Source organism: Zavarzinella formosa DSM 19928, from assembly GCF_000255705.1.
GTDB classification, from domain to species: domain Bacteria; phylum Planctomycetota; class Planctomycetia; order Gemmatales; family Gemmataceae; genus Zavarzinella; species Zavarzinella formosa.
In genome coordinates this window covers 131713-189383 of sequence record NZ_JH636442.1, presented here as the reverse complement: position 1 = coordinate 189383, position 57671 = coordinate 131713, and the positions used below count along the sequence as shown (strand labels likewise).

The following is a 57671-nucleotide window of genomic DNA, read 5'->3' as shown; positions in this document are numbered from 1 at the left end:
GTCTTGTCCAAGTCGGCGGCCCAAACAGGACACGCCGCCAAAAGGAGAAGAAGAGTCTGTGAAAAACGCATGGGAGGTGGTCCGACGGTTGGGAGACAGGTATTATCTCCGCTTGTGCGGAATTTGCCAGCGATTTTCGCTGTCAGGAAATTGAGAAGGGTGAATCGCCGGTACGGCTTTTGCTCCATCTCAATTCATCTTGGCAACACCGCGCGCAAAATCAGTCGGTTTTGAGAACCAGCCGACGAAGGTGAAGCCGATTTCCAAAGACTTGAAAAAGTGAGAGGCATGATCGCCGATTCCACACTGCCTGCGGCAATCGCTCCTTTGCTGCACGACAACCCCGTCACCTGCCTGCGTCGATTGGACGTGACGGAAACCCATGATGAAGTTGTCATCACGGGTCACGTTTCCACGTATTACCTCAAGCAGTTGGCCCAAGAAACGGTTCGTCCCGCCTTGGGCGGCCGTCGGCTCCGAAATCAAGTGAAGGTTGTTTCCTCCGGTTGGGACAAAAACCTTGCGATGAAGACCGTGTGAGTTCGCGTTTTTAAATTCTCTGCCCGCACATCCAACGACGTGACCGTTTTGGCCAAACAAGCTTTTTAAGCTGTTCTTGGCGAAACGGTTTGCGATCATACACCCGCACAAATTTCGAAAACAAAAACTAACAGAAACAAATCTGATCGCCGATCAATCAGCTTGCCTTGGAACAGAGCTAATTTTGCTCGCCCCTTTGGCAAGGTGGAGTCTCACACACCGCCGATCAAAACCGGTGATGAAAATAATAACCAACTTTTCCATCGGACCACCCGTTTGAGTGGCTCGATGGAATTAACGGACGTTCAAATGTCAAATCTTGGTGTCTTGAGCGGTTTCGTGCGCACTTCTGACACCGACTCTGCTCAAGCGTGATCCGGCGATCTACTTTTGAGGCCCATGTTCAATAACTCGAGATGGCTTCCCCGGCCCCGGCTGTTCCCAGTGCCCGCCAAATGTTGATGTCAACATTGTTGCTCACAAAACGAATCGATCCGTCGGACAGGGAGGTCATCACCCCGTTGGTGTGTTTGCTGCGGGCGAATTGATTGATCGGGTTGGCCGTAGTGTATGCCGCGCACGGTGGATTGGGGGCGGCACTGTCACAGTTTTGCGAAGGATAATCCGGCACGCTGCTGTTCGGCCCGGCGAAGGTCGTGAAACCGCACCCCGGCCCCCACCAAACAAACCCCCGCAAGTCCGCTCGTTGTCCTTGAATCACTTCGGCCATCAGCAAGGTGTTGCTGGTTCCGTCCGTGATGTCCGCAAACCGTTTGGTGATATTCGGGGTGAAGGGGGCCTGCCCGAAGGTCACGCCGCTCAGGGTGGCCGCTTGGTAGATGGACGTGTTGCCAAAGTTCACCACATAATTATTGTTCGTGATGGCGCCGATGGGGACGTTGGGCGTGTCGCTCGGACACGTCATCATGTTGTAACGCTGGCCCGTGACATTCGAGTTTGGTGGTGCCCCATAGCGAGGTCCCGTCGAGTCGTTTCCACCAAAGTTGACGTACTGATTGAAGGCTGCGGTCTGTTCGATATATGGCAGAATCGAGATCGCCCAAGTGCCCCAACAGCAATACGGGTCGCCCATGGGGATCGTGCCGGGGGACATGCCATACGGCAGATAGGTCATCGTGTCATGGTGGTTGTGCATGCCGAGGGCCAGTTGCTTCAAATTGTTGCCGCACTTCATGCGGTTGGCGGCCTCGCGGATTTTTTGCACCGCCGGCAAAAGCAGGCCAATGAGAATGGCGATGATCGCGATCACCACCAACAGTTCAATGAGCGTGAAGCCCGGTTTCCGATTGGACGACATTTACAACCTCCGATGAACAAAGAAAATAGCCCGAGAGATTGAGAGGGTTAATCGAGTTTGAACTCGAAGACGTTGGGTCCGTCCGCCGTGACATCGGCGATCAGGACCGAATTGGCGTTGTACTTTTTGGGAATGAGTTCGGGATACACTTTGCCCCCGCCGGGAAACTCATCCACCTTGGCCCCGCTGCCGGCGGCGGAGATCTCCACACGGTATTTTCCGGGCAGAAGCCCGAGATCGGCTGAAATCGCGAACGCCCCGCTGCTGATGCTGGCCCCGCCCATCGACTTGCCGCCCTGGTCCGCCGGGACGAAGCGAATCGACCCTTCGTTCAATTCCTGTCCCTTGAAAATAACCTTGCCGGAGACGGCCACCCGCCGCTCGCCGCCATTGCCGCAACCGGCCGCGAGGACGATCAACAGCGCGGGAACCAAGGCAAAGATCGCGCGAAATAGATTCATGAATTTGGCCCGATGGATGGATTCCAAAGAGACAACGACACCGGCATATCCGGTCAAAAAGGGCGATTGCCACCGACAGGAGAGTGATCGGAGAGAGTGGCTTCGGATTGCGTTCCGACAGCCTGCTAATCAGAACGGAGTTGTTTGAGGAAAACAATCCGTTAAATTTTCATTAATTTTAAGATAACATTCGCAATTGGCGATTGCCAGAAAAAAGAACCATCGGTCTGAAGATTGTCGGACCTTATCCCAAAAACGCCGGAAATTCTTCCGGCGAACATCACACATATTCCGGATACGGCCGACCCAGACGGTTGATGCGTTCATGCCGGGTCAAGGCGCGAACCACGGTGAGGTCTTCTGTTTCTGCGAGATCCAGGAAGCGCGGGGTCGGGTAGGCATGGCCCCCTTCATCGGCGAGGAGGGACATCATTGGCTTGTTCGCCAGAGACAACGCTTGCCGAGGGTCGCGGGTGTTCAGAACCACGCCGGTGGAACCGTCCGTCAGTTCCACGACCGTGCCGGTGGGATAGAACCCGAGAACCAGCAGCTTTTCGGCCGATTGACGATCTAATTTTCCGGAATCGGCCAAGAGCATCACTTCCGTGAGAGCCGCCCGCGGATCAAACGCCGGGCGGTGCGGCCGGGGAGCGTTAAAGGCCGCGTACACATCAATGACGGAAACTAACCTGCCCAGTGGCGACACTTGGGCGTGCCTCAACCCCATCGGATAGCCGGTGCCGTCGGCCCGTTCGTGGTGGGCGGCAATGGCTTCCACCAAGCCGCCGAGCATCGGCAGCCGGTTCATCACCACTTCGGCCCCGTAACGCGAATGGGCCTCCAGATAACGGCGTTGTTCGGTGGTGAGCGGTTTCGCTTGCAGCAGCACGGCCGGGTCCACCCGCAGCATGCCGATGTCTTGCAACATCACCGCGAGAACGACTTCGTGCATCCGGCCACGCCATTCGGTGTCGTTCCGCAAGATTCGCACGGCAATCTTGGCGCTGTTCATCGCATGGGCCGCGATGAAGCGAGCCGGCGCGGGGAGCGAAGGGCCGCCGAGATAAGCCTGTGAAACGTTCGGAGCCGAGTACAGAAACCGCATCGGCCGACCGGCGTCGTGGGTCATCAACGCATGGGTGATTTCGTAAAGCGGCTCCGGGTCAATCGGGGTGTCCGTGTGGTCCAGCGCCGCGAGAAAGCGGGCGAGCTTGTCCGTTCGCGTGACATCACCGCGATGGCTTTCGAGCGCGCTCACCAGCAACCCGAACCGCCGTTGGGCGGCTTCCAGCATGGTTTCCAAGCCCTCGCACAACCGCATTTGGTCGGTGGCGGTGTCCGGGAAAGAAAGGGTGTAACGGACGGCCGCCTCGGTCATCGCGGCGGTTTCCCGGTAATGCACCACCAGCGGATCGCCGTCGCGGGCCTGCCCTTCGTCGTCGGCGGGGGGACCGGCGAGCAACGGATCGTCCGCGATGGCCCGGAGGCGGGTGACCAATCCCTGTGATTCCATTAACAACCGACGCGCCCGGCTGCATAATTGTGTCGGGGCGGCGATTTGCTCTTCTGTCCCGGCCAATTGTCGCAAAGATTGTTCGAGAATCGCCTGATTCCGCGAACCGGCCTTCACCTTTTGCGGCAGAGCCTCGGCCAGCGGATTGCGAATCGTGTCCGGCACCGGTGTCGGGGCGTCCGGGGCGATGAGCCGGGGCATCGCCTCGATTCGCTTGCGAAACTCCGCAATCCGGTTAAGCAGCGTTCGAGTGTCGGTCACGGCTTGGTCACTTTCCCGCAAACGGTAAAACACGATCCGGCAACGGAAGCATCGACCAACCAAGGCCGCGCACTTGACAATTGTTCCGATCATGCCGATTCTGCGGGCCGCTTCCGGGAACTCCCAAGCCTTCAAACTGTCAAGCGGCGCACGATGCGGTAAAATGCCCAAGCCTTGCCGACCGACTGACATCGAGCCGAGAACCTTCCCGTGGCAAAATCAATCGAAATGAAAACCGACCCGCCACCCACGGCCGAACCAACCGAGGATCGCCTCCGCGTGTTGGTGATCGACGACGAGAAGGACCACGCCGAAACGGTGGCCGACATTCTTGACATGCACGGCTACGATTGCACCGTCGCCACCAGCGGCAAGGAAGGGGCCAAAAAGCTGGCCGCCGACGAATACGACTTGGTGGTGACCGATCTGCGAATGGGGGATCTGGACGGGCTGGCGATTGTCAAACTGGTGAAAGAGCAGGGCGACGGATTGGTGATGGTTGTCTCCGGTTCCAATGATGTGAAAACGGCCGTTAAAGCATTGCATGAGGGGGCTTCGCACTATTTGCTGAAACCCCTCGACAAAACCGAGCTTCAAACCGTGGTGGACAAGTCGGCCGACGAACTGCGGCGATTGCGAACCATCCGGGAACTCCGCAAACAATTGGACGAGAAATTCGGCTTCGAGGGCGTGGTCGGCAACAGCCCGAAGATGCAGGAACTCATCACCCGATTAAAAGCCTTTGCCCCCACCAAGGCGACGGTGTTAATCCTCGGCGAAAACGGCACCGGCAAAGAGTTAGTGGCCAAGGCCCTGCACAACAATTCGCCTCGCAAGGCCAAGCCCTTTGTGCCGATGAATTGCGCGGCCTTGAATGAAAACTTGCTTGACGATGAGATGTTCGGCCATGAGCCGGGGGCCTTTACCGGGGCCGAGAAACTCCGCAAGGGCCGGTTCGAGTACGCCAACGGCGGCACCCTGTTTCTCGATGAAATCGGCGACATGCCGATGACTCTCCAAGCGAAATTGCTCCGCGTGTTGGAGAACGGCGAAGTAAGCCGAATCGGCTCGAACGAAACGATCAAAGTGGATGTGCGGTTGATCGCCGCCACTAACCGCGATTTGGAGGCGATGATCCGGGACGGCAAATTCCGACAAGACCTGTATTACCGTCTCCGCGTCGGCCTGCTCCGTATCCCCCCGCTGCGAGATCGCCGAAAGGACATCCGGTTGCTGACCGTGCATTTTTTGGACGAGCTATCCAAACGGCATGGCAAAAAGGTTCCGAAGGTGGCCCCCGGCGTTTGGAAGTTGTTCGATCATTACGCCTGGCCCGGCAATGTGCGGGAGCTTCGCAACCAAGTGGAAAGCATGGTGATCCAAGACACCGACGGCGAACTCGGTCTCGACGACTTGATGGAAGGCGATGGCCCGAATGTCCCCCTGCCCGAGGCCACCGAGAGCGGCACGGACTTCCTCGTCGGCCGACCGCTCCATGAGGTGGAGCGCTTCTACAGTGAAAAAGCGTTGGAGATGAGCGACGGCAACCGCGAAGAGGCCGCCAAGATGCTGGGCATCGGCGAACGAACGCTCTACCGCCAGATCCAAGACTGGAAGCTACAAGACAAAATCAAAAACGCCTTCGCCACCGCCGGGGGCAATCTGGTGCTGGCCGCCGAGGCATTGGGAATGACGCCGGATTCGTTGGAGAAGAAGATGAAGAAGTTGAACCAAAAGGAAGAAGAGTAAGAAAAGTTCCAAGTTTCAAGTTTCAACTTCCATGTTGAAAACATCAACACTGAGTAGATAGTTGTCTCTCGGCAAATAGTTTTCAACATGGAAGTTGAAACTTGGAACTTGGAACTCCTGTCGACGACCAGCAAGCCAACATCAGTGAGTTCATGCCAAGAATCCACCAACTACCGAATTCCGTCATCACGAAGATTGCCGCCGGGGAGGTGATCGAGCGGCCGGCGAGCGTCGTGAAGGAACTGCTCGAAAACTCCATTGACGCCGGGGCCACCCGCCTTGACATCGAACTGGAGCAAGGGGGCACCGAACTCATCCGGGTCGTTGACGACGGGCACGGCATCGAGGCCGAAGACTTGCCGTTGGTGTTCGCCAGCCATGCGACCAGCAAACTTTCCAACGCCGATGATCTCTTCCGCATCGGCACCCTCGGCTTCCGGGGCGAGGCGATGTCCTCCATCGGCGGCGTCGGCAAGGTGACCATCCAGTCCCGCCCGACCGGGTCGGCCTCCGGAGCCTCCATCTTGTGCGATGGCGGCGATCTTTCCGAGGTTCGCCCGTGGAACGGTTCGCCGGGCACGCGCATCGAAGTGAAACACCTCTTCTTCAACACGCCGGTGCGGAAGAAATTCCTCAAGGGAATTCCCACGGAACTTGGCCAAGTCACGGAGACGATCACCCGGCTGGCACTGGCGTATCCGTCGCTGCATCTGTTGCTGAAACACAACAACCGTCTGGTGCATGAGATTCCCTCGTCGGCCGGGCTGGCCGACCGGCTGGGATTGTTCTTCGGCAAGGAAGTGCGGGAGAACCTCATCGAAGTGGAGGCCGAGGCGGGCGGGCTGGAACTACAGGGCTACATCACCGATCCGCAGTGCGACCGGGGCAACGCCAAGTTGCAATACCTGTTCGTGAACGGCCGATGGATTCGGGATCGCAGTCTGGCCCATGCGTTGCAAGAAGCCTATCGCGGCCTGCTGATGACCGGTCGATACGCCATCGGCTTCTTATTCATCACCATCCCGCCGGATCAGGTGGATGTGAACGTCCACCCGACCAAAAGCGAAGTGCGTTTCCGCGATTCGTCGGCGTTGTACAGTCTGGTTCGCGGCGGCGTCAAACGGGCGTTGCTCTCCAAAAACCTGTTGCCAAAGCTGCAAATCCCGGCCGATGAGCCGTTGCCGGAAACCATCGGCAAACCTGTGCGCTCCCCGCGATTCGAGCAAGCCGCCTACACCCCCGCCCCGTGGGAACGGATGGCCCCGCCGCCATCACCCACACTCCCGCCTCCCGCGCCGACGACATTCAAAGCCGACTTACCGGAAATCCGGCCGACCCCGGCGCCCAAAGAGGAAACACTTTTCACCGCCCCCCGCGAGTTCACGCCACCGGACTTCCCCAAGTCGGCAGAGGTTCCCTCGCCCCCGCCGGTTCCGCTGATCCAGATCCCGGTGATGGCCCCGCCGCAACGGGCGATCCAGATTCACGACGCCTACTTGATCGTGGAAACGGCCCAAGGAATGTTGGTGATCGATCAACATGCCTTGCATGAACGCATCTTGTTCGAGCAACTGCGCCGCCGGATTCTCGACGGCAAACTGGATGTGCAACGATTGCTGATCCCCGAACCGATCGATCTCACGATGGAACAAGCCACCGTCGTTCTCGATGCCAAAACCCAACTCGCCGAACTCGGCCTGGAAGTGGAGGATTTCGGCGGCGGCACGGTGGCCGTCTCCAGCTATCCGGCCCTGTTGAGCCGGATTCCCGTGCAACAGATTTTCCAAAGCGTCGTGGACGAGTTAGTGAAGGAAGACCGGACCCCGTCCAAGGCCCATGTGTTTCATCACCTGTTGGCCACGATGGCGTGCAAAGCGGCTGTGAAAGCCGGGGACAAACTCACCACGGACGAAATTGATTACCTGATGCAACTTCGCCAAATGGCCGAAGATTCCCATCATTGCCCCCACGGCCGCCCGACCTCACTGACCTTTAGCAGGCATGAATTGGACAAACAATTCAAACGGATATGACAGATTTTGGAACATTCAAATCCCCGCCAGTTTCAAGAATGCGCTTGACGCTCACCGGCGGGTATGGCACATTCATTATCTCTCCAAGATGTTTGTTTTGATGTTGATCCCCCGCCTGCCCGCCAAATTTCCGGCCGAATTTGGAGAACTCACTTGCGACCATCTATTTCGCATCCCGTCGGGTCGTCATCAGATCTGATTCGTGTGCAATCGCGACGGTGGTTTCTCCAAACGGGAATCGCCGGGCTGGCAGGAATGTCAGTCCCGAATCTGTTGAAAGCGCGAGAGCAAAGCACCGCCTCGGGCAAGCCGACGCGAAAAACGTCCGTGATTATGTTCTGGCTCTCGGGCGGGCCGAGCCATCTGGACATGTGGGACCCGAAACCAAATGCCCCGGCCGAGGTACGGGGGCCGTTTGGGTCGATCTCCACCAAAGTGCCGGGCATTCAGGTCAGCGAGCATCTGCCGCTTCAGGCGAGCATCATGGACCGGCTGACGCTCATCCGCTCCGTCGATTGCCGGGCCAGCAATCATACCCCCATCACCCTGCAAGCGGGCAACGCCCTCGCCCGCCGCACCGAGGATGGTAAAGACGGCGGCGGCTATCCCTCGATGGGTTCGGTGGTCGCCCGTTATCGTGGCCCGAACGATCCGGCGTTGCCCGCTTTTATCGGGTTGGCCGATAGCTGGAAGGCCGACGTTTGGGGCGCCGGTCACATGGGGTCGGCCTACGAGCCGGTGCAAGGGACGGAACTCGCCGGAAGACTGGCGGTTCCCCAAGGGATCACCATTTCCCGGCTGGAAGACCGGGACAGTCTGCGTCACCAATTTGATCGTTTGCAAAACGAATTGGACACCGGCAGTTCCATGACCAACATGGACCGCTACGGGCGTCAGGCTGTTGACATGGTGGTCTCCGGAAAGGCCCAAAAAGCCTTCCGAGTGGATGAAGAATCGGACAAATTGCGGGATGCCTACGGCCGCGACAGCATCGGTGAAAAAGCCTTGCTCGCCCGGCGTCTCGTCGAGGCCGGTTCCACCTATGTTCTCGTCAGCGGGGCGTGGGGCTACTTCGATCACCACGGCGACGACGTTCGCTGGGGCGGCATCGTGAAGGGGCTGAAACCGTTGTTGCCTCGGGTGGACCGGGTGCTTTACGCCCTCATCAACGACTTGCAGGCTCGCGGTTTGCTGGACACGACATTGGTGCTGATGATGGGAGAATTCGGCCGGGGGCCGGTCATTAACAAGAACGCCGGGCGGGACCATTGGACGAACTGCATGTCGATGGTGGTGGCCGGCGGGGGATTGCCGACCGGACAAGTCATCGGCGCGACGGACGCGAAGGGGTATGATATCAAAGAACGCCGGGTCGCTCCTTCGGACCTCGCGGCGACCGTGTTTCAGTATTTGGGCATCGACCTGAACACCAACTGGCAAGACCTGTCGGGTCGGCCGATCCCGATTGTGACCGAAGGGGGCAAGCCAATCCCGGAGTTGAGTTAATTCGTGGCGAATCCGTTCAAGATGCTTTTGTGACCCGAGGTTTCATGCGAGTGCCTGTTCCATCTTCGTCCAGCCAGTCTCCGCAACGGCGTGAGTTTCTTCGCTTCGGCTTGTCGGCGTTTGGGGCGTTGTCCCTGCCCGACGTGCTGCGGTTGCAAGCCTCGGCCGGTCAGCCGGCATCGGGCCAAAAGACGGCGATCATCCTTGTTTGGATGCGAGGGGGATGCAGCCACCTCGACACGTTCGACCCGAAGCCGGATGCCCCGTCGGAATATCGCGGGCCGTTCAAGCCGATCGAGACGAAGACCCCCGGTTTGCGGATGACGGAATTGTTGCCGAAACTGGCGAATATCTCGGATCGCTACACGCTCCTGCGCTCGGTCGCCCACACCGGCGGCGGGCATCCGGCGGGGTCACTGCAAGTTTTGGCTGGAGACACGGACCCGCAGGACAAAGTCCAGCCGGTCTACCCGGATTTCATGAGCGTCGCCCACCGACTGCGCTACGACCCGCAAAAGGCGATCCCCAATTACATCGGCGTGAACCCCATCACCCGCTATGACAGTTTCACCATCGCCGGGCCGACTTACTTGGGCGGGAAGTACGCCCCCTTCTCGGTGCTGGGCGATCCGAACGCCCCCAACTTCCGGGTTCCGAACATCGGGTTGGCGACTGATGAGGATCGCCAACGGCTGCATGGCCGAACGGACTTGTTCAAAAACCTCGATTCCATGCGCCGCGAACTGGATGCCGCCGGTTCCTCCGGGGCCTTCAACCAGTTTCAGGGGCAGGCGTTGAACCTGCTCACCAGTCCCGAGGCTGCGCGGGCGTTTGACCTCAATCTCGAAAGCCCGAAATTGCGTGACCGCTACGGCCGCAATGCTTGGGGGCAGCAACTTCTCATGGCCCGCCGGTTGGTCGAGGCGGGCGTGGAGATCATCACCACCGAACTCTCCGGCCCCTTGTGCGGCCGGGTGCAGAACTGGGACGATCACGCCGTCAATCATCACGTCTTCGACGCCCTGAAGTTCCGGATGCCGACGGTCGATCAGGCCGTGACGGCGTTGATCGAAGATGTTTACGAACGTGGCCTCGACAAACGGGTGCTGGTCGTGCTCGCGGGCGAGTTTGGGCGGACGCCGAAAATCTCCCATGTCGCCAGCAGCGGCGGCGGCGTGGCCAGCGGGGCGACCGGCACGGTTCAACCGGGCCGCGACCACTGGCCCAAGGCCAACACGATGCTCTTCGCCGGAGGCGGCATCCGCACCGGCCGGGTCATCGGGGCGACCGACCGTTTTGGCGAAAATGTGACTGATCGTCGCGTTAGCCCGCAAGACTTCCTGGCGACCCTCTATCAACACTTGGGAATCGACTACGAGAACACCGCCCTGCCCGACCAAACCGGCCGGCCGATTCATATTGTTCAGAACGGCAAGGCCATCCCGGAACTCGTCGCCTCATGAATCGGGAGATCGCATGCGCTCACTCACCGAACATCTCGCGTCCCGCCGAGAGTGCCTTCACGTCGGCGGGTTGAGCGCGTTGGGATTGTCCCTGCCGACACTATTGGGAGCGAATGCTCGGGCGTCCGGTCCCGCCGCGTCCGCGAAATTATCAAGCGACCTCGGTTCGTCGTTCGGCAAGGCAAAGAACGTCATCTATTTGTGGCTCCAAGGGGGGCCGCCGCAACACGAGACGTTTGACCCGAAGCCAGATGCCCCCGTCGATATTCGCGGCCCGTTCAAGCCCATCAACACCAATGTGCCGGGCATTCGCTTCTGCGAATTGCTCCCGCGAACCGCCCGCCATGCCGACAAACTGGCGGTGATCCGCTCGCTCTCGACCCGCGACGACAACCACGATGTGAGCGGCTACTGGCTGATGACCGGCTACCCGTATGGCCCCGGCAGCGCCCGCCAGATCAAGCCGACCGACTGGCCCTATTTTGGCTCGGTCGTGAAGATGCTGAAACCGAGCGAGAAACTCCCCTCCCTCACGACGGTGTGGATTCCAGACGCGATGCGGCTCAACGACAATGTCACCCCGGCCGGGCAGACCGCCGGGTTTCTCGGCAAGTTGTGGGAGCCGGAGCGGTTCGTCGGCGATCCCAACCTGCCCGATTATCACATTCAGGGCCTCGACCTGTCCGGCGAGCTCAACAAAGTCCGCGTCGATCATCGTCGGGAATTGCTCGGCCGCCTTGACCGGGGATTCGACAAAGCGGGGCGAAGTGAAAACGTCGAGGCGTGGGACCGCCTTTCGCATCACGCCTTCGACTTGGTGACCTCCGGCAAAGCCCGCGCGGCGTTTGACCTCAGCCGGGAAACCGACAAAATCCGCGAACGCTATGGCCGCCACACTTGGGGACAATCGGTCCTGCTCGCCCGGCGATTGATCGAGGCCGGTGTGCGGCTGGTTCATGTGAACTGGGCGCGCGACCCTGGCGATTCGGCGGTTGATAATCCCCTGTGGGACACCCATGCCCAAAACGCGGAGCGGTTGCAAGATTCGCTCTGCCCGCAATTCGACGTGAGCTTCGCGGCCCTGCTGGAAGACCTTGCGGATCGCGGATTGCTGGAGGAAACGCTCATCGTGGCCGTTGGCGAATTCGGCCGCACGCCGCGAATCAACAAGCAAGGGGGCCGGGACCATTGGGGCCACGTTTTCAGCATGGCTCTCGCCGGGGCCGGGATTCGCGGCGGCCAGGTGATCGGCGCCAGCGACAAGAACGGCGCCTACCCGGCAACGGACCCGATCCGGGGCGGCGACGTGACCGCGACCATCTTCCACCTGCTCGGCATCGATCACGGCGGCATGTTCATCGACAAAACCAACCGCCCGCACCCGATCACCAAGGGGGAGCCGATCACGGCCGCGCTGGGCAACTCCCCGGCGACCGCCGAACGATGCGAACCCGGCGGCGACCTCGCCTTCGTCCCCCCTTATGACGCCAACTTTCTGCTGGACACGGCGTTCGACCCGAAGATGCCGCTGGTCCCGCCCGCTCCCCCGTCGCGGGACAAAGGCTGGCGGGCCGCCCCTCTCTGGGACAAGTCCGTCGGCGACGGGCTGGCGATCCGAAAAGAGTCCGCCGGCGTGGCGATGGGCTTCGGCCTCGGCGAGAAAATTCCCGGCGCCATCATCGCAGCGGGAAGTCGTTGTGTATTGGGCCAAGAAATCCGCAATGCGCGGGGCGGCCAGTACACCTTTACGATTCAAGCCACCGGAGAAGCCGCATCCGCCGAGGAATTTGAAAAAGTCTTCCTCGCCAATTTCACCTGCCGCCTTGCGATCTTCCGCTACCGCGACATGAACAAAGATCCGCGCGGCGTCGATGAGGTCGCGGCGGCCGAGTTCCGGCCAATTTTCGGAAAAACCGGCAGTTTCAAGGTGGATCGCTTCCTCGGCTCCTCCGCACCGGGAGCCAATTTCCCGATTGGCAACGGTCTGGGCGTGGCGGTTATCATCGAGAAAAAGACGCCCGGTCCGATGACTCTGCCGCCGCAACGAGTGGCTCTTAAAATTCAATCGGTGACGCTCGTCTTCAGTCCGGCTCCCCGCGACGAGAACAATGACGTGTGAGGATGTTGGTTCAACATCCGGAGAAGACCGTGAAGCCGCGACGCAGAGCCTTCAGAGCGTAGCGAGAGCCGGAACCCGACAAGATTCTTGCCAAACTGCCAGGCGATTGCCTGCGAGAAGTCCGGGTTCCGGGTCGCGACGTCGAGTCAGCTCAAGATTTCCTTCAACGCCCCCGTCAGCTTGTCAATGTCTTCTGTCGTGCTGAACGGGCCGGGGCTGACGCGGACGGTTCCTTCGGGGAAGGTGCCGATGGCCTTGTGAACATACGGGGCACAGTGCAGACCGGGCCGGATGGCGATGTCAAAGGCTTGGTCGAGGATGCCGCCGAGTTCGGTGGCCGCGAGGGCTTCGCTGCGGAAACTGAGGGTGCCGACTCGCTTCGAGAAATCACGGTGGCCGAACACGTCGATGCCGCCGATTTCGTCGAGTTGATTCCAGAGGCGTTCCGTCAGTTCCACTTCGTGTTTGTGGATTTTGCCCAACCCCTCGGCCGTCAGCCATTGGATGCCGGCCGACATGCCGGCGACGCCCAGTACGTTTGGCGTGCCCCCTTCGAGGAAGTACGGGAATTCCTTCGGCTGCGTCTCGCTGGAAGAATCGCCGCCGGTCCCGCCTTCCCGCCACGGGCTGATTTTCACGCGGGGGGAGACATACAACGCCCCGGTGCCGGTCGGGCCGAACAGCCCCTTGTGGCCGGGGAACGCCAGCAGGTCAATGAACATCGCCTGAATGTCCACCGGCACAACGCCGATGGTCTGGGCGCAATCGACAAGGAACAACACATCTCGCTCGCGAGCCAGCCGGCCGATATCCGCGACTGGCTGGATGGTGCCGGTCACGTTGCTGGCGTGTGTGATGGCGATGAGCTTGGTTTTCGGAGTAATCGCCGCCTGGATGTCATCCGGGTTGATGGTCCCGCCACCGTCGGCCTTCACTCGCGTGAGCGAGATATGCCCGGCCAGTTCCATCGCTCGCAACGGCCGGCTGACCGAGTTGTGTTCCAAGTCAGACGTGATGACATGGTCGCCCGCCTGAATGACGCCCTTGAACGCCATGTTCAAGGCATCGGTGCAATTCAGCGTGAGGATGAACCGCTCGGAGGCTTTGCCGTTGACGAGTTGGTTGAGCCGATGCCGCCCGTCGTCCAGCACATGCTCGGCCGCCAAAGCCATCTTGTGCCCGGCCCGTCCGGGGTTCGCCATGTCGGTGCGGGCGAACTTGTCGAGAGCCTGATATACAGCCTCCGGCTTCGGAAAGGAAGTCGCCGCGTTGTCGAGATAAGTGGTCATGTCATACCGTTTCGAGAGAGGCGGGTTTAACCGAAGATGTCAGACACGGGGAACTCGGCGACCGTCACACCGTCCAGCACAACGGGAACCGTCTGGCCAGTGACGTAATCGGTGCGATCTTGGTATGCGTCGCCGGCCGGGTTTGTGTGAACCTCAATCCGGGAGTCGGGAATGTTCACGATCCAATAGGCCGGGAGCATGTTACGTGCATATATCCCGGCATTGATCGTGGAATCGAAATCAAGAGTCGTGTCAGACACTTCGATCACCAAAACAATGTCCGACGGAAGGATCGGACGTTCGTTGAACAGGGCCTCCGATCCGCGAATGACGGCAATGTCTGGCTCGGGAGAACTGCGATCTAGATCAATTGGCAGTTGGGATTGCGTGGTCCAATTCGGGCCGGAAAGCCGGGCCATCAAGTTTTGCAACCGCCGTAAAGCGCGACGATGGGGTTGGTTTTGCATCGGTTTGCAAACAATAAGGCCATCAATGAGTTCCACCCGGCTCTCGGGTGACAAAATGCCGATTTCGCCAAGTTTGTAATACTCTTCCACGCTGAACCGAAAGTAATCAACCCGCCCTGACAGATGGTGAGCCGGTTCGACCGGCGTCACGTCATCGCCAATGGCCTCCGGCAGTGTCGGCGGTCCCGGCGGCAGCGTCGGGGCGGGTGGTGTCAGGGTGGCGCTCATGTGGAAACCCTCCGGTTCAATACCCGATGTATTTCGCGTACAACGTCCGGGCCTTGTCAGTGTCATCGGTTCCCTTAATGATGGCCCGGCCGTCGGGGAAGACGGTGAATTCGTAGTCGTTGCCCGCTTCTTGCAGTTGGAATTTTAGCAGGAACTTGTTGTGGCTCACACTCCCGGAGACGCCGAGTTGTCTGGCGAGTCCCTCAAAGTCAAGTTTGTTCTTCACCCGGTGGGACACCTGCACGGCGTTTCGGCCGCACAGGCTGGTCGTTTGCGTGCCGTGTTCGCCTTCGAGCCACTCGAAGTTTTGCTGCTTGCAACAGGGGCAGTTTCGCTTTTCAAGCAACCGGGCAATCTTGATGCGGCGGTTGGTGTTGATCCACATGTCGAATGTGATCAGTTCCTTGTTGATCGCGTCCTTTTTGCCCGCGAGAATCTTCAATGCCTCGGCCGCCTGATAACTGGCGACGACGGCGACCGCCGGCCCCAGAACGCCGGCGGTTTCGCAAGTGCCCACTTCGCCGGGGCCAGGGCTGGCCTCGAACACACAGCGCAGGCAGGGCGTTTCACCGGGGATGATGGTCATCGACTGGCCTTCCGTCCCCACAGCACCGCCAAAGACCCACGGCTTGCCGAGTTTCACGGCCGCGTCGTTGATGAGGTAACGCACCTCGAAATTGTCCGTGCCGTCGAGGATCAGGTCCACGTCGGAACACAAGTCAAGGATGTTCGTGCGGTCGATGTCCGCGACGACCGGCTCAATGGTGATGGCTGAGTTCACCGCCCGCAGTTTGTTGGCGGCGGCAACGCTCTTGGGCATGTTGCCGATGACATCCGATTCGTCGAACAACACCTGCCGTTGCAGGTTGCTGATTTCGACAAAATCCCGGTCAACGATGCGGACAAAGCCGACGCCCGCCCGGACGAGGTGGTTGGCCAGCACCGTGCCAAGGGCGCCGCAACCGCAGACAACGACGCGGGATTTGCCGATGCGTTCCTGCCCGGCCTTGCCGATGCCCGGCACGCGGGTTTGACGGGAATAGCGCTCCGGCGATTTGGGATCAAAACTCATGGTTGTTCGATGGTTGGGAGGAAAAGAAAACGACGGGGCACGGGACGCGAAGCGTCACATCATCGGAGAGCGGGACATCGCAAAAGGGTTCGGCACGCCGGTCACTCCGTCACGCCGACATCGGCGAGAAACGATTTCAGAAACAACACATACTGCTTTGGCCACTTTTCAGCCTTGGCATACCCGACCATGGCTTCCATGTCTTCCTTGGCCCGCCGGAGTTCGTCCCCTTTGAGGCGTTGCAAATAAGTGGCCAGATATTCCATCGCCTCCCCGGCGGCCGGGGGGCTGACCACGTCCGGGTCCGAACCATCAAGGAAGACGAAGGCATGGATGATGCCGAGCATCAGCGGGTGGATGCCAAGTTCCTCGGGAATCTCCGGGAAAACGGCCGCCCCTTCAACCACGTCGTCCGAGGCTTCTTCTTCGTCATCCTCGTCGTCAAGTTCCGAGTCCAGATCGTCCAGATCATCGGGAAGATCGTCGTCCTCGGGGACAGGCTTGTCTTTGTCGGTCACGATCAGCCCCCCGCCACGGCCGGGATGATCGCAAGGATGGTCCCGTCGGCGGTGGCGGTGTCCATGTCGTCCAGATAGCGGATGTCTTCGTCGTTTACGAAGAGGTTGATGTACGGCCGAACTTTGCCGGACTCGAACAACTTCGGGCCAATGGCCGGATATTGCCGGACAAGATCCTCCAACGCGGCCTTCACGGTCGAGCCGGTCACGGGGACATCCACCAACCCGCCGGTGTGTTCGCGCAGGGGAGAGGGGATTTCGATTTTCACTGGCATTTTGTCGGCCTCATAATCATGGCGACGAGAATGGCCCGCCGCCCGGCAACCTCACCCCCCGGCCCCCTCTCCTGACAGAGAGGGGGAGCAAGAGGGCATTAATCTCGGAATGTGGCACAGGCAAGACACAGATGCCCACAGAATGAAGACTTCCTCCCTCTTGCTCCCCCTCTCTGTCAGGAGAGGGGGCCGGGGGGTGAGGTTGTCTTCACACCGAAGCGTAATTCCCCATCAAACTCTCGAACTCCGAGAACGACGGCTTGATCTGCACCGGCGGTTCGATGGCTTCGTACAGGGCGTCCATCGTCTTCAGGCCGTTGCCGGTGATGCAGATGACGATTTCTTCGTCTCGCGGCAGTTTGCCTTGTTCGAGCAACTTGCGGGTGACGGCCACCGTCGTGCCGCCGGCGGTTTCGGCGAAGATGCCTTCCGTGCGGGCCAGCAGGGTCATCCCTTCGATGATTTCATCGTCGGTCACGTCCTCGGCCCAACCGCCGGTTTCGCGCATCAGTTTGGCGGCGAAGAAACCGTCGGCCGGGTCGCCGATGGCCAGCGACTTGCAAATCGTGTTCGGCTTGCGGACCGGCTTGTGCCGTTCCTTGCCGGTTTTCACGGCGTCCGAAATCGGGTTGCACCCGGCGGCTTGCGCCCCGTACATCTTGCAGGTGTTCGGCTGGCTCACGAGGCCGACTTTGTTCAACTCGGTGAATGCCTTGTGAATCTTGCCGATCAACGCCCCGCCGGCCATCGGGCAGACGACGTGTTGCGGGAAGCGCCAGCCAAGGTCTTCGGCGATTTCAAAGCCGAACGACTTGGACCCCTCGGCATAGTAAGCCCGCAGGTTCACGTTCACGAAGCCCCAACCGTACTTCAGGGCAATCTGCGAACAAAGGCGGTTCACTTCGTCGTAGGTGCCATCGACGGCGATGACATTCGCCCCGTAAACGCTGGTGTTGAGGATCTTGGAGCGTTCGAGGCTGGCGGGAATCAGGATGTAGGCTTCCAACCCGGCGGCGGCGGCATTGGCGGCGACGCTGTTGGCGAGGTTCCCGGTGGAGGCGCATCCCACGGTCTTCATGCCGAACTCGCGGGCCTTGCTCAAGGCCACGGAGACGACGCGATCCTTGAAGGAGAGCGTCGGGAAGTTGACGGCATCGTTCTTGATCCACAGGTGTTTGACGCCGAGGGCGTCCGCAAGGCGGTCGGCCTTCACCAGTGGGGTGCCGCCGACTTGCGGGCCGACGGAGGGTTCGCCGGAGATAGGGAGGAGTTCCCGGTAGCGCCACATGGTGTGCGGCCGCTTTTCGATCTTGGCCCGGGTGATGTTTTTGGCAACGGCCTCGTAGTCGTAATCCACTTCGAGGGGGCCGAAATCATCCTTGCAGAAGTTGAGAGCTTCCTTGGGGTACAACTTGCCGCATACCCGGCAACGCAGGCCGGTGGAAAAGTCGAGTGTCGCCACGGTCGCTTGAAACCTCGCCCGGCGCGTTCTGGCCGGGACATTGGAGTGTCACGATGGACCGGCATGGTCGGGGGAGATTGAAAAACGTTCCGACCGTTGAACTCGACAAAGAGTCCGGCGGCGAAAATGCTTTTCAGATAGAGAGGGTGTGTTTCGGTCCTCACCCGCGTCTGATCTTCCCCGGCTAACCGGGCAGGATTTAGCACCGTCGTGAGTCGTCTTGGGGTGCAAGAGCGATCAACCGGTTGCTGTGGCGTCGAAGGGCCTGTTCCCTCAGCCACTCTGGATCGTTCGGGGGATAACCGCGTGGAGCGGCCAACCCACCTCAGCGAACTTAGATTGAAAGCAAGTATAATCCCCTGATTGCCCGCCGACAACACGGAGGATGAAAATTCCCCGGAAATCTCCCCGCCAAGGCAGTTCGCCGTGATCGTTCAGAAGGTCGGATATCCCAGGTGAACCGCGTTGAGGAAGTTTCGCGTCTCGGCTCCGGTGCGGAAGTCCCCTGCCAAGGTTCCGAAGACCGTGACTTGATTGCCGGCGCTATTCGCAACCCCCAATTGAATGGTGTCGATCCCGGTGAGGAAATTCGCCGTGAACGACGAGAGCATTTCCACCGTGTTATTGAATCCGGCCGTTGTGGTCGCATCAATCAGCAATTGGTCATCCCCATCCCCGCCGTTGAAGGAAAACGCCCCAAGATAGTCGCTGTCGTCTGTGAACATGATGTCGTTGTTCGCTCCCAGATTGACACTCGTGGCCCCCAAAATCCCGGTGAAGGCGATGCCGAGCGTGTCGGTTCCTGAACCGCCGGAATAAGAGAACGAACCGCCGATTAACGTGCGTGATGTGGTAGACGCGCCCAAGATGGTCACGCTGTTGGTTCCATCACCCCCGGTGAAGGACACATTGCCGCCGAAAGTTTCCGACGTGTTGTTGTCGCTCGTCACAAAAGAGTCGTTCCCGCTGCCGCCGACATAACTGAACGCCTGGCTCACGTTGGTGCCGCTGAAATTCGCTGTGTTGTTTCCGGAGCCGACAACAAGCGTCACCGTTGACCGGTAAGAGGTGGCCCCGGTGTTGGAATTGATGGTGTCGTTCCCCGTCCCGGTGGTGGCCCGGAAGGCCCCGAACACAATGGCTCCGTTGCTCATTTCCACGTCGTTGTTGCCGTCGCCCAGCGACAGCGTCAATGTTTTGGAGAAAATGCTGCCGCCCGCGTTAAACTGGTCGAAGCCCGTGCCGCCGCTGACGGAAACGGCCTGCGAGAAAACCGAACCGTTCATAGTGGTGGAAGTGACAAACTGGGTGCCGCTGCCGTTGCTGATCGTCGCGGTGCCGCCGACCAAAGAGCCGCTGACCGTCACGACGGACTGAGCCACGCTGGGATTCGACACCACCAGCGCCCCGCCCAAGGAGGCGTTGTCGATATGGACGACATTCCCGGTCGTTCCGGCGGTGTTCGTCACGGAAACCGTCTTGCCAATGCGGCCGCCGACGCTCACATTGTCGGCCCCGTCCTTGGAGGTGATCGTCACGCCTCCGGCGATGCTGCCGTTGACGGTGGTGTTGTCGGCCCCTCCCTGAGCGGACACGCTCACGCTGCCGGACAACTTCATCCCCGTCAACGTGGTTGTGTCCGCGTCAAAGGTGCCCGCTGGTTGGGTCACCGTGACGTTGCGGGCGAAGAAGTTGGAAAAATTCACCGTGTCGTTCCCGGCGCCGGGGGAGACGATCACATCGCGGTTGGGGATTTGGAAACTCCCGGTGTAAGTCACGCTGTCCCCGCCGTTGCCGAGGGTGATTTTCACGTCCCGAGTGACGATCCCCAGTCCGGCGCCGGCGGTGGTGATGGAACCGGCCCCGTTCACCGTGGTTCCGTTGCCGGTGATGGTGAAATTGCCGACCCCCGCCTCCGCGATGGTGAACACATTTCCATTGGTGTTGCCGTCCCCCGTGACGATGAGATCCCCGGCGACGACAGCGACGTTGACATTCCCGGACGGATTGGTCCGGTCTTCCAAACACTCAAGACCCAACCGGCGACGATTTGAAACGGATTTGCGAGCAGAGCTTTTCATGATGACGGCCCTTTGTGTGGCATGGAGAGGTTTCATGTCCCCCCTACAAAGGGTGCCGTGAGTTGTGACAACGGAAAATTATTTTCTTGCAAATCCTTACGGACAAATGAAATACGAAGAGCCTTCATCATGACTTAACAATAGCCGCCGCTGCTTTCGCAGCCGCGATGGCGTCTGTCGGGGAAAATCCATAAATTCGCCTACTGACTTACCGGACTGTCAGACAAACCCCTCACGAATCGGACTCGACATGCCCGCCCTTAAAGCCCCGGTCTATCGGCCTCCCTTGGCCCAACACCTGATTTTCGCCGTCTTTGGCTTGGTGATTTATGCCGAGATCATTAGCGGGGCTTATTTTGCCATCGACAGGATTGGCGATGAGTTGGCGCGGCCCAAGCTGGATCGCTCGGTGGATGGCATCTTTAACAGCTACGACGGGAAATCCCGGATTGGATGGAATCGCTCGGTCAGCATCAGCCGGAATTGGAGCGGAAATTATCACGTCCGGGGCAGCCTGACCCCGCCGCCCGGCGACACAACACCTGACCAACCCCCGCCCATCAATGTCGATTTCCAGACAACCGAGATGTCGCAGGGCGAATATACCTACGCGAAGTATGAATACCAGACACCGAAAGGCACCATCAACGGGATGGTGGGGCGGGAGACCACCGGCTACATTGTCGGATATGTGTTCAAGAAGTTTGGATTCATCCTCATCCCATTCGGGTTGTTTGGCCTTTTTGTGTTGGTGGTGTGGGTGAAATTGCTCAACCGGGCGGGCTATCCCGGCTACTACGCCCTGCTTCCCGGCGTCAATGTGTTCTATGTGATGACGATGGCCGTCAAAGGTTTGCCCAAGGCTTGGTTATTGATGTTTGCGATGTTCGTGCCGGGGGTGAACAGCATCGCATGGATTTTCGTGAGTCTGGGCCTCGCCCGAAACTTTGGCCGGTCAACCGGCTTCGCCGTCGGCCTGATCCTGATGCCGATGTTCTTTCTGCCGGTCCTCGCCTTTGGCAAAGCCAAATACCAACCGGATGCAATCGCTGATGATGAAGAAGATGCCGACGAAGACGAATAAGGAAATGGACGACTAATCAGACAGGCTTTGTCATTTGACAGTCTGAGTCTTCATTTCCGCAAAACGCCGGCCTCTTCGAGAATGCTCCAGAGTTGATCCCACACCATCGCGGCATCCGGCAACGGGTCGCCGCGTTGCCAGCAGGCTTTCGCCGATTCGAGGCACTCGACGCAATCGCCCCGCACCCGGCCGTCGCTGATGGCCGTCACTTGTTTGACGGCTTTGGGCGTGACGACTTTTGCCCCCTTGGGCTCTTTACCCTCTTGGCGGTCAAGGGTGATGTTGCAAAGCTCGTCGGCCCGCTTGTTGAGTTCCCGTCGAACGTGGGTGATATTAACCTTCGTGAACTTTCGGCGCAGAGCCGAGGCTTCGTCAAAGAGCGCTTTCAACTCCTCGTTTTTGACGCGGTACTCCCCGGCCATTTGCTTGACCAGCAACTCACTGTCACTGTTGATGTGAATTGATTTGAAGCCGTGTTTGGACGCCAGTTCCAAGGCTTTGATGAGGCCGGTGTATTCGGCCACGTTGTTCGTCGCCTGCCCGAGAAACCCGGATTCCTCAATGACTTCCCCGTCGTCGGTTTTCAACACGACCGCATAGGAAGCCGGCCCCGGATTGCCGCGGGAACCGCCGTCGATGTGGATGGTGGCCTCGAAGCTCATCGGGCGTCTTCTCCATAAACCTGAAAGGAAAAACCGTGAAGCCACGACGCGGAGTCTTCGCAGCGGAGCGCGTGGACAACATGTATCAATCGCTTGCTCAATCCGCAAGCATTTGAACGCAGGAAGTCCGCGCTTCGCTGCGAAGACTCCGCGTCGCGGCTTCACGGTTGTTGAATATCACAACGTGTCAGAAGGTCGTTTGCCCGCGTCGACGCGGCCGCTGCCGGCCAGACGACTGATGACTTTTACGGTCATGTCGTGATCGCACAGGATCTGGCAACTGAGCCGGACGCCGGTCACGTTCTTGGCGGCCAGCACGGCGGCTTCGCCGGGGGTCTTCGTCTCCGGTTCCCCGGCGAGGAACTCCACCCGGCAGGTGGTGCAGCGGGCGTTGCCGCCGCAAGCGTGGAGTTGATCGATCTTCGCCTCGTCCTCCAAGGCCAGGACGAGCTTTTTGCCGGCGGGGATTTCAAAGGAACCAACACCATCAACGGTCAGAACGGGCATGATGCCCTCCTTGGTGAGAATCGGAGAAAGAATTACTTGAGCGGGGTCAGCTTGATGTTCCGGTATTCCATCTGGTCGCGGTCGGCTTCGAGGCCGATGCCGCCGGTGGCCGGGACTTTCAACGCGGCTTCCAGCACTTCGCCATTGCAAGTGCAATGGGCGACATTATCTTTGACAACCACGACGATCTCGTTCCAGTCTTGCGGCTTGTATTTCTTCAACATCTTGTACGGCCCGGCGACGAGGTAGTCGCGCACCTGAAGTTGCGGCCCCCGGATGAACAAGCCGCTGTCCGCGTTCTTGGCGGCCCGGAATTCGAGGGTCAATTCAAAGTCACCGGGAAAACTGGCGGTCGTCCAGAGTTGCTTGATGCCTTTGCCCGCATTGACGACGATCATGCCGTCCTTGGCAGTGTAGCGTTTATCATCGGCTTCGGTTTTGCCGTCGAACTGGGCGCCCTTCGGATAGCCCCAGCCGGTGAGGTCTTTGCCGTTGAACAATTCAATGGTCTTGCCCTTGGTTTTCGGCTCGTCGGCGACGAGGGCCATCGGCAGGGCCAGGACAAGAAGGCAGAACAAACGCAGCATGAAACACTCCTATGGAGAGGTTGTTGCCGGTCATCTTACGAAGAGAAAGACAACCTCACCCCCGGCCCCCTCTCCGAAACGGAGAGGGGGAACAAACGAGTGGAAGTCTTCTTCCCGTAGGTCAGGCTTTCTAGCCTGACAGACTCGTCAGGCTAGAAAGCCTGACCTACATTTTGAGGTCTTTAGCCCGCTTGCTCCCCCTCTCCGTTTCGGAGAGGGGGCCGGGGGGTGAGGTTGCCTTGGCTGGAAAAATGCCACGTGGGCCGTGTACATGGCACTGGTCATCTGTTCTAATGAGGCCACGCATTCTCTCCCGCGAAGCCAATGATGTCCCGCCGATTGTCATTTCTCGTCGTTCTCTTCACGTTTCTATTGGCGTCTCCGGCGATGGCCGAGGAGAAATCAGCCATCCGGTCAATCCTCGCGGAGCGGTGCCTTGGCTGTCATGGTTCGCGGGAAGCCAAGGCCGGGTTGCGGCTCGATTCGCGGGCGGCGATCTCAAAGGGGGGCGAGGGCGGCCCGGTGGTTGTTCCCGGCAAACCGGCCGAAAGTCGGCTCATCAAGGCGGTGAATCACGCGGGCGATCTGAAAATGCCCGAGAAGAAACTGCCCGCCACCGAAATTGCCACGCTCGAAAAATGGGTGGCCGATGGCTTGCCGTGGACGGGTGACGCGGAGATTCCGACCCCCGCCGCCAACGATCCCCGGTTGAAGCATTGGGCCTTCCAGCCGATCACCCGGCCGCCGGTCCCCAAGGAAAACGGAGTCAATCCCGTTGATGCGTTTATCCGGGCGGGTTTGAAGACGAAGGGATGGTCCCCCGCCCCGCCGACCGACCGGCGCGTGTTTATCCGGCGGGTTTATTTCGACTTGTTGGGATTGCCGCCGAGTTTCGAGCAAGTGGAAGCCTTCGCCAACGACCCGTCCAAAGAGGCCGAGGCGAAGTTGGTGGACAAATTGTTGGATTCGCCGCAATACGGGGAACGCTGGGGCCGGCACTGGCTCGATATTGTGCGTTATGCGGAGACGTGCGGTTACGAACGCGATCAGGTGAAGCCGAATATTTGGAAGTACCGAGATTGGGTCATCAATGCCTTCAACGCGGACATGCCGGTGGATCGCTTCATCCGGGAACAACTGGCCGGGGATGAAATACCAGACCGCACGGAACAAAGCGTGATTGCCACCGGCTTTCTGCGGCTCGGCACCTGGAACGATGAGCCGAACGACGCGAACGAGTACAAGTATGACCGGCTCGAAGACATGGTTCATGCCACCGGCACCGCCTTCATCGCCCTGACGGTGAAATGCGCCCGCTGTCACGACCACAAGTTCGACCCAATCAAGCAGACCGATTATTACCGGATGGCCTCCGTTTTCTGGAGCGGTTACATTGAGCCGGGATCACGGGACCATCTCGGCGGCCCAGGCACCAAAGTTCTCGGCTTCGATGTCCACGGTTGGACGGATCGCGGCCGGACGGTTCCGCCCATCAAGCTCTTGAAAAAAGGCGATCCGAACCGGCCGGGGGCGGTCGTGGAACCGGGGCACCTGTCCACGATTGCCGTGCTGGACAAGCCGTTCGCCCCGCCGCCGGAGAGCGCGAAGACGACGCATCGCCGGTTGCAACTGGCCAACTGGATGACCGACCGGCAAAACCCGCTGACCGCCCGCGTATGGGTCAACCGCGTCTGGCAACACCACTTCGGCCTCGGCCTCGTTCGCACGCCGGACAACTTCGGCCTAACCGGCGAAAAGCCGACCCACCCGGAATTGCTTGACTGGCTGGCCTCCGAGTTGATGGCCAACGGTTGGAAGACCAAACCGCTCCATCGGCTGATCCTCCTTTCGGAAACCTATCGGCAAAGCTCGATCCATCCGCAACAAGAGGAATACGCCAAAACCGACGCCGGGAACCGCCTCTGGTGGCGGGCCGAACGGCAACGGCTTGATGCGGAGACGTTGCGTGATCGGCTGTTGGCCGCGAGCGGGCAAATCAAACTCGAACCACGCGGCGGCCTGAGTTTCTCCCCGGTCATCCCGCCCGATGCCCTTGAAGGGTTGTCCACCAAGTCGGCCGCGTGGAAGCCATCGCCGCCGACCGAGCAAACCCGGCGTAGCGTGTACATTTTTTCCAAGCGGGGCCTACTTCCTCCGCTGCTGACGACGTTCGACTTCCCCGACACGACGCTCCCCTCCTGCCAGCGAGATGTCACGACGGTTGCCCCGCAAGCGCTGGCGTTGATGAACAACCCCTTCGTGCATGAACAAAGCGGGATTCTGGCGAAACGAATTCTCAAGGAAACCTCCGGCCAAGACGCACAGATTCGGCAGGCATGGCAACTGGTGTTGGGCCGCACGCCCCGCCCCACGGAAATTCAAGCGGCGATGGCCCATTTGGAGAAACAATCAAAGACCTTCGCCGGCCGGCCGGAGGCAGCCACCGAAACGCTGGCCTCCCTGTGTCATGTGTTGCTGAACCTGAACGAGTTTCTGTACGTCGATTGATTCCCCCATGCGTGAAGAACTGTTTGCGAATTCGAACATCGCCCGCTTCCCCTCGGATGGGCCGCCGCTGATCCTTTGGCACGGCCTCGGCCGATGCTGGCGGGACTTTTCCACCTTGCTGCCGTGGCTGACACCGCGCTGGAGCGTGACGGCCATCGACCACCGAGGGCACGGCCAATCGGCCCGCACACCGGGGGCGTATCATGTGCCCGATTACGTGGCTGATGCGGTGCGATTGTTGAAGACGTTCAACAACGGGCCGACGGTTCTTTATGGGCATTCACTCGGGGCGTTGGTGGCGATGGGCGTGGCCGCCGAATGTCCGGAGTTGGTTCGCGGAATTGTTTTGGAAGACCCGCCATCGGCCCAGATGCTCGTTGGCATCTCCGAGACGGGTTACGCCGTCACTTGGCGGGTGATGCAACAATTGGCGGGCAACCGGGACATCGTCCACAGTGTTCGGGCGCTGTCCGAGACGATCATGCCCAACGGCAAACGCCTCGGGGAGCTGCGCAACCCGGCGGCCCTGCGTTTCCTCGCGTCCTGTCTGGCCGACCTTGACCCGGAGACGATGACAACGCCAATCGCCGGGACATGGTTGCACGGCTACGACCCCGTTGCGACGGCTGCCGATGTGCGTTGTCCCGCTTTGTTGCTCGCGGCTGATCCCGCGGCCGGGGGCATGATGTCGGCCGAGGCATCCTCTTCGTTGGCGAGTTCCTTCAAGGAAGGATATCTCGTGAATTTTCCCGGTTGCGGGCATCTGCTGCATGGCGAACACCCGGAGGCGGTCGCCAAGGTGGTTCTGCCGTTTTTGGAGTCGCTGTCATGAAACTCGCCACCGGAACAACGCTCATTCATCACGGCCAACTGGCGGACGGCACGGGTTCGCCACCGATCCGCGACGGGGCGGTGTTGGTGAAAGACGGCAAGATCGCTTACGCCGGCCCGGCGAAAGGCTGTCCGCCGGTTCCCCCGGAGGCGAGCCGGATCGACGCCAAGGGGGGCACGATCATGCCAGGCTTGGTGGAGGCCCACTTTCACCCGACATACTTCAACGTCGCGGCCCTCGAAGATCTCGACATCAAATATCCGGTGGAATACGTCACGTTGCTGGCGGCCAGCAACGCCCGGTTGGCCCTCGAATGCGGATACACGGCCGCCCGCAGTGGCGGCAGTTTGTTCAACATTGATGTTTGGCTGAAAAAAGCCATCGAGAACGAGGTGACGACCGGCCCGCGACTGGCCGCCAGCGGCCGGGAGATTTGCGGCGTCGGCGGGTTGATGGATTGGAACCCGGACTTCCGCAAGATCGGCATGGATGGCTTGGTGCTGCTGGTCAACGGCCCGGACGAAGCCCGGTCGGCCGTGCGGAAACTGGTGAAGGACGGCGTCGAATGGGTGAAGACCTACCCGACCGGAGATGCTGCTGCCCCGGATGCGAACGACCATCACACGCTTTGCATGACCTTTGAAGAAATGCACGCGGTGGTGGCGACAGCCCATAACCACGGGCTGAAAGTCACCGGCCATTGCCGGGCCAACGCGGGCATCAAGAACGCCCTGCGGGCCGGGTACGACGCCATCGAACACGGCACCTTCATGGATCAGGAAGCCCTCGACCTGTTATTGGCCCGAAACGTCCCGGTGGTTCCGGCGTTGTACTTTGAACTCGCCAGCGTCCAGCGCGGCCCGGAGTTTGGCCTGTCGCAACGAGTGATTGACGGTCATCAGGAAACTCTCGAAGCCGGAGCCGAGAGCGCCCGGATGATCCTCCGGGCCGGCGGCCGGTTGGGCATGGGGGGTGATTACGGTTTCGGATGGAACCCGCACGGGGACTACGCCCGTGAACTCACGTTCTTTGTGCGCCATGTGGGTTTCACCCCGTTGGAAGTCATCCGTTGTGCCACGAAGACCGGGGCCGAGATCATGGGGCGCGGCGGCGAGATTGGCACTTTGGAAGCCGGCAAACTGGCCGACATTCTTGTGGTTGATGGCGATGTGGTCGGGGATATTTCAGTTTTGGAAGACCGCTCGCGGTTTGTGGCGGTGATGCAGGGCGGCGTGGTGAAGGCCGGACAACTGACGGGGAACATTCGATGAAATCGTTCTTTCCATGCGGGCAAACCCGCCGTGAGTTTGTGTGGGAAATGGGGGGCGGTTTCGCCGGCCTGGCCCTCACCAGTTTGCTGGCCTCCGAGGGGTTCACCTTCGGCAAAGAAGCCGCCCCGGCCGGGCCGTTGGCGCCGAAGAAGCCGCATTTTCCCGTGAAGGCGAAGGCGTGCATCTTCCTGATGATGAACGGCGGTCCTTCGCAGGTGGACACCTTTGACCCCAAGCCGACACTCGAAAAATTCGCCGGACAACCGCTGCCGGAGGGGAAGAAATTCATCAACTCCGGCGGTCGCAAGATGGGGTTTCTCACGCCGTCCTTCCGGCCGTTCAAACCGGGGGGCAAAAGCGGCCTGCCCGTCTCGGATTTCTTCCCCAAGGTTCGCGAACATGCGGACAAACTGGCGGTGATCCGCTCCTGCCACACGGACAGCCACGCCCACGGTTCGGCCTTGGTGGCGATGAACACCGGGAAGACCTTCATCGGCCGGCCGTCCCTCGGCAGTTGGGCAGTCTACGGTCTCGGCACAGCCAACCAAGATTTGCCCGGTTATGTCGTGCTGATGGACAAACGGGGCGGCCCGATCAGCGGCCAGCCGAACTGGGGCAGCGGCTTCATGTCGGCGGCCTACTCCGGCATGCTGTTCCGGCCGACCGGCGACCCAATCCTCGATCTTCGCGGCCCGGCCCATCTCTCCGGGGCCGCCCAGCGGGAACAACTCGATCTAATGGCCAAGCTGAATCAGGAACATCTCGACGCCCGCCCCGGCGGCCGCGACCTGCTAGCCCGGATGAACAGCTATGAACTGGCGTACCGGATGCAGTCGGCGACGCCCGAGGCCGTCGATCTGGCGAAGGAAACCAAGCAAACGCTGGAAGCATACGGCGTGGGCCAGCAACCCACGGACGAGTTTGGCCGCAATTGCCTGATCGCCCGTCGCCTCGTCGAACGCGGCGTCCGCTTCGTCCAACTCTATTCCGGCGGCGGCCACCTCGAAGACACGTGGGATGCCCACCAGAGCATCGAGAAAAACCACGGGCAGCACGGCAAGGAAGTGGATCAGCCCATCGCCGCTTTGCTCAGCGACTTGGAACGTCGCGGCCTATTGGACGAAACCCTCGTCATCTGGGGCGGCGAATTCGGCCGAATGCCCTTCAGCGAGGGCAAGGGCGAACCGGGCCGCAATCATAACCCCTACGGGTTCTCGATGTGGATGGCCGGCGGCGGCGTCAAAGGGGGCATGGCTTACGGGGCAACGGATGAGTTCGGCTTCGAGGCGGTTGAAAAGAAAGTGCACCTGCACGACCTGCACGCGACCATCCTGCACCTGATGGGACTGGATCACGAGCAACTGACGTACTTCCATCAGGGCCGCAACGAACGCCTGACGGATGTGTATGGCAAAGTGGTGAAGGATATCATCGCATAAGACGTGAAGCCGCGACGCGGAGTCTTCGGAGCGGAGCGCGAACTCTCCGAGTGAAATCGCCGACTGTTTGGGCAATCGTCCGACCCGACAAGTCCTCGCTCCGCTCCGAAGACTCCGCGTCGCGGCTTCACGGTCACTTCCCCGGCCGGTTCGTCACGATCTTGCCCGTGAGTCGGTTTTCCGGGAAATTGGCCAGCACATAAGTGTTGCGGCCGTTTTCAACGCTCACTTTCACTAATTCGGCCGGAGCCATCGGCGTCCCGGAGCCGTTCACGTGAAGCGGTTGCAGGGCCAGTTGATGCTCCCCGGCGGGGAGTTCGATTCGCAGCACTTGAATCTTGTCCGGCAGAAGCCCCCAACAACGAGTGTCGGCCGATTCGGTGGCTTCCCACAGCACACCGGCGGCATTGAGGGCGAGGCTGGAAATCTGATTCTGGTCGGTGTGAATGGCTTCCTTGACGCCGTAAATCACGCCTTTTTTGACCACACGACGCACGACAGCGCGAGCCAGGGTGTCGGGCAGCGTGGCCGCTGATTGCTCGCTGGCCATCAATCCGATATCGGTGATCGTGCTGGTATGGCCGGCAGGCTTGCCATCGGCATAGATGGCTAATCTTTCGATACTGTTGATGGGCCGAGGCACCACCGGCACTTTGATCGGGGCGATGGTCGGCGGGAGGGATTGTTTGCCCAAGGCGCTGATGATCCGGTCGGCGATCAACAGCGCAGCCGTGGTGACGATTTCCATCTTCTCCACTTTGCGGGGACCGCGACCGACGAACGTGAACACATAGACGACGCCGTTGCCGGCTTGCGAATGATGGCCCGTTTTGACTCGTTCCAAGTCCTGCTTCACCGGGGCAAAGTCGGGCTGCCATTGGGCGACTTGTTCAAAGGCCCGCTGGGCGTCGTCGTAGTTTGTGTGGGTTTCTTCCCGCAGAACGGCATGCAGATAAGCCCCGGCCGGGACGTATTTGTAGCTCTCCTTGAGATTCTTGCCGTTGCCGTCCTTGGCCTTGGAAGTCTCGATGATTTGCTGCTGTTTCTGATTCACCTGCAACGCATATGCCCCGGCGTCGGAGCCGTCTTGCATCAGGTTGCTCAGGGAGAGCATCAGGCGAATCAGCACTTTCTCGTAGTCTTCCCCGGCGTAGGCCAATTGCTGGTCGTCGGTCAGCATGGCCAACGCCCCTTCGGCGAGGTCTTTGCCTTCCAACGCCTCGAACCGGTCACGAACCTCCCGGAACAGAGCCTCGGCCTCCTTCGGCTGCCCTTCGGTCAGGAGAACGGTCGCCCGGTCGAGTTTCAGCACGTCGGCTTCCCGACTATGGCCGTCGATGGCCTTGTCGATTTTCGCCTTGGCCTCGTCGAGATTCCCCGAATGATACGCGCTGCGAATCTCCTCCAGCCGGTCCGTGTGCGTGGCGCAACCGCTGCCAATCAGGGCGGCCGACAGGACAAACTTGGGGATTGATCGCAACATGGTGATCTCCGGCCGGGCGAGCATACGAGTCAAGCGGCAAGCGAAACGATTAGCGGCGGTATGCTTTGCGCATGGAGGCCGATTCCTTCTCCATCTCGCCTGTCTTGATGTTGATAAGTTCCAGCGAGAGTTGGTAATCTTTCTGCGTCACTCCGCCGGCTCCCGGGGTAGTTCCGGAGTTCACACTGGCGAAGAGAAAATAATCAAACGGCTGGCCCTGCGATTCCATCACCGCCAAGAATTTTCGCTGACTTTCTGGCTGGAACAACTGATCGAATCTAAGCCCCGCCGCAACAAGCCCTGATTTGACATACTCACTGCTGATTTGCTGGAACACACCGGAACCGTTGATTTTGGTGTCGAGGATATCGACAATTTGATCCTTGAAATCTCCCAGTTCTTCGGACGATTTGTTCCTCAAACCCGCAAAACAGATTCTCTTTCTCGGAAGCCCGGCTCCGGCGGGTTGCACACCCGTGATTGTGCTTTGCTTGGCGACTAACTTGCCCAAGGCTTCGTCGATCAGCGGCTTGTAGATTTCGGCCCCGGCGGCCGTGCTGCCCACCAGATCCTTTTTGTCGTCCGTAAGCACTTCGCCCGATGGTCCGCTGCGGCAACCGGCCAGCATCATGGAGCCAAGCATCGTCGTGCCGACCGATCCGAAAAAACCGCGACGGTCCATCGTCTTCTCCCCCGAAAAGAGTCCGGGCGCGGGGTCACGCTTCCTTGCGCAACTTCCCCCGCCAAATTCCATCAAGCATCCGGCCGCGTGATAACAGAAATCCGCAAGAGAGCAATACCGGATCGAATGTTAAAATCCCGACCGGAAATCTTCTGGCAATCCGGTTCGCCGACGGGTACTTTTCAACAATCAACCGCCAAGCTCCGGCCCCGAGATCCGAATGCGAAATCCTCTCTCGAAATATTTCTTTGTCAGCCTCCTTCTGCTTGTCCCGGCGACGGTTTCGCGGGCCGACGCTCCCAAGCCGTTCACCGGCCCTTGGGATATCCCCGCTCTGCAAAAAGCCGAGGTGAAACCGGAGTGGGGCGAAACGGTCGGCAAGGCCCGCGAGGTTTATTACCCCGGCGAACCCTATCAGGGAAAGCCGACGCGGGTGTTTGCCTATTACGCCAAACCGACGGGCGATGGCCCCTTCCCGGCGGTGGTTCTTGTTCACGGGGGCGGCGGGAAGGCGTTCCGCGAATGGGCCGAGCATTGGTCCGCACGCGGGTATTGCGCCCTCGCGATGGATCTTGCGGGAAAGGGGCCAAAGGACTGGCTCCCGGACGGGGGGCCGGATCAATCAGATGAGCCGAAGTTCCGCGATTTCGACGAGAAGACCGCCAAAGATATGTGGACCTATCACGCCGTCGCTGCCGTTCTGCGCGGGCACACAATGATCGCCAGTTTCCCCGAGGTGGACAAGGACAAAACGGCCGTCACCGGCATCAGTTGGGGCGGCTATCTCACCTGCATCGTCTCCGGGTTGGACAACCGCTTCAAGGCGGCCGTGCCGGTGTATGGTTGCGGCTTTCTGCATGAGAACAGCGCATGGAAAGAAAACCGTCTGGACAAAATGGAAGCCGCCCGGCGTGATCGGTGGGTGCAGAATTTCGATCCCTCACGCTATCTTTCGGGCGTGAAGTGCCCGATTCTGTTCCTCAACGGCACGAACGACTTTGCCTATCCGCTCGACAGTTACCGTAAGTGTTACAACTTGGTGCCCGGCGAAAAGATGCTCTCGGTGCGGGTCCGGCTGCCGCACGGGCATATCTGGACGTTTCCTGAAGTGGACACGTTTATTGACAGTTATTTGAAAAAAGGGGAGCCATTGCCGGTCCTTGGTCCGATGACCACATCCGGGGAAGCCATCTCGGTTACTGTGACCGCCAAACAGAAGTTGAAGCAAGCTCAACTCAACTATGCGGTTGCCACCGGGCCTTGGCAAAAGCGGGAATGGAAGTCGGTTCCCGCCGAGATCACCAATGGCAAAGTCACCGCGAAACTCCCGGCCGACCGGCCGTTGGTTTATTACCTGAGCGTCACCGATGCGCGCGGGCCGGAGGTTTCAACTTCCCATGTTGAATTGGGGAAATAGGAGATCATCATGACTGATCAATTGCCAGAATCGCCCCGAATTGTGGCGAGAGAAACCCCCGGCGACATTTATTCCAAGTCGCTGGTGTTCGTGAATCCCGCCCTCCAAATTGAAACAACCGTTTGCACGGCCGAAAACTTCACCCGCATGAACACCCCCTACGCGGCCGATGAGTTCTTCAGCTTTGACGAAAACCTCTCATTCGCCGACGGGCGATGGACACTGACCGTTGATGACATTGTGGATTCGCTGGAAGTGAAGACCACCCGCCGAATTTTTCAATCGGATGACGACGGACGAACGTGGAAACAGACAAAGTGAAGAAACACGGCCGTTGACTACTTTTCCACCGCGCATTGCGGTGTGCCCATCGTGAAATCCTTGATGCCCCCGGCAGTGACGGGCGTTCCCTTCACGATCAGGCGTTTCAGCTTTTGATGCTTTTTCAACGCCCCCAATGCGCCGTCTGTGATCTTGGTGTTGCTCAGGTCGAGCAATTCCATCGTTTCGAGCGACGCCAGGTGCGCCACGTCTTTGTCTACCAGCGGGTTCCCGGCCAGTCGGATGGATTTGAGGTTCGGCAATTTGGCGAGAACGGCCACCATGTCCCCCTCGATCTTGCCGCCGGAGAGGTCCAGCGTTGTCAGGGACGATAGTTCCGCGAGATGTTGCAGGGCATCGCCGGTGAGGCCGGAACCGATCAGGGAGATTTCCTCCAGTTTCAACTGACCGGCCACCGCCTTGAAACCGGCGGCCGTGACCGTTGTTTTGCGAACCGAGTATCTTCGCATGTTCGTGAAAACAGCGAACTCGATGAAGATATCATCCCCCAAGCCGTTGGGGGATCGGATTTCCTCCAGCGGAGCGGTCTGCAATCGGCGGATGTGATCCGGCGAGAGCGTCAGGTCCGCGCCAAAGATGAAGGTCTTCAACTTGGGCAACGCGCCCAGGTGACCGAAGCCAATCGGCGTGATTTTCGTTCCGTTGAGTTCAATCGCGGCCAGATTTTGCAGCTTGCCGATGGCCCCGCAATCGGGATCAGCAAAAGCCGGGGCGGTGTTGACGACCAAACCCTCCAACTCAGGGAAGCGGGCGATCCCCTCGCCGGTCACCTTCAAATCGTTGCCGCGAAGTTCGAGTTGACGCAATTTGGCCTTGCCAACCAGCGGGGTCAGCGTCTCGTCGGAAAGGTCTTTGTCTCGGTGGAGTTCCAGCTTTTTCAGATCCTTGAGTTCGGAGAACTGGCCGACATTCCGGTTGTTCCAAAGATTGGAAGTCTGGGCGTCGAGGGTGATTTGCTCCACGGTAAACTTGCCGGTCTTGGGCATGTTCTGACCGCCGTTGAACCGCACCCGGCCCCCTTGATCCGTGAGGACAAAACCGGCCCCGCCGATCTTGATCAGCCAGTCAACCATGTCCTTCTCGGGATCGCCGGTCGATTTCGGCCCCCCCATGTCGATGTCCTTGGTTTCCGTCTTCACGCTTTGATTCTTCGGCCCCTCCGCGACAGGGTTCTCGGCCACCTCCACGACGGGTTGATCCGTAGGCGGCTTGCTTCCCCACGGGATGAAGGCAACGGCACAGGCCGCGCCGATCCCGAGAATGCCAACGAAGGACAGGCCGATGATCCAGCCGAGCTTGCGGGTTTCTTGGTCTTCCCATTGGCCGATGGGGTCGGGCCGGGGGGCGCTTTCCGGCATCGCTCCAAACTCAAAAGCGTTCAGCCGATGTTCTGCGTGCATCGGCATCGCCACGGGCATGATGCTCACTCCCGCCGGGAGCGGAGCCACGGGAACCATGTCCATCTGCTGGTACGGGACTGCCGCCGGATAAGTCGGCGCCGGGACAACCACGGCTTTGGGGACTTCGGCCGGCGCCGGGGCGACGATTTTCGGCTCCCCCAAGGCCGAGACGATGACCGCCCGATACTTGGGGAACCGGCCCAGATATTCGGCCGAATCGGGCGATTCCGAGCGGGACTTGCGGCCGTTGACTTCGACGGTGAGCAGCGATTGAAACAGGTTTTCCCGTTCGGACGGGGGAACGGACGCCAAGGCATCCTCAATGCGGGGGCGGGAGCCGCTCATCCACTCTTGCATGAACCGGAAGGCCGTTTGCGTGGCAAGCGGCGACGGAGGGGCGGATTCCCGCGGCATGGCGCTGTCTCAAAAGTCCGATGGCTGGGAAGATTACGGTTTAGTGTATCACGCCGGGGGACCGGATGCGCCCCATCTGCCGTAGCCCGCGTGTTTTGCCGGATCGCCGGAAGAAGTTCCCGCACTTGTTGCCACGCCTAAAATTTTTTCGGAACTTGTGATGACCAAGTCTTGTCCAACTGCTTTATAATGCTCTTCGTCATGAATTCATGACATCTTCATCTGTTCTTTCTCAACAATGGAGTCTCCGATTATGGCGGGCGAATTTCAGGGGGAACTAGTCCCCACCGGGGGGGGCGATCCCATCCCCTTGCGGCGAGGCGTGTTGACATTGGGACGTCGGGAAACCTGCGACATCAGCCTGCGGTTCCCGAACATTTCCGGGATGCACTGCGAGTTGTCGTACAAGGAAGCCGGATACTGGTACGTTCGCGATCTGGGAAGCACCAACGGAATCAAAGTCAACAACCAGCGGGTGCTGCAACGAGCCTTGCGGCCGGGGGACGAACTGGCCATCGCCAAGCGGAAGTATACGATTCAGTACAATCTCTCGAACTCGGCCCAGGCGGCCATCGAAGCCGTGTTGAGCGAGGACGAGGATGTGTTCAAGGAATCCCTGCTGGAGAAGGCGGGACTGGCACGCCGACGGGTGGAAGAGATCGACGATGACGACGATGATTGATCTTCCCGAATGAATTCAACCAACGAGCCAGCCATTTGAGGCTGGCTTTTTTGTTCCCCAAAAGAGACTCTCCCATGTCGAACGTACCGAGCGCCGATCTGTCCGGGAAAGTGGCCCTGATTACCGGGGCCTCCAGCGGCATCGGCCGGGCGACGGCGGTGATGCTGGCCCGCGCCGGGGCCGACGTGGCCCTCAACTACTGGACAATGCCCGAGGCCGCCGAGGAGGCCGCCGCCGAGATCCGGGCCTTGGGCCGCAAGGCGTTGCTTCTGAAAGTGGACATCACCAGTCAGGACGCCGTGGAGGCGATGGTCGCCAAAACCATCAGCGAACTCGGTGGCGTGGACATCTATGTGTCGTCGGCCGTTTACAGCGACCGCGAACCGTTCACGACCGCGAACATGGAAGGCTTCCGCCGGACGATTGACGTGTCCATGTGGGGTTCGTTTTACACGCTACGCGCCTGCTGCAACCAGATGATTAAACAAGGCCGGGAGGGCGCGGTGGTGATTATCTCCTCGCCGCACGCCCACATCGCATTCGCCAATTGCATGGCCTACAACATCGCCAAGGCCGGCAACGACCAGATGGCCCGGTCGGCCGCGATGGAAATGCTTCCCCACAAGATCAAAGTGAACATCCTCCACCCCGGCTGGACGGACACACCGGGCGAGCGAAAATTCTTCAGCGAAGACACCCTCCAGCAAGCCGGCCAAGCCACCCCGATGGGCCGGTTGGCCACCCCCGAAGAAATGGCCTTGGGGGTGTTGTTCCTCGTCGATTCCCGCAACGGCTACCTGACCGGCAGCACCCTCTCCCTCGACGGCGGTCTCTCTCTCCCGTGGTGGAGCAAACGCGGCACCGGGGATTTTTAAGCGATTTTGATGTGGTTATGCCCGTAACCACCTCCCCCCGCGTTCCGGCTTGACGGAAATCCCCCGAATTGGCATTCTTCGCCAATTCACGGCCTTGGGTTTCGCGTCGGAAAGGAGCCGGACGGATGAGAACGGATTCGACACGTCTTTCGCTGGTGATGCCGGCTTTCAACGAAGAAGCGGGAATTGTCGAGGCGGTCGCCGAAGCCCACGAAAGCCTCGTCGGCCTCGGCTACGAGTTTGAAATCCTCGTCGTCGACGACGGCAGCCGGGACCGCACGGCTTACCTGGTGAACGAACTGGCCGAGACGCGATCCCAAGTGAGATTGATCCGGCACGCGATGAACCGGGGTTACGGGGCCGCCCTGCGATCCGGGTTCGAGGCCGCCCGGTTTGATCTGGTGGCCTTCACGGACGCGGACGCCCAATTTCATCTGGAAGACTTGGAAGACCTCGTCGTCCTCACACGGGAATGCCCCGTGGCCGTCGGCTATCGGGCCGACCGGCAAGACCCGTGGCGGCGCAAGTTCTATTCTCGCGGTTACAACCGGCTGGTGCGATTTTTTCTGAACACTGGCGTGCGGGATTGTGATTGCGCCCTGAAGGTGTTCCAGCGGGAAGCCCTCGGCTTTCTGCTGCCGGAATCTCGCGGCTTCTTTGTGAACGCGGAAATGCTGTTTCGGGCGCGTCAACTGAATTGGGATGTTGCCGAGGTTCCCGTCCGACACCGGCCGCGTCGCCGAGGGCAAAGCACGGTGTCGCTTCGGGAGATCCCGAAGACGCTCCGCACGCTTCTCGGGTTTTGGTGGAAAAATGTGGTGACCGGATCGCCGCGAGTTCCGGTTCTCCAAATGCCGGTTTCAAACACCCGGCGAACGAGCGAACGGGCTGTTCACGCCGATTGAAATCTCAACCGTATCGTTTTACCGTGGGGTCAATCAGCAGACTCCATGCCTCGATCCCGCCGTAAAGGGAGTAGCACTCCCCGAGGCCCTTCGCTTCCAGAATGGCCGCCCCGGACAGACTTCGCATTCCGTGGTGGCAATACACCACAATGGCGGCCCCCTCGGGCGGGTTCACCTCGCCGATTCGCTCGCCGAGTTCGTGCAACGGAATCAGCACATCTCCCGGCAGTCGGGCGTATTCATGTTCCCACGGTTGCCGGACATCCAACAGATAAACGCTCTCGCCAGCCTTGAGTTTCTCGGCCAACTCGGTCGGGTGCATATGCTTCGGCATGGTTCGGCTCAAGCGGCTTTCTTCCGGTTCAAACGGGGTGCGACTCTGCCTTTTTATGATTCGGCCGCTGCGTCATCGCCGTTTTCCGCTGATTCGGCCGGAGCACAAGTCCCGTGACGATCCGGCAAAGGATGCGGCCATCGGGGTTCGCAATGTAACGGGCCATATCGTTTTTTCCGATCGTTCAACATCGCCGATGACACTTGCTACGCTTTCCCACATCCCCCAAAATCCGTCCGTTTGAGTTTTTTTGGCGCCGCTGATGGTATTGACGCCCCATTTGGAACCGCGTATAAGCACTACCTTTGTCAGACGATCTTGTCCGTCTATCCCGCAGGAAGCTTTCACCCGTGAATTATCCGGCCAGCCCGCTTCAAAAAATCGCCCCTGATGTGATCGTGGGCCGGGGAACCAAGATCCAAGACTTCGTGAATCTCTATGGTTGCGTGATCGGCGAAGACACCAAGATCGGTCCGTTTGTGGAGATTCAGAAGAAGGCGTTCATTGGTTCGCGGTGTAAAATCAGTTCCCACACGTTCATCTGCGAAGGCGTGGTCATCGAAGACGGCTGCTTCCTGGGCCATCACGTCTGTTTCATCAATGACCGGTATCCGCGGGCGACCAACGAAGCCGGGGAATTGCAATCAGAAGCGGATTGGGCCGTCGTTCCCACGCGGGTGGGCCGGGGAGCGTCCGTCGGTTCTGGGGCCGTGATCTTGTGCGGCGTCACCATCGGGGCCGGCGCCTTGATCGGGGCCGGGGCGGTGGTCACCAAGGATGTGCCGCCCGGAATGATTGTTGCGGGGGTTCCCGCCCGGATGGTCCGTGAAGTTCCTCCGAGCCAAGGAGAGGCATGAAAGTTCCGTTTCTCGATCTTCCCGCCCAAAACCGGAGCGTGGCCGGAGAAATCCGGGCCGCGATGGACGAAGTGATTGACGCCTCGGCGTTCATCCTCGGTCCGGCCGTCGAACGGTTTGAGCGAAACTTCGCCAAATTCGCGGGGACGAGCCATTGCGTCGGCCTGAACAACGGCACGACCTCCCTGCAAATGGCCCTCATCGCCGCCGGGGTGGGTCCGGGCGACGAGGTCATCATCACCCCGCTGACGTGGGTCAGCACCGCATGGGCCATCAGCTATGTCGGGGCGACGCCGGTGTTTGCGGATGTCGATCCGGTCAGCTACACGCTGGACCCGGAATTGGTGCGGAAGGCGATCACGCCGAAGACCAAGGCGATCATGCCCGTCCATATCTATGGGCAGATGGCCGACATGACGGCTCTCATGGCCATCGCCACGGAACACAAACTGGTGGTCATCGAAGATGCCGCCCAGGCACACGGGGCCACTCAGAATGGCCGCAGCGCCGGTTCCATCGGGCACATCGGGAGCTTCAGTTTTTATCCCGGCAAGAACCTCGGGGCGTTCGGCGAAGGCGGGGCCATCGTCACCAACGACGAGAGCATCGCCAAACGGATTGCCCGCCTGCGGGACCACGCCCAGCAAGGCCGCCACAATCACGTGGAAATCGGCTTCAACACGCGGATGGAAGGTTTGCAAGGGGCGGTGCTGGACGTGAAACTCCGTCACTTGCCCGCGTGGAACGACGCCCGGCGACGGCATGCCCGCTTTTACGAACGCCAGCTCGGCTCGATATCGGAATTGCAACTCCCGAGGGTGGCCGAAGGGCACGATCCGGTCTGGCATGTGTACTGCGTGCAACTGAAGACGGGTTCTCGGGACGTCCTGCGGGATGCGCTTGCGGAAAAAGGAATCGCCACCGGAGTGCATTATCCCACGCCGGTCCCGTATCAACCCGCCTATGCCTATCTGGGGCATCGGGTCGGCGACTTCCCGGTGGCCGAGGGAATCATGAATTCCTGTTTTTCGCTCCCGATGTACGCGGAACTGACGGCCGAACAACTCACGGCGGTCTGCGACTCTTTGAAGGAACTCCTGCCGATGACGAAACGTCACGCGGCTTGAACAGGAATCACCCATGAAATTGTCGGATGCGACGGCCTTGGTGACCGGCGGGGCGGGCTTTATCGGCTCGCATTTGGTTGATGCCTTGTTGCAATCAGGCGCGCGAAAAGTGCGGATTCTGGACGACTTCACCGCCGGCCGGAATGCGAACATTGCCCATCATGCCGGCGATGCCCGCCTGGAGGTTGTTCGCGGGGACATCCGGGACCGGGATGCGGTGGTGAAATGCCTCGCCGGGGCGGATGTCGTCTTCCATCTGGCCTGCCGGGGGGTTCGACACTCCATCGGCAATCCGCAGGAGAACCACGAGGTCAACGCAACCGGCACGCTGACACTTCTGGAAGAATCGCGGGCCGCCAAGATCGAACGATTTGTCCACGTTTCCTCCTCGGAAGTTTACGGGACTGCGCTCCGCGCCCCGATGGACGAAGAACACCCCTGTTTTCCGGAAACGGTCTACGGCGGCGCGAAACTGGCGGGCGAGGCATACGCGCGGGCCTTCTTCCGGACCTACGGAATGAACACGACGGTCGTGCGACCGTTCAATAATTTCGGCCCGCGAAGCCACCACGAGGGGGACAGCGGCGAGGTGATTCCCCGGTTTGTCGTTTGGGCGATGAACGGCGTGGCCCCCACGATTTTCGGCGACGGACTGCAAACGCGGGACTTCATTTATGTGGCCGACACGGCCTATTGGTTGTGCCGGGTTGCGGAATCCGATGCCCTTACCGGAAAAACCGTTAATCTTGGTTCGGGCCGGGAGACGACTATATTGGAAATAGCCCGGCAGGTGTTGCAGCAAACCGGGCGAACAGACTTGACTCCCGGCTTCGCCGAACCGCGACCGGGGGATGTGCGCCGACACTTGGCCGACTCCAAACTTGCCGAACAAACGTTGGATTTCCGGTTGCGGACCAGCTTGGGCGAGGGAATCGGCCATCTGGTGGAACACTTCCGGGGGCACCCGGAGGGACCGGTGGGATTGCTGAGGGATTTGCAATCCCGAAACTGGAAATAGCGGAAAAAACCGCGAAGGGGCGAGATGCTTCCGATTGCAGTGCCTTGGGTCGGCGAGGAAGAACAGCGAGGCGTGGCCGAGGTCATTGCCTCTGGTTGGCTCACCCAAGGGCCGAAGGTGGCCGCTTTCGAGAAGGCTTTCGCCGCCGCCTGCGGCACGGCCGAGGCCGTCGCCGTCTCCAATTGCACGACCGCCCTGCATCTGGCTCTGATCGCCTTGGATGTGGGGCCGGGGGATGAGGTCATCTGCCCGTCCATGTCGTTCATCGCCACCGCCAATTCCATCCGACACGCCGGGGCCAATCCGGTTTTCGTGGAAGTCGATCCCCGAACCTACAATCTGGACCCCGAGGCCACCCGCCGGGCCATCACCCCGAGAACGAAGGCCATCATGCCCGTTCATCAAGTGGGGATGCCGGCGGACATGGATGCGTTTCTGGCCATCGGCCGGGAGCATGGCCTCCCCATTCTCGAAGACGCCGCGTGCGCCATTGGCAGCCGATACAAAGGCCGGCCCATCGGCGGCGATGGCGTGATGGCCTGTTTCAGCCTGCACCCCCGCAAGATCATCACGACGGGCGACGGGGGGATGATTACCACCAACAGCGAACCGCTGGCCGCGAAACTCCGCTTGTTGCGACAGCACGGCATGAGCGTTACCGACGCCCAACGACACGGTTCCAAACAGGTGGTGATCGAAAGCTATCTGATGGTTGGGTACAACTACCGGATGACCGATCTTCAGGCGGCCGTGGGCATCGCCCAAATGGCCCGCCTCCCCGAGATCATCTCCCGGCGGCGGCATCTGGCCGACGTGTATCGTGAGCGTCTGGCGTCGGTGAAGTGGATTGAAACGCCGTTCGTCCCCGAAGACACGGAACCCAACTTCCAAAGTTATCCGCTGCGGTTGAAGGCCGGCGCCCCCGTCAGCCGACTGGAACTGATGAATCATATGATGACCCGGCAGATATCCACCCGCCGGGGGATCATGCTCGCCCACCGGGAACCACCGTATGCCGGTTTGGGGTTGTCCCTGCCGGTGTCCGAGGCCGCCTCGGATGAATCTGTCTTGGTTCCGCTCTATCCGCAAATGACCGACGGGGATGTCCATCGGGTGTGTGATGGCCTTGAGTCCGTTGTCAGCCGTAACGCCCTCGCATCCTGACGCGATTATTCGGAGAAACCATGAGCAGCACCCAACATTCTCCCGTCAACGCCGCCCCGGTCGGGGTCGCCTTGGTGGGCTGCGGCTATTGGGGGCCGAACCTGATTCGGAATTTCACCGCGTCGCGGACCACCCGTCTGGTTGGCGTTTGTGACCGTGACCAAGGCCGGCTCGATGCCGTCGCGGGGCTGAACCCGGCCGCGAGGCAATTCACGGACTTCAAGGAATTGTTGAAAGACCCCGAGGTGGAGGCCGTGGCCATCGCCACGCCGCCGAAGACCCACGCCCCGTTCGCGGCGGCGGCCTTGCGGGCCGGCAAGCATGTGCTGGTCGAAAAACCGCTGTGTGTTTCCTCGCCCGAGGGGGAACAACTGCTGGCCCTCGCGGCCGACGGAAATCTCACCTTGATGGTGGATCACACGTACCTCTACAGTCCGGCCGTTCGACGGATCAAGAAACTGATCGATTCCGGGGAACTCGGCCGGTTGCATTTTTTCGACAGCGTCCGCATCAATCTTGGCTTGTTCCAAAATGATGTCAACGTTTTGTGGGATCTCGCCTGTCACGACATTGCGATTGTCTCCCACTTGGTGGACCGGACGCCGATCGCCGTGAACGCCCACGGCATCAGCCACACGTTCTCGGGAATGGAAGACGTCGCCTATCTGACACTTGATTACGGCGACAACATCACCGCCACGTTCCACGTGAACTGGCTAAGCCCGGTGAAAATCCGGCAACTCATCGTCGGCGGCCATCAAAAGAGCGTCGTGTTCAACGACCTTGATCCGAACGAACCGATCAAAGTGTACGACCGGGGCATCAATGTGTCCGACGAACCGGAATCCCGCCACGGATTGCTGGTCGGCTATCGCATGGGCGATGTTTGGTCGCCTCATTTGCCGCGGGAAGAACCGTTGCGAAACATGGTGGAACATTTCGCCCGGTGCATCCGGACCGGGGAACGCCCCCTGACCGACGGTTTGTCCGGGTTGAACGTGGTGCGGATCTTGGAGGCGGCCCACCGCAGCATCCGGGCCGAGGGGCGGCGGATTCCGTTGAACCAACCAGTCAGCGCGGCGGCGTGACGCCGTCCGTTCCGAATCATCCATGCAGGAAGCATCATGGAATCGCCGGTCCCGCCTCCGACGCCTTTGCCTCACGGCATTCCGCCGAACCCGTACAATCCGCATTGCTGGATCACCGGGGAGCCGAGCATTGGCCCCGGCACTTGGATCGGGGCGTTCACCCTGATCGACGGGCAGGGGGGGCTGAGCATCGGCCGGGGTTGCGACATCTCTTGCGGCGCCCAAATTCTGACTCACTCCACCGTCAAGCGGTGTCTGACCGAGCGAAAACACGCGATTGTTGACCGCCATCCCACCACGATTGAAGACCACGTGTTCGTCGGCACCAACGCCGTGATCCTGATGGGTTCGCACGTCGGCCATCATTGCGTGATCGCGGCCGGGGCCGTGGTGCTGGAACATTCCCGCATTCCGCCTTATTCGTTGGTGGCCGGCGTGCCGGGCCGGGTGGTGCGAAACATTGAAGCCGAGGTGGCCGAATGGGCGGCCGGAGAGACGCCCCGATGAAACTGTCTGTGATCACCGCTTTTTTGAACGAGGCCGAGAACCTGCCGGTGTTTCGCTCCCGCGTGAGCGAAGTGTTGGGAAAACTCGACTGCGAAGCCGAGATCATCTTGGTGGACGACCACTCCACCGACGGCGGGCCGGCCTATTCCCGGCAATGGGCGACTGAAGATCCCCGCGTTACCTACCTGCGGCTCTCCAAGAACTGTGGTTCGCATTATGCCTTCTCGGCCGGTCTGGCCCAGACCACCGGCGACGCCGCCGTGCTGCTGGCCGCCGACTTGCAAGACCCCCCCGAGGCCATTCCCGCCCTGATGGAAAAATGGCGGGAGGGCTTTGCGGTTGTGTGGGCCGACCGCTCCGGCCGCGAGGGGATCACCTGGCTCAACCAGCTCACGTCCAAAATCTATTACCAGGTGATGCGCCGGATCGCCTTCAAGGACATGCCGATCCAAGGGGCCGATTTTCTGCTGCTCGACCGAAAGGTCATCAACGTCTACAACTTGTTGCCGGAACGGAACACCTCGTTCCTTGCCCTGATTCACTGGCTGGGTTTCAATCAATGCCATATCGAGTGGACCAAGGAAAAGCGGCTGTTCGGCCACAGCAAGTGGTCGTTCCGCAAGAAGGCGAAACTCTTTCTTGACTCGATTGTGGCATTTAGCTATCTGCCCATTCGCGTGTTAAGCATGGCCGGGATCTTGTTTAGCTTTCTGGGCATGGCTTACGCCGTGTTCATCGTGATCAACGCGATTTTGGGCAACCCGAATCCCGGCTGGTCCTCGCTGATGGTCGTCACCCTCCTGTTGGGCGGTTTTCAGTTGATGTCCACGGGGGTTTTGGGGGAATACCTATGGCGTGCCTTCGATCAGATTCGCAACCGCCCCCGTTACATCGTCGAGGAAATTCGTTCCGGCGGCTTGGTCAAAAGCCCGGACCTGACAGATTATCAAACCGGGCGCAATGACTGAACACACCAAAACCAGTCATTGCGGCCGTTGGCGCGTGGCGATCATGTCCTGCTGGATAATGCTTGGCATGTCAGGGTATGTGGCCTCGGTTTTGTGGCACGATAAAATATCCATCAATGAAGGAATGGGTTGGGATGGATATTCGGCATACAAGCCGATGGCCCAGCGCTTTGAGGAAAAGGTGTTCCAAGAGGGTGTGAACGCCTATTACATCAAACGAATATTGCCGCCCGCCATCGTTTATTATTCATTGAGAGTGCTGTCTGTCGAACCGACGCCGGAAAACATCATTACTTCGTTTGAAGTTTTGAACGGATTTGCATTGTTTGTCTCGCTTTTGGCATTCATCGGCCTTAGCCACCGTTTCTCGCTCCGAAAACAATGGGTGTTGTTCTTCTCGCTGTTTGTTAATTTTCAAGCGGCAAGATTTTTTGCTTATTATCCGGTGTTGACCGACCACATGGCATTCGCATGCGGAATGGTCGCACTATGGGCTTATGTCACCAATAGAGTCATGATTCTGGTGGCGGTGACATTGGCCGGATCGTTTGTCTGGCCGACGTTTTTATTTGTCGGGATGGGTCTCCTGGCCAGACCGTACGACCCGCTGACCTCGCCGCCGACGGGCGAGCCAGACCGGTTTAAAAGATCGAAAATCCTCATTGTGTTCACGCTGGCCTTGCTGACAGTCGTGATGATCTCCATTCCGAATGACCGATGGCTCAAACTGACAACCAGCGAGTGGAAATCAACCTTTTGGCCGGGGACATCCAACATCAAGGCGGTGGCCCGCGAGTTCGCACACTTCAAAGTGTTCGCCGGCGCCGCCATCATCACGGCGATGCTTTTCCCGGTGATTCCGCGATTGTCCGCCGTGGCGGGTGAATTGCCGGGGTATTTCCGCTCAAGACGGATTCTGCTGGTTCTTGTTGTGGCCCTGGTCGTGCAGGGAAGCGTGACACTTTATGTGAGCCACTTTCACCGGGAAGCATCGACCATTCCCGAGATGGTAATCATCAACACCATCAATCAATCAATCAAAAACATTGGTGTTTCCCAACTGGCGCATGCGGTTTTCTACGGGCCACTGGTCTTGCTTTGTGTCGTGTATTGGAAATCGCTTTGTGATGAATTCCATCGTCAAGGGACGGCCATGTCCTGCTTGTTGATAATGACCGCTTTGCTGGCGGTGGGATCCGAATCCCGATTATTGACTTGTGTTTGGCCAATCATGGCTTTTTTATGCGTCAAGATCATTCCTGAATCGATTGTCACCCAGGGTTTTGGGATCGCCTTCGGAGTTTTCAGCCTTGTCAGCACGAAAATTTGGTTTCCAATGAGCGTGGCCGAACTTGAGCTCACAAACAGAACAGATATTTTTCCTCAGCAGAGTTACTTTATGAACCACGGCCCGTGGATGAGCGAGTACTCTTATCTGGTGCAATTGTCGTTCGCGCTCATTTTCGGGATCATTCTTTGGGTCATGTCGCATCGCCGTTTCAATTGCCAATTACCCTGAAAATCCCAGCCGTGTGGCCTGCCGCAGACAAACCATCTGTTTTGTAAAGTCGGCGCGAAGGCGTTTTTTCCGGGACCGTGGTTGTGGTCGCCTTTGGTTTTGCCCGCATGAAAATCGGATATCTTCTCCTCAATGGATAATATGGACACGCAAAATCCCAATCAGACGGTGCGGGTGTTCACATCCTTTGCCACCCTGACGATGGCCGGCATTTATGGTTGGGCCAGGGCGGGGCACCCTGTTGAGGAATTGTGGACGCCAGGCACCATCCTTGGCTGCAGCCTGTTCGTCCAATGGAACCCTCTGATGGCCATCATCTGGAGGCGTTTGGGTTCGCCGGTGCGGGAGTCATGGGCATCCGGGCCCGCCGCCGGCGCGTTGTGCGCTTTCGCCCTGTTGGTGCTGATGGGTCTGCTTCCCCTGCGTCATTTGGCATTGATCCCCGCCGGTCTGGGATTCGGCCTGTCGATGACAGGTTTGGTCCGGTGGTTCATCACGACCAGTTCGGGGCGGTTTCTGACTGTCGGCGGCGGAGTAATCACGGGGAGTTTTCTTGCTTCGCTCGCTTGGGGATCGGGTTATCACCATGTGGATAATCCAAGCGCGCTTTCCCGGCAAATAAACACAAGCGCCGATCCGCTTTTCCATGCCGCCATCGTCGAAATGCTTCAGACTCATTCGGTCGCCACCACCGGCACGCACGGAATCGGGCGAATACCGTATCACATCGGCAGTCATTGGATCATCAGTCGATGGTCCGGTTTTTCCGGTGTCAGCGCCTATGAACTGTACCCGATGGTGGTGGGGCTGATTTTTATCCCTCTGCATCTTTTTGGCATGGCGTCGGTGGCCGGGGCGGTGCGATCCAAACCGTTGTCGAATGATCGCCATGGCCTGACTTTCTGGTCTTTGATGGCGATCTTCGCCGCACTTATCGGCGTCCTGCCCCAACCGATTCTGGATGAACTCCGGTTTTGGTATTCGTTTTGGGTGAGTGAATCCGCATGTCTGGCGATCGCTGTCTGGTTGTTGTCAATCGCGATGACTGTGGATTGGTTTGTCCACCATGAAGGGAAGCCTCTCACTGTCGGACTCGGGCTGGCGCTGTTGTTTCCGGCCGTTCTCTCAACTCTGGCGATCACCAAGATTTCTGTCGGGGCAATCATGCTGGGTATGGCGCTTTATGCCGTCATGCGCACAAACCTGTGGAAAAGACCGCTGGTCATCATCTCAGTCCTTGTTGGCTTGTTGGCATACTACCAGATTTATCGATGGACTTATTTGCCCGCCTATGACGAGTTGACCAAGAAAATTATTCCGTTCGCTTTCTGGAAGGAATATGTTCCCTTGCATTGGTGGCCCTACGCGATTGCGGCGCATGTGTTTTGGGCCTGCCTGGCCGGTTGGTTTTTGCTCCGGCGAGGCGGTGTCACGACATTGGGCGATCTCTGGGTCGCCTTCCGCAACAAACGCATCCTTGGCTGGGAAATGCTGGCCGTTATCGTTATTCTGGGATTGTCGCCCGGCATGGTCTGGCGATTGTTCGGAGGAACCGCCGCCTTTTTTCAAGATTGCCAACGCTGGTTGGGTGCCGGATTATTAATGGGGTTATGGTGGCGCCAGCCTTCCGTCCGTCCGGTTTCCCCGCCGAGTTGGTCAAGCCGCCTAGCCCAAACCCCGCTGCACCGGTTGGTTGTCATCGTTATTTGTGCCCTCGTTCTCTTCATGATGGGGCTAAATTTAATGTTCGCCGTGCGGAAATTAAATTTGGATATCGCTCATACGAACGGCTGGCCGGTGGATGAATCGCTTGCGAAGCCGGATTGGGAGGGGCTTCGCCGGGGAGTGCAGTTGCTTCTCAAAGGCCGACAAATCCCGGAGAGTTTCGGGCTGCCAAAGGAACGCACAAGCGCGCCCGCGAGCCATCAGCTTATTGTCGATCAACTTTTGGAACTCTCCCGTCATTCTCGCGAGGAGAAACGGCACACCTTGCTGTTCATTCCGCGGTCAAACCGGGCCTATTGGGAAATTTTCGACAATCCCGAAACCGACTCGTTTTACGAAGGCCGGAAGCGAATGAGCGCCGCGTTCCTGGCGCCAGCGATCACCGGGTTTGCAATGATTGAGGGTGTTCCGGAATACCATCCGAATGTCCGGCACGTCGGATATGGCCTCGACCTCGTGCCCGCTCCGCAACCGTTCGATCACTTCACGACCGCCGCCGAGCGCGAGGCCGATGTGAAACAGACGGCGGAACAGTGGGGCTTCCGGCGAATTCTGGTGTTCGATCATTCGCCGGAAAATGGTTTTTCACTCACGGTTTGGGAATGGTGAGCCTCATGCTTGACCACATTTTGCGAACCGTTCAAGTTGATGTCGGCCGGCGGGGGTTGGCCAATGATCCGGTTGAAAATCTCATCACCGCGACCCTCGGCGACTTCGAGGCGGCATGCCGGTCGGTCGCCGAACATCCCAACCCCCGCGTCGGCATCATCACCGGGTTCATGATTCCCTCGGTCAGCCCGCCGACGGGGGAGACAGACGGACCGCCGGGATCGCTCTTTCTGGCGGAGATGCTGGACAAAATCGGCATCCCCGTGGTTCTCGCCTCCGACGCGGCCGGGTATGCCGCGTTGACGATTGGTGTCAAACACCGGGGGATGCCTCATGTCCCTGTCATTGATTTGCGAACACAGGACTTTCTGGCCGAGGCCGGGGCGCTGACGCATCTCATCGCCTTGGAACGAAGCGGACCCACCGTCGCGGGAACCAACCACACCATGCGGGGGCGGGACATCACGGCGATGACATTCCCCGCCCATCAATTCTTCGAGGGGCCGCGAGATTATGTGACCATCGGCATCGGCGATGGCGGCAACGAAATCGGCATGGGCAAGATTCCCCGAAGCGTGATCGAAAAAAACATCCCGAATGGCGGGCAGGTGGCCTGTCGGACAGCGGCCGATCATCTGATCGTGTGCGGCATCTCCAATTGGGGCGGCATCGCGCTGGCCGCCGGGACCATGTGGCTGCGAGGTGTTCGTCGGCCGGAACTGTTCAACCCGGACACGGAGCAGAAATTGCTCCAGACATTGGTGACGGAAGCCCCGCTGGTGGACGGCGTCGCCGGAGCTTTCACCGCCACCGTGGATGGCATCCCGTTTGATCGATACGCGGAACCGATCCGGGAGATTCGCGATTTGTTTGCCCGGAGTACGGCCGGTTAATCATCAGGAGCATCCCCTTGGGCAAGATTCTCGTTCTGTATCACTCGCAAACTGGCAACACGTCGAAAATGGCCGCTCTGGTGGCCGAGGGGGTGAATGCCATCCCCGGCATGGAAGTGCGCCTCCGGGAAGTCGCCGAGGCTTCGCCGGAAGACGTGATCTGGTGCGACGGCCTGGCCTGCGGTTGCCCCACCAGCATGGGCATCATCTCCTGGCAGATGAAACGCTTCTGGGATGAGCCGATGCACAACCATTGGATGAAAGTGGACGGCAAGATCGCCTGCGCGTTTTCCTCCTCCGGAGGCATCGCCGGGGGCAGCGAGATTGCCTGCCAGTCCATTCTCATGGTGTTGATGAACTTCGGCTTCCTCACGTTCGGCGTCACGGATTACGTCAGCAAACTAATGACGCTTCATTACGGGGCGGTCGCCGTGCGCGAACCCCGCGAGGAAGAAACAAAAGCCGCCTGCCGAATGCTCGGCAAACGGCTCGCCGAATGGGTGGCCGTGTTCGTGGATGGCCGCCAAGAGTTTCATCCCAATTCTCAGGCCAATCGTCTGAAACCCGGCTGAGCGTGTTGGCAATTCCAAAATGTGGCCCATTTCATGCCCGGCGATAGTTCGGCCGGATTCTCGTTCGTTGATTGCGTCGGATAAAATCGCAAGCTACAGTTTCGTTATCCCGTCGGTGCTTCCGGGCTTCCGGAATATTTGTTGGAATGACCGATCAGGTCATCGGTTCAATGATTGATCCCCCCTTCGTTGAAGATTGATCCAGCCGCGAAATGAGATGGCATCCCCGTCTGTTTTTAATTCCTGGTGGCCGCTTTTGGCGGTCTTCCCGGAGGGCTTTGGCGTTTCCACATCACGGATGAACGAGCAATATGGCTGAACTTGAGGCAAGAATCATCAACCGGCCGCCATCACGGGAGGGTTCGACCTTCCTTTGGTGCCGGGAACTGCCGGACAATCGCCGGGTGAGCATCGGCCGGACGCCGTTGACAAACTCCATGTTGTCCCAATCCTCCGCCGATTCCCGCAACCGATCCGAATGGGTGGTCGCGGACCCGGACCGGCAAATCTCCGGCCTGCATGCGTGGGTGTTCTGGGACCCCGCCGAAAAACGGCTTCATGTCGAACGCAAGACGGAACCCACCCCGACCCGCGAGCCGATCTGGCACGCCGGAAGCTCCAAGGACAATTTTCGCATCGGCATCGGCGAGACGTTTCGAATCGGCAAATTCAGCTTTCAACTGCATGACAAGAAACCGGAAACGGCCGATCAAAAGCAAATCCAGCGGGAGGACATGACCAACACCCTTGTCCGGCCGCTGGCCGTGCCGTCGATGAGTTTTCGGCAAACGCTTACCCCCGATCCGGTGCTGGTGGCCCTCAACGAACTTCCCGGCCTCATTGGCAAGGCGCGCAAGGAGCAGGACAGCTATCAGGCGATTTTGGAGTTTGTGATCTCCATTGTGCCGCTCGCCGACATGGCCGCTGTGATTGATGCCGAAGTGGAGGACGCCGCCACCGGGCCGCAGGGGGGCCATTGCCGGGTGGCCGTCCGGCAGACGCTCGGTCGCCGGGCTGGGGTGACGGGTCATGAACTCCGGGTGTCCCGCTCGCTGGCCGAACTGGCCCTCTTTACAAATGCCGAAAACACCCTCTGGGCGCGTAACCAAGATGTTGGAAACTTCGCGGAAGGGGACAGCCTTTGGCGCGGAGCGACCGATTGGGCGGTATGCGTCCCGTTGTTTCATCCCGAACGCAACCGGAAGCGTGTCGGGCTTTACATCGCGGGCATGTTGCCGCCAAGCCGAGACCTGACCGCTCCCATCCCGCCGGAACTGCTGCATTCGCAGGCGGCCATCGACCTTGTGGTGCAGATTTACAAAAGTGTCCGCGAACTGCTGTCGGCCAAGGAGAAGGTTACCCGTTACGAGCATTACCTGCCGAAGCGAATCTCCGAAATCCTGACGCATTCCGACGCTCCGGAAACCCGGAAGCCCCGCGAGACGGATGTCACGGTGTTATTCTGCGATTTGCGGGGATCAAGCCGGGACACGGAAGGTTCCGCTGATTTGATGAACGAATGGCGCCAGATCAGTGACGCCTTGAGCGACATGACGGCGGCCATCATCAACAACGCGGGAGTGGTCGGCGATCTCGTCGGCGACGCGGCAATGGGTTTCTGGGGCTGGCCGTTCGACGACCTCAATCAAGTTTTGGAGGCGGCCCGCGCCGCCTTCCAGATCCTGCACAATTTCCAACGGACCACCCACCGCACCGGCCGACATTACCGCTGCGGCATCGGCATCGCCCACGGCCGGGCGGTCGCCGGGGAAATTGGCCCGTTTGACTTCCGCAAGTTCGGCGTCTTCGGCCCGGTGGTCAATCTGGCCTCCCGGCTGGAGGGGATGACCAAGCTGGTCGGCGTTCCCATCCTGATCGACGAAAACGCCGCCGCCTTTTTGCGGAAATGCGACCCGGAGGAACGGGAGTTTCAATTGCGGCCGTTTCCCGTCGTCCAACCGGACGGCATGACCGTCCGAACGACGATCCACGAACTGGCCCGGCCGGAAACCTATTCGCGGGAATACTTGGAACGCTGGCAGGATGCCGTCTGGGCTTTTCAACGGGGAAACTGGAACCGGGTGACCGAGCGGCTCGACAAACTGGACGGCACCCCGGACGGAGCCGACCCGGCGAGCCGGTTCCTGCGTCGGTTGATGGAACCCGCCGAGTTCCGCAAACAATGGGACGGCGTCATCCGGTTGGACAAGAAATCGTGAGCCTGTTGACTACTTTTTCTTCTCGTGCTCATGGTCGTGGGCCTTTTCCTTGAACTCCCCGACATACGGCTTCCCGGCCACTTCGCCGCTGACGGTGCCCTCGAATTCCTGTTCCACACCGAAGTTATCGTGCTTGGCGACGAACACCGAGGAAGACCCCTTCGGATCGTCTTTCGCCGGTTTCGGCAGCAGATCGACTTGGAACATCGGCTTCTTGATGCTCAGCGTGAGCTTTTCAACATCAAGGGGGACGGCCTTCTTCAAGTTGCCGCTCAAAATGTAGACGGTGGCTTCCTTGGTCTTGTGATCGACAGTGAATTCGCCGTGATACTTGCCGAATTCGAGGATCGTGCCGCCGTGGGGGCCTTCGCCGTGGTCGTGGTCGTCGTGATCGTGGTCGCCGTGGTCATCCTTCTTCGCCACCGGCTTGGTGTCGGCCGCCGGGGGATTGCATCCCACGACGAACACCCCGGAGGCCAGCACGCCGAACAGCATCCATTGAGAAAAACGCATCGTCAACACTCCTTGAGAGAGAAAACTCCAAGCAACCGCTGTCATTCAGTCAGTTCGACCGAACCAACCGTTCCGCATCCCGGCCGCCGAATCGCCAGAACAAGCCGGGGTGAATCAAAAATTCGCAAAAGGTTGATGTCACCAGTCCACCGAGGATCACTGTCGCCACCGGGTAGAGGATTTCCAATCCCGGTTTGTTCCCGCTGACCACAATGGGCACCAAGCCGATTCCGGCGGTCAGGGCGGTCATCAACACCGGGGCCAGACGTTCGAGGCTTCCCCGCAAAACGGTCTCTTTGCCAAACGCCGCCCCTTCCTCTTTCATGAGATGAAGGTAATGGGTCACCAACAGGATGCCGTTCCGCACGGCGATCCCGCCAAGAGAGACAAACCCCACCAGCGCGGCCACCGTGAGCGTTTGGCGGGTCAACACAAGAGCCAATACCCCGCCGATGAAGGCGGTCGGGATCGCGTTCAAAATCTGCAGCGTGATCGGCACGGAGGGGCAGAGCAACCACAGCACCGCGAAAATCCCGGCCAGCGACACCAACGCCAGAATCAGCAACCGGGCGCTGGCCGAGCGTTGGGCCTCGAATTGCCCGCCGTACTCCACGAAATACCCCTCGGGCATCGGCACTTCCGTCTTCACCCGGCGTTCGATCTCGGCCACCACCCCGGCCAAGTCCCCTTGGGAGACGTTGCAGCGGATCACGGCCCGCCGCCGGACATTCTCCCGGTTGATCTGGTTGGGGCCGCCCGCCCCTTCGGGAAGATCGGCCACGTCGGCCAGCCGGATTTGCCCACGGTTTCCCGGCAAGTCGATCCGCAACTCCCGCAACCGGCGATAATCGGTTCGCTCGGCCGCCTGAAGTTTCACCACCAGATCAAACCGCCGTTGCCCTTCCAACACCTGCGAAATTACTTCGCCCTTCATGGCTGTTTCCACAAAAGCGGCGACATACGACCGGCTCAGCCCATATTGGGCCAAATCTTCCGGCCGAAGGACGATGTGCAACTCATCCACGATTTCCTGCGGGTCCACCACCGGGGGCGTCACGCCGGGCACATTGGCCATCGACCGGCTGATGCGGGTGGCCAATTGCCGAAGCTGCTCCAGATCATCCCCGTACACCTTCACGGCAATTTGGGCCGTCACCCCGGAAATCATGTGACTAATCAGGTGGGCCAGCGGCTGTTCCGCCTCGAAATCGACGCCCGGCACTTCCTCACGCAATTCCTTCAGCAAAACTGCCAGCATCTCATCCCGAGGCCGACCAGACAGGGGATTCATGCTCAGAATATACTCGCTACGACCCACCGGCTCCGCATGTTCATCCCGCTCGGCCCGCCCCGTTCGCCGGACAAAGTGAAGAATGTCCCCCTTCGGATTCTCCGGCGTCTTTTGAAACCGCCGCAGTTTCGCGTCAACGAGGGCCGCCGCATCGGTCGAACCCCGCAGCGACGACCCGGCCGGAAGCGTCATGTTCACTTGGATGCTCCCTTCGTCGAACTTCGGCAGAAAATCTTTGCCAAGGCTTTCAAACTTCCATGCTGCCACCCCGACGGCCACCCATGTGAAGATCAATAGCAACCCCGGCCAGTTCATGCTGAAGCGAATCAACCGGCCAGCCACGGCTTTCAACCCCCGCAGCAACAATCCATCATGCTCCCCGTGGGCGGCCCGTGAATTTGGCAACAGGAACGAACTCAACACCGGCGTCACCGTCAGGGACACCAGCAAGGAGGCCAGAATCGAAACGATGTAAGCCAGCCCGAGGGGGATGAACAAGCGGCCTTCGACACCCGAGAGAGCAAACAACGGCATAAAGGCCAGAATCACGACGGCGGTGCCGAACACGATGGCCGAGCGGACTTCCCGGCTGGCCTCAAAGATCACCGTCAACGCCGGTTTGGGTTGATCGAGGGCGTTGTTCTCCCGCAAGCGACGGAAGATATTTTCCACGTCCACGATGGCATCATCCACCAATTCCCCCATCGCCACCGCTATCCCGCCAAGAGTCATCACGTTCACTGACAGTTCTTGACCCGTGATCATCCCGATCAGCCGGAACACGATAACCGTTACAACCAACGACAGTGGAATGGCCGTGAGCGTGATGAGGGTGGTGCGGAAATTCATCAGGAACAGAAACAGGATGAACACCACCAGAATCGCCCCGATGACGAGGGCTTCGCCAACGTAATAAATCCCCCGGTCGATGAACGATTTCAGTTGAAACAGGTCGGTGGTGACGACCAAGCTCTTGGGCAGGCTGGCCTTGGCATCGTGCATGGCGGCAACCACACGATCCGTGACCGCCCGCGTGTCCGCATGCGGCTGTTTCACCACCGTGATGATGACCCCGGCTTCACCGTCGATGCCCGCATCTCCCCGCTTGGGGGCCGGGCCTTCCTCGACGGCCGCCACCTGACCGAGCAGGACGTTTCGCCGGCCGTCGTTTTTCACCGGGATCATCCGCAGATCGGCCAGCACTTTGGCCGGTTCCGGTCCCAGCCGGGCGATCACCCGCACGGAGCGTTCAACCGGGCCTTCCTCCGTGAATCCTCCGCTGGCGTTGAGATTGTTTTCCCGGATTGCCAGATCGACCTCCTGCAAGGTCACGCCATATTCTTGCAACTTCTCCGGGTTGACGAGGATTTGGTACTGTTTGACATCCCCGCCCATCACGATCACCTCGGCAATGCCCTGCTCCTTGAGCAAACGTGGCCGGATGACCCAGTCGGCGATGGTGCGAAGCTCCCGCCGTCGGGCTGCCGGGTCCGATTTCGGCGGGTCGGCCGGGTCCCACGAGATTCCCACCATCATGATTTGTCCCATGATGGAACTCGGCGGCGTCATCAGCGGCCGGATATTGGGTGGCAACGTCCCGGCGATGGCCGTCAGACGTTCTTGCACGATCTGCCGGGCGTAACGCACCTCGGTTTCCCAGCCGAATTCCACAAACGTCACCACCAACCCCTGGCTGGCCTGACTGCGCACCGCCTGCACCCCTTGCGCCCCAAGCATGGCCGTCTCGATCGGAACGCTGACGGTGGCCTCCACCTCTTCCGGCGACAGCCCCGGACATTCCGTGAGCAAGACCACCCGTGGCCGGTCCAAATCCGGGAAGACATCAATCGGCATAGTCGTGGAAAGATACGTCCCGTATCCAATGGCCACGAGTGCCAGCATCATGATCGGAAAGCGATGGTGCAACGAGAGACGGATCAGGGCGGTGAGCATGGTTGGCCTTTCACTTGGTTTGAGGTTTCAGTTTTCATTGATGGCTGAAAACTCAATCATGACTTCCCATGTGAACCGATCCGTCCGCATGGATGTGAAAGCCCTTCGGCAACGTGCTGGATTGGGCCTTAATCATGCGGTTAAGTTGCGCGGCCCCGCCGTGGGCGACGTACAACCCGGCGGGGACACTCCCGTCGTTGGCGATCACCACCCGTTCGCGGTCCTGCTCCAACACCCGCACCGGCTTGCGCTCGAACACATCGCCGTTTTGCCGAAACACATACGCTTCGCCCCCCTCTCGGACGACCGCATCGGCCGGAAGCACGAACACGTTGTCCAGTTTTTCCACCCGGACGGACAGTCGTACCCGCTGCCCCGGCCGGAAACGCCAGAGTGTTTGCCGGCGGCCGTCCCGTTCGACCGTGCGCGGCTGGTTTTCTAAGGGCATCCGGAAGGCAAACGTGCGGGAATCCGGGTCGATGGTGTTGGCGATGTACCCGACCAAGAATGGTTGGGTGAGCGGTTCCCACCCGCCGAGGGAATCTTCGCGGAAATCGACGGCCACGGGCCAGCCTTCGCGGAACGTTCGCTCCACCAGCGGCGTTTCATCCCGGAAAGCCCGCCCCTCAATGGCGAGGAGACGGTGGTTGGAAAGCAGGCACAGCGTCGATCCGGCGACCACCTGCTGGCCAAGTTCCACCTTCACTTCCTGAATCTCAAAGTCGGCGACCGGTTCTGCCTCCCGGTTTTCCAGGCTCACGCGGATCTCGTTGACGAATTTGCCATCAGCCACCGCGTCGATCTGGGCGGCGCTGAGGCCCCGATTAATGAGTTCCTGCCGATAGGCCCGCTGCGCCACCCTCAACCGGGTGATTTGGTTGTCGGCTTCGATGAGCCGGGATTCGGCGACGGCCCCAGAGGTCGTCAACCGCTGGCGTTGGGCCTCTGCCAGTTTGATGTCCTGCGTGGTTTTGAAGAGGTCCGTCTGAGTGAGTTGGATGCCCTCGCTGAGAATCCGAAGCGTGAAAAGCAGATCCCCGGCGCTCGCGGAATCCCCGGCGAAGCGGTGGATGCCGGTCACGATGCCGCTGACCGGGGCGACGATGCCGCGATCACTCCGGCCCGGCCGGTCAATCACCTGTCCGGGGACGCTGATGGTCTTCCAATATGTGTCCGGCTTCAGCGGTTTCGCCGCGAGTTTCAGGTTTTGCTGCGCTTGCGACGACAGGAACACCTGTTCACCCGCCGCCTTCGGCGGTTCCTCATGTTTGGCTTCCGTCGGCGCTGATTGGCCAAGCAACGGCAGCCAGTGCGACCGGGTGAGGAACAATCCGGCTCCCCCGCCGACAACGACGAGGCCAACAATGATGTATCGCTTAAAAAACACGGCATGATCTCCGTGGGAGATGCGAAAAAAGTTCAGGGAGAATGATCGAAGAAGAGAGGCCCGCTCAAATAACGAGCGCGCAGTGGGACAGGTAAAGTGGCGGATCAACGTGCTTGGAAAGGGAAGCAGACTCCAGTGGGGAAACAACCGCCACCGGGCGGGGATCACCCATCGCCGGAGGCATCAGCCACGCGAAGACCGGGATCAAATCCATCGAAATCACCGGGGAAACCAAGGCTTCCCACATCGTCGGGCAATCGACATCATGCGGCGAATGTTCGCCGGGACAATCGTGATCGTGGTGGTCTTCGTGTCCGATGAGAGCCGATTCTCGTCCATCCTCCGCGCAAACGCAGAAACTGCTTGGCAGCAACAGCGGCCCGCATGCGAGACAGATCAGAACTCGGAGAAAATGGATCACTTCTCCCAACATACTCGGAATCGCGAAAAGGTGGAATGCGGAAATTCGAACCATACCTCGC

The 57671-nt window shown here is 59.8% G+C and carries 50 protein-coding genes and 1 riboswitch (1 of these 51 running past the window's edge); of the genes, 28 read left to right on the top strand and 22 right to left on the bottom strand.

What is annotated here, in order from left to right; translation table 11 throughout:
- On the bottom strand, positions 1 to 71 hold the start of the coding sequence (locus BGIM_RS0122015; RefSeq protein WP_020471898.1) for a DUF1592 domain-containing protein. It extends 2560 nt beyond the left edge of the window; the window shows 71 of its 2631 coding nt (coding positions 1-71); its start codon is at positions 69 to 71; its stop codon lies beyond the left edge, outside the window.
- A gap of 217 nt (positions 72 to 288) precedes the next feature.
- On the opposite strand from BGIM_RS0122015, the gene BGIM_RS0122010 reads away from it, so the two are divergent.
- On the top strand, positions 289 to 540 hold the full coding sequence (locus BGIM_RS0122010; RefSeq protein WP_020471897.1) for a BON domain-containing protein: 252 nt from the start codon (positions 289 to 291) through the stop codon (positions 538 to 540).
- A gap of 403 nt (positions 541 to 943) precedes the next feature.
- Here the strand turns inward: BGIM_RS0122010 and BGIM_RS0122005 are convergent, their stop codons facing one another.
- The 3 genes from BGIM_RS0122005 to BGIM_RS0121995 all read right to left on the bottom strand — a co-directional run bounded on the left by BGIM_RS0122005 (position 944) and on the right by BGIM_RS0121995 (position 4093).
- Positions 944 to 1858 (bottom strand): DUF1559 domain-containing protein, encoded by a 915-nt coding sequence (locus BGIM_RS0122005; RefSeq protein ID WP_020471896.1) that lies wholly within the window; start codon positions 1856 to 1858, stop codon positions 944 to 946.
- Between the two features lie 47 nt (positions 1859 to 1905).
- Positions 1906 to 2319 carry a hypothetical protein gene (locus tag BGIM_RS0122000; RefSeq protein ID WP_063607909.1) on the bottom strand — a complete coding sequence of 138 codons (414 nt, stop codon included), beginning with the start codon at positions 2317 to 2319 and terminating at the stop codon, positions 1906 to 1908.
- A gap of 280 nt (positions 2320 to 2599) precedes the next feature.
- Positions 2600 to 4093, bottom strand: a complete 1494-nt coding sequence (locus tag BGIM_RS0121995; protein WP_157369337.1) for an HD-GYP domain-containing protein — start codon at positions 4091 to 4093, stop codon at positions 2600 to 2602.
- A gap of 210 nt (positions 4094 to 4303) precedes the next feature.
- Here BGIM_RS0121995 and BGIM_RS0121990 point away from each other — a divergent pair, with 210 nt between their 5' ends.
- The 5 genes from BGIM_RS0121990 to BGIM_RS0121970 all read left to right on the top strand — a co-directional run bounded on the left by BGIM_RS0121990 (position 4304) and on the right by BGIM_RS0121970 (position 12963).
- Positions 4304 to 5842 (top strand): sigma 54-interacting transcriptional regulator, encoded by a 1539-nt coding sequence (locus tag BGIM_RS0121990; protein WP_020471892.1) that lies wholly within the window; start codon positions 4304 to 4306, stop codon positions 5840 to 5842.
- 101 nt (positions 5843 to 5943) lie between these two features.
- On the top strand, positions 5944 to 7875 hold the full coding sequence (gene mutL / locus BGIM_RS0121985; RefSeq protein WP_020471891.1) for a DNA mismatch repair endonuclease MutL: 1932 nt from the start codon (positions 5944 to 5946) through the stop codon (positions 7873 to 7875).
- 255 nt (positions 7876 to 8130) lie between these two features.
- Positions 8131 to 9381, top strand: a complete 1251-nt coding sequence (locus BGIM_RS0121980) for a DUF1501 domain-containing protein (RefSeq protein WP_020471889.1) — start codon at positions 8131 to 8133, stop codon at positions 9379 to 9381.
- 44 nt (positions 9382 to 9425) lie between these two features.
- A complete protein-coding gene (locus BGIM_RS0121975; RefSeq protein ID WP_020471888.1) occupies positions 9426 to 10844 on the top strand; it encodes a DUF1501 domain-containing protein in 1419 nt (472 codons plus the stop codon).
- A gap of 13 nt (positions 10845 to 10857) precedes the next feature.
- On the top strand, positions 10858 to 12963 hold the full coding sequence (locus tag BGIM_RS0121970; RefSeq protein WP_020471887.1) for a DUF1501 domain-containing protein: 2106 nt from the start codon (positions 10858 to 10860) through the stop codon (positions 12961 to 12963).
- Positions 12964 to 13109: 146 nt separating this feature from the next.
- Here the strand turns inward: BGIM_RS0121970 and BGIM_RS0121965 are convergent, their stop codons facing one another.
- From BGIM_RS0121965 to BGIM_RS0121935, 7 genes are all read right to left on the bottom strand, one after another.
- Entirely contained in the window at positions 13110 to 14252 is a 1143-nt protein-coding gene (locus BGIM_RS0121965) for an aminotransferase class V-fold PLP-dependent enzyme (RefSeq protein ID WP_020471886.1), read from the bottom strand.
- A gap of 26 nt (positions 14253 to 14278) precedes the next feature.
- Positions 14279 to 14947 (bottom strand): Uma2 family endonuclease, encoded by a 669-nt coding sequence (locus BGIM_RS51755; protein WP_020471885.1) that lies wholly within the window; start codon positions 14945 to 14947, stop codon positions 14279 to 14281.
- Between the two features lie 16 nt (positions 14948 to 14963).
- A complete protein-coding gene (locus tag BGIM_RS0121955) occupies positions 14964 to 16019 on the bottom strand; it encodes a ThiF family adenylyltransferase (RefSeq protein WP_020471884.1) in 1056 nt (351 codons plus the stop codon).
- A gap of 101 nt (positions 16020 to 16120) precedes the next feature.
- On the bottom strand, positions 16121 to 16537 hold the full coding sequence (locus BGIM_RS0121950) for a hypothetical protein (protein ID WP_020471883.1): 417 nt from the start codon (positions 16535 to 16537) through the stop codon (positions 16121 to 16123).
- Between the two features lie 2 nt (positions 16538 to 16539).
- Complete coding sequence (locus BGIM_RS0121945) at positions 16540 to 16812, bottom strand: MoaD/ThiS family protein (protein ID WP_020471882.1); 273 nt, start codon at positions 16810 to 16812, stop codon at positions 16540 to 16542.
- A gap of 208 nt (positions 16813 to 17020) precedes the next feature.
- The gene (thrC, locus tag BGIM_RS0121940) at positions 17021 to 18274 is read right to left on the bottom strand and encodes a threonine synthase (protein ID WP_020471881.1); all 1254 of its coding nucleotides are present in this window, start codon (positions 18272 to 18274) and stop codon (positions 17021 to 17023) included.
- Positions 18275 to 18442: 168 nt separating this feature from the next.
- Positions 18443 to 18567, bottom strand: a riboswitch (SAM riboswitch).
- 141 nt (positions 18568 to 18708) lie between these two features.
- Positions 18709 to 20355: a beta strand repeat-containing protein gene (locus BGIM_RS0121935; protein ID WP_157369336.1), complete on the bottom strand. Its 1647-nt coding sequence runs from the start codon at positions 20353 to 20355 to the stop codon at positions 18709 to 18711.
- 250 nt (positions 20356 to 20605) lie between these two features.
- On the opposite strand from BGIM_RS0121935, the gene BGIM_RS0121930 reads away from it, so the two are divergent.
- Complete coding sequence (locus BGIM_RS0121930; RefSeq protein WP_020471879.1) at positions 20606 to 21439, top strand: DUF5684 domain-containing protein; 834 nt, start codon at positions 20606 to 20608, stop codon at positions 21437 to 21439.
- Positions 21440 to 21489: 50 nt separating this feature from the next.
- Here BGIM_RS0121930 and BGIM_RS51750 read toward each other — a convergent pair whose 3' ends face one another.
- From BGIM_RS51750 to BGIM_RS0121915, 3 genes are all read right to left on the bottom strand, one after another.
- Positions 21490 to 22101, bottom strand: a complete 612-nt coding sequence (locus tag BGIM_RS51750; RefSeq protein WP_020471878.1) for a ribonuclease HI family protein — start codon at positions 22099 to 22101, stop codon at positions 21490 to 21492.
- A 177-nt stretch (positions 22102 to 22278) separates the two neighbouring features.
- Positions 22279 to 22608, bottom strand: a complete 330-nt coding sequence (locus BGIM_RS0121920; RefSeq protein ID WP_020471877.1) for a 2Fe-2S iron-sulfur cluster-binding protein — start codon at positions 22606 to 22608, stop codon at positions 22279 to 22281.
- A 32-nt stretch (positions 22609 to 22640) separates the two neighbouring features.
- Positions 22641 to 23195: a 3-keto-disaccharide hydrolase gene (locus BGIM_RS0121915; RefSeq protein ID WP_020471876.1), complete on the bottom strand. Its 555-nt coding sequence runs from the start codon at positions 23193 to 23195 to the stop codon at positions 22641 to 22643.
- 324 nt (positions 23196 to 23519) lie between these two features.
- Here BGIM_RS0121915 and BGIM_RS0121910 point away from each other — a divergent pair, with 324 nt between their 5' ends.
- The 4 genes from BGIM_RS0121910 to BGIM_RS0121895 are packed head-to-tail and all read left to right on the top strand — an operon-like array spanning position 23520 to position 29245.
- Positions 23520 to 25703, top strand: a complete 2184-nt coding sequence (locus tag BGIM_RS0121910; protein WP_157369335.1) for a PSD1 and planctomycete cytochrome C domain-containing protein — start codon at positions 23520 to 23522, stop codon at positions 25701 to 25703.
- A 7-nt stretch (positions 25704 to 25710) separates the two neighbouring features.
- On the top strand, positions 25711 to 26535 hold the full coding sequence (locus BGIM_RS58000; RefSeq protein ID WP_020471874.1) for an alpha/beta fold hydrolase: 825 nt from the start codon (positions 25711 to 25713) through the stop codon (positions 26533 to 26535).
- Entirely contained in the window at positions 26532 to 27806 is a 1275-nt protein-coding gene (locus BGIM_RS0121900) for an amidohydrolase family protein (protein ID WP_020471873.1), read from the top strand. Before BGIM_RS58000 ends, BGIM_RS0121900 begins: the two co-directional genes overlap by 4 nt.
- Positions 27803 to 29245, top strand: a complete 1443-nt coding sequence (locus tag BGIM_RS0121895; protein ID WP_020471872.1) for a DUF1501 domain-containing protein — start codon at positions 27803 to 27805, stop codon at positions 29243 to 29245. The genes BGIM_RS0121900 and BGIM_RS0121895 overlap by 4 nt, the downstream gene beginning before the upstream one ends.
- Positions 29246 to 29378: 133 nt before the next feature.
- On the opposite strand, the gene BGIM_RS0121890 is transcribed toward BGIM_RS0121895, so the two are convergent.
- Together BGIM_RS0121890 and BGIM_RS0121885 are read right to left on the bottom strand one after the other, a co-directional pair.
- On the bottom strand, positions 29379 to 30728 hold the full coding sequence (locus tag BGIM_RS0121890) for a COG3014 family protein (protein ID WP_020471871.1): 1350 nt from the start codon (positions 30726 to 30728) through the stop codon (positions 29379 to 29381).
- 49 nt (positions 30729 to 30777) lie between these two features.
- Entirely contained in the window at positions 30778 to 31410 is a 633-nt protein-coding gene (locus tag BGIM_RS0121885; protein ID WP_020471870.1) for a hypothetical protein, read from the bottom strand.
- 220 nt (positions 31411 to 31630) lie between these two features.
- Between BGIM_RS0121885 and BGIM_RS0121880 the strand changes: the two genes are divergently transcribed.
- Together BGIM_RS0121880 and BGIM_RS0121875 are read left to right on the top strand one after the other, a co-directional pair.
- Positions 31631 to 32827 (top strand): alpha/beta hydrolase family protein, encoded by a 1197-nt coding sequence (locus BGIM_RS0121880; RefSeq protein WP_020471869.1) that lies wholly within the window; start codon positions 31631 to 31633, stop codon positions 32825 to 32827.
- 9 nt (positions 32828 to 32836) lie between these two features.
- The gene (locus tag BGIM_RS0121875; protein ID WP_020471868.1) at positions 32837 to 33148 is read left to right on the top strand and encodes a hypothetical protein; all 312 of its coding nucleotides are present in this window, start codon (positions 32837 to 32839) and stop codon (positions 33146 to 33148) included.
- 17 nt (positions 33149 to 33165) lie between these two features.
- On the opposite strand, the gene BGIM_RS0121870 is transcribed toward BGIM_RS0121875, so the two are convergent.
- Entirely contained in the window at positions 33166 to 34983 is a 1818-nt protein-coding gene (locus BGIM_RS0121870; RefSeq protein WP_020471867.1) for a leucine-rich repeat domain-containing protein, read from the bottom strand.
- 253 nt (positions 34984 to 35236) lie between these two features.
- Here BGIM_RS0121870 and BGIM_RS0121865 point away from each other — a divergent pair, with 253 nt between their 5' ends.
- From BGIM_RS0121865 to BGIM_RS0121855, 3 genes are all read left to right on the top strand, one after another.
- On the top strand, positions 35237 to 35665 hold the full coding sequence (locus BGIM_RS0121865; protein WP_020471866.1) for an FHA domain-containing protein: 429 nt from the start codon (positions 35237 to 35239) through the stop codon (positions 35663 to 35665).
- Between the two features lie 74 nt (positions 35666 to 35739).
- Positions 35740 to 36540 carry an SDR family NAD(P)-dependent oxidoreductase gene (locus tag BGIM_RS0121860; RefSeq protein WP_029630269.1) on the top strand — a complete coding sequence of 267 codons (801 nt, stop codon included), beginning with the start codon at positions 35740 to 35742 and terminating at the stop codon, positions 36538 to 36540.
- Between the two features lie 125 nt (positions 36541 to 36665).
- Positions 36666 to 37445, top strand: a complete 780-nt coding sequence (locus BGIM_RS0121855) for a glycosyltransferase family 2 protein (protein WP_020471864.1) — start codon at positions 36666 to 36668, stop codon at positions 37443 to 37445.
- 4 nt (positions 37446 to 37449) lie between these two features.
- On the opposite strand, the gene BGIM_RS0121850 is transcribed toward BGIM_RS0121855, so the two are convergent.
- On the bottom strand, positions 37450 to 37791 hold the full coding sequence (locus BGIM_RS0121850) for a rhodanese-like domain-containing protein (protein WP_238537699.1): 342 nt from the start codon (positions 37789 to 37791) through the stop codon (positions 37450 to 37452).
- Positions 37792 to 38129: 338 nt separating this feature from the next.
- Here BGIM_RS0121850 and BGIM_RS68040 point away from each other — a divergent pair, with 338 nt between their 5' ends.
- The 12 genes from BGIM_RS68040 (at position 38130) to BGIM_RS0121780 (ending at position 52045) form a co-directional block, all read left to right on the top strand.
- Positions 38130 to 38636: an acyltransferase gene (locus BGIM_RS68040; RefSeq protein WP_020471861.1), complete on the top strand. Its 507-nt coding sequence runs from the start codon at positions 38130 to 38132 to the stop codon at positions 38634 to 38636.
- Positions 38633 to 39763, top strand: a complete 1131-nt coding sequence (locus tag BGIM_RS0121835) for a DegT/DnrJ/EryC1/StrS family aminotransferase (protein ID WP_020471860.1) — start codon at positions 38633 to 38635, stop codon at positions 39761 to 39763. The genes BGIM_RS68040 and BGIM_RS0121835 overlap by 4 nt, the downstream gene beginning before the upstream one ends.
- 13 nt (positions 39764 to 39776) lie before the next feature.
- The gene (locus BGIM_RS0121830) at positions 39777 to 40781 is read left to right on the top strand and encodes an NAD-dependent epimerase/dehydratase family protein (RefSeq protein ID WP_020471859.1); all 1005 of its coding nucleotides are present in this window, start codon (positions 39777 to 39779) and stop codon (positions 40779 to 40781) included.
- Positions 40782 to 40805: 24 nt separating this feature from the next.
- A complete protein-coding gene (locus tag BGIM_RS0121825; protein WP_020471858.1) occupies positions 40806 to 41945 on the top strand; it encodes a DegT/DnrJ/EryC1/StrS family aminotransferase in 1140 nt (379 codons plus the stop codon).
- Positions 41946 to 41965: 20 nt separating this feature from the next.
- A complete protein-coding gene (locus BGIM_RS0121820; protein WP_020471857.1) occupies positions 41966 to 43033 on the top strand; it encodes a Gfo/Idh/MocA family protein in 1068 nt (355 codons plus the stop codon).
- Positions 43034 to 43069: 36 nt separating this feature from the next.
- Positions 43070 to 43540: an acyltransferase gene (locus BGIM_RS0121815; protein WP_020471856.1), complete on the top strand. Its 471-nt coding sequence runs from the start codon at positions 43070 to 43072 to the stop codon at positions 43538 to 43540.
- The gene (locus tag BGIM_RS0121810; protein ID WP_202947291.1) at positions 43537 to 44508 is read left to right on the top strand and encodes a glycosyltransferase family 2 protein; all 972 of its coding nucleotides are present in this window, start codon (positions 43537 to 43539) and stop codon (positions 44506 to 44508) included. The genes BGIM_RS0121815 and BGIM_RS0121810 overlap by 4 nt, the downstream gene beginning before the upstream one ends.
- Before the next feature lie 34 nt (positions 44509 to 44542).
- Positions 44543 to 46027: a hypothetical protein gene (locus BGIM_RS0121805; protein ID WP_157369333.1), complete on the top strand. Its 1485-nt coding sequence runs from the start codon at positions 44543 to 44545 to the stop codon at positions 46025 to 46027.
- A gap of 132 nt (positions 46028 to 46159) precedes the next feature.
- Entirely contained in the window at positions 46160 to 48361 is a 2202-nt protein-coding gene (locus BGIM_RS0121800) for a hypothetical protein (RefSeq protein WP_040889905.1), read from the top strand.
- A 5-nt stretch (positions 48362 to 48366) separates the two neighbouring features.
- A complete protein-coding gene (locus BGIM_RS0121795) occupies positions 48367 to 49254 on the top strand; it encodes a glutamate cyclase domain-containing protein (RefSeq protein ID WP_157369332.1) in 888 nt (295 codons plus the stop codon).
- Between the two features lie 17 nt (positions 49255 to 49271).
- Complete coding sequence (locus BGIM_RS0121790; protein ID WP_020471851.1) at positions 49272 to 49826, top strand: flavodoxin family protein; 555 nt, start codon at positions 49272 to 49274, stop codon at positions 49824 to 49826.
- Positions 49827 to 50137: 311 nt separating this feature from the next.
- Positions 50138 to 52045 (top strand): adenylate/guanylate cyclase domain-containing protein, encoded by a 1908-nt coding sequence (locus tag BGIM_RS0121780; protein ID WP_020471850.1) that lies wholly within the window; start codon positions 50138 to 50140, stop codon positions 52043 to 52045.
- A 9-nt stretch (positions 52046 to 52054) separates the two neighbouring features.
- Here BGIM_RS0121780 and BGIM_RS0121775 read toward each other — a convergent pair whose 3' ends face one another.
- The 4 genes from BGIM_RS0121775 to BGIM_RS0121760 form a co-directional block, all read right to left on the bottom strand.
- Entirely contained in the window at positions 52055 to 52558 is a 504-nt protein-coding gene (locus tag BGIM_RS0121775) for a hypothetical protein (protein ID WP_020471849.1), read from the bottom strand.
- 49 nt (positions 52559 to 52607) lie between these two features.
- Positions 52608 to 55802, bottom strand: coding sequence for an efflux RND transporter permease subunit (locus BGIM_RS0121770; RefSeq protein WP_020471848.1), 3195 nt, complete (start codon positions 55800 to 55802; stop codon positions 52608 to 52610).
- A gap of 52 nt (positions 55803 to 55854) precedes the next feature.
- The gene (locus BGIM_RS0121765) at positions 55855 to 57189 is read right to left on the bottom strand and encodes an efflux RND transporter periplasmic adaptor subunit (protein ID WP_020471847.1); all 1335 of its coding nucleotides are present in this window, start codon (positions 57187 to 57189) and stop codon (positions 55855 to 55857) included.
- 64 nt (positions 57190 to 57253) lie between these two features.
- On the bottom strand, positions 57254 to 57610 hold the full coding sequence (locus BGIM_RS0121760) for a hypothetical protein (RefSeq protein ID WP_157369331.1): 357 nt from the start codon (positions 57608 to 57610) through the stop codon (positions 57254 to 57256).
- Positions 57611 to 57671 lie beyond the last annotated feature (61 nt).

Bases quoted from the DNA above. Each gene is read 5' to 3' on its own strand.
- BGIM_RS0122010 (WP_020471897.1), top strand. From the start codon at position 289: ATGATCGCCGATTCCACACTGCCTGCGGCAATCGCTCCTTTGCTGCAC.
- BGIM_RS0122005 (WP_020471896.1), bottom strand. From the start codon at position 1,858: ATGTCGTCCAATCGGAAACCGGGCTTCACGCTCATTGAACTGTTGGTG.
- BGIM_RS0122000 (WP_063607909.1), bottom strand. From the start codon at position 2,319: ATGAATCTATTTCGCGCGATCTTTGCCTTGGTTCCCGCGCTGTTGATC.
- BGIM_RS0121980 (WP_020471889.1), top strand. From the start codon at position 8,131: ATGTCAGTCCCGAATCTGTTGAAAGCGCGAGAGCAAAGCACCGCCTCG.
- BGIM_RS0121975 (WP_020471888.1), top strand. From the start codon at position 9,426: ATGCGAGTGCCTGTTCCATCTTCGTCCAGCCAGTCTCCGCAACGGCGT.
- BGIM_RS0121970 (WP_020471887.1), top strand. From the start codon at position 10,858: ATGCGCTCACTCACCGAACATCTCGCGTCCCGCCGAGAGTGCCTTCAC.
- BGIM_RS0121965 (WP_020471886.1), bottom strand. From the start codon at position 14,252: ATGACCACTTATCTCGACAACGCGGCGACTTCCTTTCCGAAGCCGGAG.
- BGIM_RS51755 (WP_020471885.1), bottom strand. From the start codon at position 14,947: ATGAGCGCCACCCTGACACCACCCGCCCCGACGCTGCCGCCGGGACCG.
- BGIM_RS0121955 (WP_020471884.1), bottom strand. From the start codon at position 16,019: ATGAGTTTTGATCCCAAATCGCCGGAGCGCTATTCCCGTCAAACCCGC.
- BGIM_RS0121945 (WP_020471882.1), bottom strand. From the start codon at position 16,812: ATGCCAGTGAAAATCGAAATCCCCTCTCCCCTGCGCGAACACACCGGC.
- BGIM_RS0121935 (WP_157369336.1), bottom strand. From the start codon at position 20,355: ATGAAAAGCTCTGCTCGCAAATCCGTTTCAAATCGTCGCCGGTTGGGT.
- BGIM_RS0121930 (WP_020471879.1), top strand. From the start codon at position 20,606: ATGCCCGCCCTTAAAGCCCCGGTCTATCGGCCTCCCTTGGCCCAACAC.
- BGIM_RS51750 (WP_020471878.1), bottom strand. From the start codon at position 22,101: ATGAGCTTCGAGGCCACCATCCACATCGACGGCGGTTCCCGCGGCAAT.
- BGIM_RS0121920 (WP_020471877.1), bottom strand. From the start codon at position 22,608: ATGCCCGTTCTGACCGTTGATGGTGTTGGTTCCTTTGAAATCCCCGCC.
- BGIM_RS0121915 (WP_020471876.1), bottom strand. From the start codon at position 23,195: ATGCTGCGTTTGTTCTGCCTTCTTGTCCTGGCCCTGCCGATGGCCCTC.
- BGIM_RS0121910 (WP_157369335.1), top strand. From the start codon at position 23,520: ATGATGTCCCGCCGATTGTCATTTCTCGTCGTTCTCTTCACGTTTCTA.
- BGIM_RS58000 (WP_020471874.1), top strand. From the start codon at position 25,711: ATGCGTGAAGAACTGTTTGCGAATTCGAACATCGCCCGCTTCCCCTCG.
- BGIM_RS0121900 (WP_020471873.1), top strand. From the start codon at position 26,532: ATGAAACTCGCCACCGGAACAACGCTCATTCATCACGGCCAACTGGCG.
- BGIM_RS0121895 (WP_020471872.1), top strand. From the start codon at position 27,803: ATGAAATCGTTCTTTCCATGCGGGCAAACCCGCCGTGAGTTTGTGTGG.
- BGIM_RS0121890 (WP_020471871.1), bottom strand. From the start codon at position 30,728: ATGTTGCGATCAATCCCCAAGTTTGTCCTGTCGGCCGCCCTGATTGGC.
- BGIM_RS0121885 (WP_020471870.1), bottom strand. From the start codon at position 31,410: ATGGACCGTCGCGGTTTTTTCGGATCGGTCGGCACGACGATGCTTGGC.
- BGIM_RS0121880 (WP_020471869.1), top strand. From the start codon at position 31,631: ATGCGAAATCCTCTCTCGAAATATTTCTTTGTCAGCCTCCTTCTGCTT.
- BGIM_RS0121875 (WP_020471868.1), top strand. From the start codon at position 32,837: ATGACTGATCAATTGCCAGAATCGCCCCGAATTGTGGCGAGAGAAACC.
- BGIM_RS0121870 (WP_020471867.1), bottom strand. From the start codon at position 34,983: ATGCCGCGGGAATCCGCCCCTCCGTCGCCGCTTGCCACGCAAACGGCC.
- BGIM_RS0121865 (WP_020471866.1), top strand. From the start codon at position 35,237: ATGGCGGGCGAATTTCAGGGGGAACTAGTCCCCACCGGGGGGGGCGAT.
- BGIM_RS0121860 (WP_029630269.1), top strand. From the start codon at position 35,740: ATGTCGAACGTACCGAGCGCCGATCTGTCCGGGAAAGTGGCCCTGATT.
- BGIM_RS0121855 (WP_020471864.1), top strand. From the start codon at position 36,666: ATGAGAACGGATTCGACACGTCTTTCGCTGGTGATGCCGGCTTTCAAC.
- BGIM_RS0121835 (WP_020471860.1), top strand. From the start codon at position 38,633: ATGAAAGTTCCGTTTCTCGATCTTCCCGCCCAAAACCGGAGCGTGGCC.
- BGIM_RS0121830 (WP_020471859.1), top strand. From the start codon at position 39,777: ATGAAATTGTCGGATGCGACGGCCTTGGTGACCGGCGGGGCGGGCTTT.
- BGIM_RS0121825 (WP_020471858.1), top strand. From the start codon at position 40,806: ATGCTTCCGATTGCAGTGCCTTGGGTCGGCGAGGAAGAACAGCGAGGC.
- BGIM_RS0121820 (WP_020471857.1), top strand. From the start codon at position 41,966: ATGAGCAGCACCCAACATTCTCCCGTCAACGCCGCCCCGGTCGGGGTC.
- BGIM_RS0121815 (WP_020471856.1), top strand. From the start codon at position 43,070: ATGGAATCGCCGGTCCCGCCTCCGACGCCTTTGCCTCACGGCATTCCG.
- BGIM_RS0121810 (WP_202947291.1), top strand. From the start codon at position 43,537: ATGAAACTGTCTGTGATCACCGCTTTTTTGAACGAGGCCGAGAACCTG.
- BGIM_RS0121800 (WP_040889905.1), top strand. From the start codon at position 46,160: ATGGATAATATGGACACGCAAAATCCCAATCAGACGGTGCGGGTGTTC.
- BGIM_RS0121795 (WP_157369332.1), top strand. From the start codon at position 48,367: ATGCTTGACCACATTTTGCGAACCGTTCAAGTTGATGTCGGCCGGCGG.
- BGIM_RS0121780 (WP_020471850.1), top strand. From the start codon at position 50,138: ATGGCTGAACTTGAGGCAAGAATCATCAACCGGCCGCCATCACGGGAG.
- BGIM_RS0121775 (WP_020471849.1), bottom strand. From the start codon at position 52,558: ATGCGTTTTTCTCAATGGATGCTGTTCGGCGTGCTGGCCTCCGGGGTG.
- BGIM_RS0121770 (WP_020471848.1), bottom strand. From the start codon at position 55,802: ATGCTCACCGCCCTGATCCGTCTCTCGTTGCACCATCGCTTTCCGATC.